Annotated in this window: 58 protein-coding genes and 3 pseudogenes (2 of these 61 cut by a window edge); 33 read left to right on the top strand and 28 right to left on the bottom strand. The window is 62.8% G+C overall.

Annotated elements, in window-relative coordinates; all coding sequences use genetic code 11:
* On the bottom strand, positions 1-984 hold the 5' portion of the coding sequence (locus INQ47_RS04100) for a glutamine--tRNA ligase/YqeY domain fusion protein (RefSeq protein WP_010953806.1). 720 nt of this gene lie to the left of the window's left edge; 984 of the gene's 1704 nt are visible here — the first part of the coding sequence; it begins with the start codon at positions 982-984; its stop codon lies off the left edge, out of view.
* A 248-nt stretch (positions 985-1232) separates the two neighbouring features.
* Here INQ47_RS04100 and INQ47_RS04105 point away from each other — a divergent pair, with 248 nt between their 5' ends.
* Positions 1233-1733, top strand: coding sequence for a peptidylprolyl isomerase (locus INQ47_RS04105; RefSeq protein ID WP_252459728.1), 501 nt, complete (start codon positions 1233-1235; stop codon positions 1731-1733).
* Positions 1730-2452, top strand: coding sequence for a UDP-2,3-diacylglucosamine diphosphatase (locus INQ47_RS04110; protein ID WP_404701163.1), 723 nt, complete (start codon positions 1730-1732; stop codon positions 2450-2452). The genes INQ47_RS04105 and INQ47_RS04110 overlap by 4 nt, the downstream gene beginning before the upstream one ends.
* Positions 2453-2533: 81 nt before the next feature.
* Here the strand turns inward: INQ47_RS04110 and INQ47_RS04115 are convergent, their stop codons facing one another.
* The gene (locus INQ47_RS04115; protein ID WP_404701164.1) at positions 2534-4846 is read right to left on the bottom strand and encodes an acylase; all 2313 of its coding nucleotides are present in this window, start codon (positions 4844-4846) and stop codon (positions 2534-2536) included.
* A 196-nt stretch (positions 4847-5042) separates the two neighbouring features.
* On the opposite strand from INQ47_RS04115, the gene INQ47_RS04120 reads away from it, so the two are divergent.
* Complete coding sequence (locus INQ47_RS04120) at positions 5043-5417, top strand: fe2+ zn2+ uptake regulation protein (protein ID WP_404701165.1); 375 nt, start codon at positions 5043-5045, stop codon at positions 5415-5417.
* 36 nt (positions 5418-5453) lie between these two features.
* Here the strand turns inward: INQ47_RS04120 and INQ47_RS04125 are convergent, their stop codons facing one another.
* A complete protein-coding gene (locus INQ47_RS04125) occupies positions 5454-5642 on the bottom strand; it encodes a hypothetical protein (protein ID WP_003248064.1) in 189 nt (62 codons plus the stop codon).
* Positions 5643-5793: 151 nt separating this feature from the next.
* Here INQ47_RS04125 and INQ47_RS04130 point away from each other — a divergent pair, with 151 nt between their 5' ends.
* From INQ47_RS04130 to INQ47_RS04145, 4 genes are all read left to right on the top strand, one after another.
* A complete protein-coding gene (locus tag INQ47_RS04130; RefSeq protein WP_404701166.1) occupies positions 5794-6252 on the top strand; it encodes a hypothetical protein in 459 nt (152 codons plus the stop codon).
* A gap of 251 nt (positions 6253-6503) precedes the next feature.
* A complete protein-coding gene (locus INQ47_RS04135; protein ID WP_003248057.1) occupies positions 6504-6884 on the top strand; it encodes a Mor transcription activator family protein in 381 nt (126 codons plus the stop codon).
* A gap of 60 nt (positions 6885-6944) precedes the next feature.
* Positions 6945-7589, top strand: a complete 645-nt coding sequence (locus INQ47_RS04140; protein ID WP_252459724.1) for a DUF2589 domain-containing protein — start codon at positions 6945-6947, stop codon at positions 7587-7589.
* A gap of 76 nt (positions 7590-7665) precedes the next feature.
* Positions 7666-8220 (top strand): DUF2589 domain-containing protein, encoded by a 555-nt coding sequence (locus tag INQ47_RS04145; protein ID WP_404701167.1) that lies wholly within the window; start codon positions 7666-7668, stop codon positions 8218-8220.
* Positions 8221-8242: 22 nt separating this feature from the next.
* Here INQ47_RS04145 and INQ47_RS04150 read toward each other — a convergent pair whose 3' ends face one another.
* The 3 genes and pseudogenes from INQ47_RS04150 to INQ47_RS04160 form a co-directional block, all read right to left on the bottom strand.
* A complete protein-coding gene (locus INQ47_RS04150) occupies positions 8243-11917 on the bottom strand; it encodes a translocation/assembly module TamB domain-containing protein (protein ID WP_404701168.1) in 3675 nt (1224 codons plus the stop codon).
* Positions 11914-13656: an autotransporter assembly complex family protein gene (locus INQ47_RS04155; RefSeq protein ID WP_404701231.1), complete on the bottom strand. Its 1743-nt coding sequence runs from the start codon at positions 13654-13656 to the stop codon at positions 11914-11916. The genes INQ47_RS04150 and INQ47_RS04155 overlap by 4 nt, the downstream gene beginning before the upstream one ends.
* A gap of 52 nt (positions 13657-13708) precedes the next feature.
* Positions 13709-14358, bottom strand: a pseudogene (locus INQ47_RS04160) (GNAT family N-acetyltransferase).
* Between the two features lie 162 nt (positions 14359-14520).
* Here INQ47_RS04160 and xthA point away from each other — a divergent pair.
* Complete coding sequence (gene xthA / locus INQ47_RS04165; protein WP_404701169.1) at positions 14521-15333, top strand: exodeoxyribonuclease III; 813 nt, start codon at positions 14521-14523, stop codon at positions 15331-15333.
* A 40-nt stretch (positions 15334-15373) separates the two neighbouring features.
* On the opposite strand, the gene INQ47_RS04170 is transcribed toward xthA, so the two are convergent.
* Both INQ47_RS04170 and INQ47_RS04175 read right to left on the bottom strand, forming a co-directional pair.
* Positions 15374-16126, bottom strand: a complete 753-nt coding sequence (locus tag INQ47_RS04170; protein WP_404701170.1) for an anti-sigma factor family protein — start codon at positions 16124-16126, stop codon at positions 15374-15376.
* Positions 16123-16644 carry a sigma-70 family RNA polymerase sigma factor gene (locus tag INQ47_RS04175; RefSeq protein WP_021782377.1) on the bottom strand — a complete coding sequence of 174 codons (522 nt, stop codon included), beginning with the start codon at positions 16642-16644 and terminating at the stop codon, positions 16123-16125. The genes INQ47_RS04170 and INQ47_RS04175 overlap by 4 nt, the downstream gene beginning before the upstream one ends.
* Before the next feature lie 124 nt (positions 16645-16768).
* On the opposite strand from INQ47_RS04175, the gene INQ47_RS04180 reads away from it, so the two are divergent.
* The 5 genes from INQ47_RS04180 (at position 16769) to INQ47_RS04200 (ending at position 20567) form a co-directional block, all read left to right on the top strand.
* Positions 16769-17821: a catalase family peroxidase gene (locus tag INQ47_RS04180; protein ID WP_103462420.1), complete on the top strand. Its 1053-nt coding sequence runs from the start codon at positions 16769-16771 to the stop codon at positions 17819-17821.
* A complete protein-coding gene (locus tag INQ47_RS04185) occupies positions 17818-18351 on the top strand; it encodes a cytochrome b (protein WP_404701171.1) in 534 nt (177 codons plus the stop codon). Before INQ47_RS04180 ends, INQ47_RS04185 begins: the two co-directional genes overlap by 4 nt.
* Before the next feature lie 81 nt (positions 18352-18432).
* Positions 18433-19638 carry an MFS transporter gene (locus INQ47_RS04190; RefSeq protein ID WP_404701172.1) on the top strand — a complete coding sequence of 402 codons (1206 nt, stop codon included), beginning with the start codon at positions 18433-18435 and terminating at the stop codon, positions 19636-19638.
* Positions 19639-19719: 81 nt separating this feature from the next.
* A complete protein-coding gene (locus INQ47_RS04195; RefSeq protein WP_003248033.1) occupies positions 19720-20265 on the top strand; it encodes a cupin domain-containing protein in 546 nt (181 codons plus the stop codon).
* A 2-nt stretch (positions 20266-20267) separates the two neighbouring features.
* Positions 20268-20567, top strand: a complete 300-nt coding sequence (locus INQ47_RS04200) for a hypothetical protein (RefSeq protein WP_404701173.1) — start codon at positions 20268-20270, stop codon at positions 20565-20567.
* Here the strand turns inward: INQ47_RS04200 and INQ47_RS04205 are convergent.
* Positions 20540-21154: a 2-hydroxychromene-2-carboxylate isomerase gene (locus INQ47_RS04205; RefSeq protein ID WP_404701174.1), complete on the bottom strand. Its 615-nt coding sequence runs from the start codon at positions 21152-21154 to the stop codon at positions 20540-20542. The genes INQ47_RS04200 and INQ47_RS04205 overlap by 28 nt on opposite strands.
* A 29-nt stretch (positions 21155-21183) precedes the next feature.
* Positions 21184-21915, bottom strand: a complete 732-nt coding sequence (locus tag INQ47_RS04210) for an SDR family oxidoreductase (protein ID WP_404701175.1) — start codon at positions 21913-21915, stop codon at positions 21184-21186.
* Positions 21916-22004: 89 nt separating this feature from the next.
* On the opposite strand from INQ47_RS04210, the gene INQ47_RS04215 reads away from it, so the two are divergent.
* Positions 22005-22568, top strand: coding sequence for a TetR/AcrR family transcriptional regulator (locus INQ47_RS04215; RefSeq protein ID WP_252459714.1), 564 nt, complete (start codon positions 22005-22007; stop codon positions 22566-22568).
* A complete protein-coding gene (locus INQ47_RS04220; RefSeq protein ID WP_021782369.1) occupies positions 22555-23148 on the top strand; it encodes a DUF4157 domain-containing protein in 594 nt (197 codons plus the stop codon). Before INQ47_RS04215 ends, INQ47_RS04220 begins: the two co-directional genes overlap by 14 nt.
* Positions 23149-23418: 270 nt before the next feature.
* Here the strand turns inward: INQ47_RS04220 and INQ47_RS04225 are convergent, their stop codons facing one another.
* A complete protein-coding gene (locus INQ47_RS04225) occupies positions 23419-24408 on the bottom strand; it encodes a bile acid:sodium symporter family protein (protein WP_404701176.1) in 990 nt (329 codons plus the stop codon).
* A 118-nt stretch (positions 24409-24526) separates the two neighbouring features.
* Between INQ47_RS04225 and ampC the strand changes: the two genes are divergently transcribed.
* Together ampC and INQ47_RS04235 are read left to right on the top strand one after the other, a co-directional pair.
* Complete coding sequence (gene ampC / locus INQ47_RS04230; RefSeq protein ID WP_404701177.1) at positions 24527-25669, top strand: class C beta-lactamase; 1143 nt, start codon at positions 24527-24529, stop codon at positions 25667-25669.
* A gap of 300 nt (positions 25670-25969) precedes the next feature.
* Positions 25970-26302, top strand: coding sequence for a hypothetical protein (locus INQ47_RS04235; protein ID WP_003253895.1), 333 nt, complete (start codon positions 25970-25972; stop codon positions 26300-26302).
* Between the two features lie 46 nt (positions 26303-26348).
* Here INQ47_RS04235 and INQ47_RS04240 read toward each other — a convergent pair whose 3' ends face one another.
* The 4 genes from INQ47_RS04240 to INQ47_RS04255 form a co-directional block, all read right to left on the bottom strand.
* Entirely contained in the window at positions 26349-26660 is a 312-nt protein-coding gene (locus tag INQ47_RS04240) for a hypothetical protein (RefSeq protein ID WP_252458530.1), read from the bottom strand.
* 143 nt (positions 26661-26803) lie between these two features.
* Complete coding sequence (locus tag INQ47_RS04245; RefSeq protein ID WP_021782365.1) at positions 26804-26992, bottom strand: hypothetical protein; 189 nt, start codon at positions 26990-26992, stop codon at positions 26804-26806.
* A gap of 138 nt (positions 26993-27130) precedes the next feature.
* Positions 27131-27451, bottom strand: a complete 321-nt coding sequence (locus INQ47_RS04250) for a YbjQ family protein (RefSeq protein ID WP_404701178.1) — start codon at positions 27449-27451, stop codon at positions 27131-27133.
* Between the two features lie 70 nt (positions 27452-27521).
* Positions 27522-28406 (bottom strand): EamA family transporter, encoded by an 885-nt coding sequence (locus INQ47_RS04255; RefSeq protein ID WP_404701179.1) that lies wholly within the window; start codon positions 28404-28406, stop codon positions 27522-27524.
* Positions 28407-28840: 434 nt separating this feature from the next.
* Between INQ47_RS04255 and INQ47_RS04260 the strand changes: the two are divergent.
* Together INQ47_RS04260 and INQ47_RS04265 are read left to right on the top strand one after the other, a co-directional pair.
* A pseudogene (locus tag INQ47_RS04260) lies at positions 28841-28962 on the top strand (cupin domain-containing protein); the annotation flags it as partial.
* An 80-nt stretch (positions 28963-29042) separates the two neighbouring features.
* Positions 29043-30245, top strand: a complete 1203-nt coding sequence (locus INQ47_RS04265; protein WP_252458529.1) for an NAD(P)/FAD-dependent oxidoreductase — start codon at positions 29043-29045, stop codon at positions 30243-30245.
* 68 nt (positions 30246-30313) lie between these two features.
* On the opposite strand, the gene INQ47_RS04270 is transcribed toward INQ47_RS04265, so the two are convergent.
* Complete coding sequence (locus INQ47_RS04270) at positions 30314-30925, bottom strand: FMN-dependent NADH-azoreductase (RefSeq protein ID WP_003253906.1); 612 nt, start codon at positions 30923-30925, stop codon at positions 30314-30316.
* Between the two features lie 133 nt (positions 30926-31058).
* Between INQ47_RS04270 and INQ47_RS04275 the strand changes: the two genes are divergently transcribed.
* Both INQ47_RS04275 and INQ47_RS04280 read left to right on the top strand, forming a co-directional pair.
* On the top strand, positions 31059-31961 hold the full coding sequence (locus INQ47_RS04275) for a LysR substrate-binding domain-containing protein (protein ID WP_404701180.1): 903 nt from the start codon (positions 31059-31061) through the stop codon (positions 31959-31961).
* Entirely contained in the window at positions 31954-32313 is a 360-nt protein-coding gene (locus INQ47_RS04280; protein WP_252458527.1) for an MmcQ/YjbR family DNA-binding protein, read from the top strand. Before INQ47_RS04275 ends, INQ47_RS04280 begins: the two co-directional genes overlap by 8 nt.
* Before the next feature lie 58 nt (positions 32314-32371).
* On the opposite strand, the gene INQ47_RS04285 is transcribed toward INQ47_RS04280, so the two are convergent.
* Both INQ47_RS04285 and INQ47_RS04290 read right to left on the bottom strand, forming a co-directional pair.
* The gene (locus INQ47_RS04285; RefSeq protein WP_404701181.1) at positions 32372-32785 is read right to left on the bottom strand and encodes a DUF1294 domain-containing protein; all 414 of its coding nucleotides are present in this window, start codon (positions 32783-32785) and stop codon (positions 32372-32374) included.
* On the bottom strand, positions 32778-33608 hold the full coding sequence (locus INQ47_RS04290) for an undecaprenyl-diphosphate phosphatase (RefSeq protein ID WP_404701182.1): 831 nt from the start codon (positions 33606-33608) through the stop codon (positions 32778-32780). Before INQ47_RS04290 ends, INQ47_RS04285 begins: the two co-directional genes overlap by 8 nt.
* A 299-nt stretch (positions 33609-33907) precedes the next feature.
* On the opposite strand from INQ47_RS04290, the gene mcpP reads away from it, so the two are divergent.
* The 11 genes and pseudogenes from mcpP to INQ47_RS04345 all read left to right on the top strand — a co-directional run bounded on the left by mcpP (position 33908) and on the right by INQ47_RS04345 (position 45752).
* Complete coding sequence (gene mcpP, locus INQ47_RS04295; RefSeq protein WP_404701183.1) at positions 33908-35542, top strand: methyl-accepting chemotaxis protein McpP; 1635 nt, start codon at positions 33908-33910, stop codon at positions 35540-35542.
* A gap of 241 nt (positions 35543-35783) precedes the next feature.
* Complete coding sequence (gene pnuC, locus INQ47_RS04300; protein WP_209966434.1) at positions 35784-36350, top strand: nicotinamide riboside transporter PnuC; 567 nt, start codon at positions 35784-35786, stop codon at positions 36348-36350.
* Positions 36347-36916, top strand: a complete 570-nt coding sequence (locus INQ47_RS04305) for an AAA family ATPase (RefSeq protein WP_404701184.1) — start codon at positions 36347-36349, stop codon at positions 36914-36916. Before pnuC ends, INQ47_RS04305 begins: the two co-directional genes overlap by 4 nt.
* Positions 36917-37207: 291 nt before the next feature.
* Positions 37208-37645: a hypothetical protein gene (locus INQ47_RS04310; protein ID WP_252458522.1), complete on the top strand. Its 438-nt coding sequence runs from the start codon at positions 37208-37210 to the stop codon at positions 37643-37645.
* Position 37646: 1 nt separating this feature from the next.
* On the top strand, positions 37647-38225 hold the full coding sequence (locus tag INQ47_RS04315) for an adhesin (RefSeq protein ID WP_084850764.1): 579 nt from the start codon (positions 37647-37649) through the stop codon (positions 38223-38225).
* Positions 38226-38274: 49 nt separating this feature from the next.
* On the top strand, positions 38275-39726 hold the full coding sequence (locus INQ47_RS04320) for a heme utilization protein (RefSeq protein WP_404701185.1): 1452 nt from the start codon (positions 38275-38277) through the stop codon (positions 39724-39726).
* A gap of 61 nt (positions 39727-39787) precedes the next feature.
* Positions 39788-40468, top strand: a complete 681-nt coding sequence (locus INQ47_RS04325) for a C39 family peptidase (protein WP_252458519.1) — start codon at positions 39788-39790, stop codon at positions 40466-40468.
* A gap of 45 nt (positions 40469-40513) precedes the next feature.
* A complete protein-coding gene (locus INQ47_RS04330) occupies positions 40514-41266 on the top strand; it encodes a hypothetical protein (protein ID WP_404701186.1) in 753 nt (250 codons plus the stop codon).
* A 46-nt stretch (positions 41267-41312) separates the two neighbouring features.
* Positions 41313-42593: a hypothetical protein gene (locus INQ47_RS04335; protein WP_404701187.1), complete on the top strand. Its 1281-nt coding sequence runs from the start codon at positions 41313-41315 to the stop codon at positions 42591-42593.
* A 135-nt stretch (positions 42594-42728) separates the two neighbouring features.
* The gene (locus INQ47_RS04340; RefSeq protein WP_404701188.1) at positions 42729-44930 is read left to right on the top strand and encodes an LTA synthase family protein; all 2202 of its coding nucleotides are present in this window, start codon (positions 42729-42731) and stop codon (positions 44928-44930) included.
* A gap of 93 nt (positions 44931-45023) precedes the next feature.
* Positions 45024-45752 (top strand): annotated as a pseudogene (locus tag INQ47_RS04345) (DUF899 domain-containing protein).
* A 1201-nt stretch (positions 45753-46953) separates the two neighbouring features.
* Here INQ47_RS04345 and ureG read toward each other — a convergent pair.
* The 9 genes from ureG to xerC all read right to left on the bottom strand — a co-directional run bounded on the left by ureG (position 46954) and on the right by xerC (position 53716).
* Positions 46954-47577 carry an urease accessory protein UreG gene (ureG, locus tag INQ47_RS04350; protein WP_209966451.1) on the bottom strand — a complete coding sequence of 208 codons (624 nt, stop codon included), beginning with the start codon at positions 47575-47577 and terminating at the stop codon, positions 46954-46956.
* An 11-nt stretch (positions 47578-47588) separates the two neighbouring features.
* Positions 47589-48263 (bottom strand): urease accessory protein UreF, encoded by a 675-nt coding sequence (locus tag INQ47_RS04355; RefSeq protein WP_209966453.1) that lies wholly within the window; start codon positions 48261-48263, stop codon positions 47589-47591.
* On the bottom strand, positions 48263-48808 hold the full coding sequence (locus INQ47_RS04360; protein ID WP_021782341.1) for a HupE/UreJ family protein: 546 nt from the start codon (positions 48806-48808) through the stop codon (positions 48263-48265). The genes INQ47_RS04355 and INQ47_RS04360 overlap by 1 nt, the downstream gene beginning before the upstream one ends.
* An 18-nt stretch (positions 48809-48826) precedes the next feature.
* Positions 48827-49330 (bottom strand): urease accessory protein UreE, encoded by a 504-nt coding sequence (ureE, locus tag INQ47_RS04365; protein WP_021782340.1) that lies wholly within the window; start codon positions 49328-49330, stop codon positions 48827-48829.
* A gap of 10 nt (positions 49331-49340) precedes the next feature.
* Positions 49341-51044 carry an urease subunit alpha gene (gene ureC, locus INQ47_RS04370; protein WP_339443558.1) on the bottom strand — a complete coding sequence of 568 codons (1704 nt, stop codon included), beginning with the start codon at positions 51042-51044 and terminating at the stop codon, positions 49341-49343.
* Positions 51041-51358: an urease subunit beta gene (locus INQ47_RS04375; RefSeq protein ID WP_010953752.1), complete on the bottom strand. Its 318-nt coding sequence runs from the start codon at positions 51356-51358 to the stop codon at positions 51041-51043. Before INQ47_RS04375 ends, ureC begins: the two co-directional genes overlap by 4 nt.
* Positions 51359-51377: 19 nt before the next feature.
* Positions 51378-51680, bottom strand: coding sequence for an urease subunit gamma (locus INQ47_RS04380; protein ID WP_003253929.1), 303 nt, complete (start codon positions 51678-51680; stop codon positions 51378-51380).
* A gap of 9 nt (positions 51681-51689) precedes the next feature.
* Positions 51690-52523 (bottom strand): urease accessory protein UreD, encoded by an 834-nt coding sequence (locus INQ47_RS04385; RefSeq protein WP_176684019.1) that lies wholly within the window; start codon positions 52521-52523, stop codon positions 51690-51692.
* 278 nt (positions 52524-52801) lie between these two features.
* Entirely contained in the window at positions 52802-53716 is a 915-nt protein-coding gene (gene xerC / locus INQ47_RS04390) for a tyrosine recombinase XerC (RefSeq protein ID WP_021782337.1), read from the bottom strand.
* 215 nt (positions 53717-53931) lie between these two features.
* On the opposite strand from xerC, the gene INQ47_RS04395 reads away from it, so the two are divergent.
* Entirely contained in the window at positions 53932-55113 is a 1182-nt protein-coding gene (locus tag INQ47_RS04395) for an NnrS family protein (protein ID WP_404701189.1), read from the top strand.
* A gap of 87 nt (positions 55114-55200) precedes the next feature.
* Here the strand turns inward: INQ47_RS04395 and INQ47_RS04400 are convergent, their stop codons facing one another.
* A protein-coding gene (locus INQ47_RS04400; protein WP_404701190.1) for an ATP-dependent DNA helicase crosses the window boundary here: on the bottom strand, positions 55201-55836 show its 3' end. Its footprint extends 1626 nt past the window's final position; the window shows 636 of its 2262 coding nt (coding positions 1627-2262); the start codon falls outside the window, past its right edge; its stop codon occupies positions 55201-55203.

The raw sequence follows: 55836 nt of genomic DNA on the forward strand, positions 1-55836 counted from the left end.
GCCAATCATTTCGCAGAAGTTGCGGATCGAAGCCGGCGTGTAGCCACGGCGACGGAAGCCGGACAAGGTCGACATGCGTGGGTCGTCCCAGGCGTCGACGTGCTTCTCGTCCACAAGCTGCTTGAGCTTGCGCTTGGAGGTGATGGTGTAGTTCAGGTTCAGGCGGCTGAACTCATACTGGCGCGGGTGTGCCGGCACCGGCAGGTTGTCGAGGAACCAGTCGTACAGCGGACGATGCCCTTCGAACTCCAGGGTGCAGATCGAGTGGGTAATGCCCTCGATGGCGTCCGACTGGCCGTGGGTGAAGTCGTAGTTGGGGTAGATGCACCACTTGTCGCCGGTCTGGTGGTGGTGGGCATGGCGAATGCGGTACAGGATAGGGTCGCGCAGGTTCATGTTTGGCGAGGCCATGTCGATCTTGGCCCGCAGCACGCGTTCGCCGTCCTTGAACTCGCCGGCCTTCATGCGGGCGAACAGGTCGAGGTTTTCTTCCACGCTGCGCTCGCGGAACGGGCTGTTCTTGCCCGGTTCCTTGAGGTTGCCGCGGTATTCCTTGGCTTGCTCAGGGGTGAGGTCGCAGACATAGGCCTTGCCACGCTTGATCAACTCGACCGCCCAGTCGTGCAACTGGTCGAAGTAGTCGGAGGCATAGCGCACGTCGCCACCCCACTCGAAGCCCAGCCATTTGACATCGCTCTGGATGGCGTCGATGTACTCCTGGTCTTCCTTGGCCGGGTTGGTATCGTCGAAACGCAGGTGGCAGACGCCGCCGAACTCCTTGGCCAGGCCGAAGTTGACGCAGATCGACTTGGCGTGGCCGATGTGCAGGTAACCATTGGGCTCCGGCGGGAAACGGGTGACGATGCTGCTGTGCTTGCCCGAGTCCAGGTCGGCCTGGATGATCGGCCGCAGGAAGTTCGCAGGGACAGCGGGGGCGCCTTTGGCAGCGGCGTTGGGCGCGTTGTCGGCAGTGGGCTTGCTCATAGGATCCTTGAATGCGTGTGTCCAGCCTGGGTAGGCCGATTGAATCAAAGGGCCTATCATAGCCGAAGCAGTCAAGCTGCTGACAGCCGCGCCCGGACAAACTGATGTGATTTATCACGGCTTTTTGCCGCAGCCTGGCAAAATGGCCAGTGCGCGCCATGTGTCGCGATCGCCTGATCCTGCGTCTGGTGATAACCCGCGCCCTGCGCACCCTAATTTCTGATTGCCTTGAAAGAGCGAGTTTCAGCATGTCCAAAGTCAAACTGACCACCAACCACGGCGACATCGTCCTGCAACTGGACGCCGAGAAAGCGCCACTGACTACCGAAAACTTCGTTCAGTATGTCAAGGACGGCCACTACAATGGCACCGTATTCCACCGTGTGATCAAAGGCTTCATGATCCAGGGCGGCGGCTTCGAGGCCGGCATGAGCCAGAAGAAAACCCGCGCCAGCATCCAGAACGAAGCCGACAACGGCCTGAAGAACAAGAAGTACAGCATCGCCATGGCCCGTACCATGGAACCGCACTCTGCCTCGGCGCAGTTCTTCATCAACGCCTCCGACAACGACTTCCTCAACCACAGCGGCAAGAACGTGCAAGGCTGGGGCTACGCCGTATTTGGCGAAGTGATCGAAGGCCGTGAAGTGGTCGACGCCATCGAAAAGGTCGCCACCGGTTCCAAAGCTGGCCACCAGGACGTACCGGCAGACGACGTGATCATCGAGAAAGCCGAGATCATTGAGTGATTCTGCTGATCTCTGATCTGCACCTGCAAGAAGAACGCCCGGATATTTCCCGGGCGTTTCTTGATCTGCTCGATGGCCGCGCCCGCCACGCCAAGGCCCTGTACATCCTTGGTGACTTCTTCGAAGCGTGGATTGGCGACGATGCCATGACGCCCTTCCAGCAATGGATCTGCCAGGCCATGCGCCGGCTGAGCGACAGTGGCACGGCCATCTACCTGATGCATGGCAACCGTGACTTCCTGATTGGCCAGGCCTTTTGCGAAGCTGCGGGCTGCACGCTGTTGAACGACCCCAGCGTGATCGAGCTGGGCGGTGAACAGGTGCTGCTGATGCATGGCGACACCCTGTGCACCCGCGACCTGGGCTACATGAAGATGCGCCGCCTGCTGCGCAATCCGCTGAGCCTGTGGATCCTGCGCCACCTGCCGCTGTCGGCCCGCTACAAGCTGGCACGCAAGCTGCGCAGCGAAAGCCGCACGCAAACGCGGATGAAGTCCACCGAAATCGTCGACGTCACCCCAGAAGAAGTACCCAAGGTGATGGCGGCGCATGGCGTACGCACCCTGGTGCATGGCCATACCCATCGGCCGGCGATTCACAAGCTGGTGGTCGACGGCCAACCGGCACGGCGTATCGTGCTGGGCGACTGGGATCGCCGCGGTTGGGCCTTGCAGGTTGACGAGCAGGGCTTTCAGCTGGCGCCGTTCGAGTTTTCCTGACATTACAGGGCCTCGCGGGCAAGCCCGCAGGCCCCTGTAGGAGCGGGTTTACCCGCGAATGGGCCGGCGCAGGCTGACGCCTCAGGGCTGGCTGACTACCGCCCCCTTGTCCCGCTCACTGATCACCACTTCCCGGTACTCAGGGTCTGCCTTGATCTGCGCCTCGGTAAACGGGATCAGCGCCAGCTGCTTGGCCGCAAAGGCCTTGGTCTGGTCACTGGCATGCGCGGAAGCCCTCTCACTCGACTGGGAAAACGCCAGCAGGCCACGGGCTTCTGGCCCCTTGTCGGTGAAGCTGACCAGTTGCAGGTAGCTGGTGCCACTCACCACCAGCCGCTTGCCCTGCCCGTGCGGCACGCTGTAGATCGCGTTGTACACCCCTAGCGCCTGCGGACCGCCCGGCACTGGCGTGCCATCAAGGGCCTGTTGCACCTGCCCCCAACGCGCCTCCCCGGCAACACCACTTTCACTGACCTGCTTGAGCGACGCCAGTGCTGCCTGATGTACCCGCCTGCTCACCGCCGCCTGCTCGACAGCCAGGCCGCGCGGGGTGTGCTGCGGGTCGGCCGGGTTGAATGCCACTCGCCAGCTTTCCGGGTACTCGGCCAGCACACTGAACAGGTTCTGGAAGTGCACCAGGCCCAAACCACTGTCGAGGTCGGCCTTGCCGTTCCAGGCGGCCAGGCTGCTGCACACGGCCTGCACATCTGCGCCGGCGCCCTTGCACCATTGCAGCAGGTCTGGCAACACCAGGCTGGCCAGGTACACCTCGTCATCGGTGACCATGCGCTGAAGTTCATCTGCACCTAACCGGGCTTTGCCCTGCAGGCGCTGCAAGGCAAAACGGCCACGCATGCCCAGTGGCTGGTCATTGCGGCTGACCAGTGGCGAGTAGCCGGTCAGCGGCTGCGCCGGGTTGGCCATCCAGGCCGGGTCGTTGGAGTTCTGCACGAAGTCGTCTCGCTCCAGGCTTGGCAGCAGCCGCGCCGGGAAGATACCCGGTTGCGCCGCCTGCGCGTCAACTTTCCACTGGCATGCACTGCGCGAGCCATCCAGCACCACCAGTTGCCCTTGCGCCTGCCGATTGCTGCAAGCATCCAGCAAGTGCTGGTCGACATAGGGCACTACCGACTGGTTCAGGTACAAGGCCCGCCCCCCTTCGTCCACCGCCAGCGTGTTGACCCAAGGGATACCCTGCAACTGCTCGACCGATCCCTTCAATGCCGCCAGGCTGTCGGCACGGTTGATCTGGTACCACTGCTGCAACACCCGTGTGTTCTCAAGATTGGCGTCTCGCACGCTGTAGGCCGCCTGCGCATCCCAGTCCAGGCGACCTGGCCATTGCACCACCGGGCCGAACTGCGAACTGTAGACCTGCCGCTCAATCTGGCTCAGGCGGCCATCCGCGCCCTTGACCGCAACACGGAGGGTTTGCCGGGCCATTGGCAGCGACTTGCCATCGAGCATATAGCGGGTCGGGTCTTTGGGGTCGAGTTGCAGGCGGTAGAGCGTGAAGTGCTTGGAGGTGTCGACGGTGTGCGTCCACGCCAGGTGCTGGTTGAAACCGATGTTGACCACCGGAAGGCCCGGTAGCGCCGCGCCCATCACATCAAGCTGGCCGGGAATGGTCAGTTGCATCTGGTAGAAGCGCATGCCGCCCATCCACGGGAAGTGCGGGTTGGCCAGCAACAGGCCGCGGCCATTGGCTGAGCGCTGCGCGCCTACTGCAACAGCATTGCTGCCACGCTCCGCGGCGAACCGCGCCTGCCGGGCCAAAGCGGCGGCAAAGCCCGCTGACGATTGCTGACGGGCCAGCGTTGGCGGTTGCGCTCCCGCCAACGCCTCGACGAACTGCCCGACACCGCCCTCGGCCAGTAAACGGCGGGTCAGTTTGACCAGATCCTGGCTGCTGATGGGCCGCACCCACTCACCATCGCCACACTCGGCGGGCAGCCCTTGACGACGGCGCTCGACCAACGCCCGGTTGTAGCCGCTGGCATAACCCGCCAGCAATGCCTGCACCGGCACGGGTTGCGCCTGCAGGAAGGCATCGACCGCCGCCGGGCTATTGAGCCAGGTGAAGAACAGGTCGCTGGCCAGGTTGTCACGCTGCTCCAGGGTCTTGCCCTTGGCGCCGAAATAGCGTGAGCGCTCACCGCTCACGGTCAGCACTTCATTGGCGAGCAGGCACAGGTTGTCCTGGGCGTAGGCATAGCCGACGCCATAGCCCAGGCCACGCTCATCCTTGGCCACGATATGCGGTACGCCGTAACGGGTATAGCGGATCTGGGCACTGGCATCCGCTATCGCGGGCTGCGCCTGCACACCGACGCTGAAGGCCACCAGGGTAGCGGCCAGGCCGGCGCAAGTCATGGGACGGCAAAGTGGAAACACGGGCACTCCTCGGGTTCGGGGGTCATCCCGATCAGACGAATGGCCAGATGAATATTTTACGTATTACAAGGCGATGGAACGTCTTGATGAGAAACAGGCATTTTTTTCACGAATGGGTTGCAGTTTTTGCGTTCTCATTCGTCCTAGTAAGTGAGCCACCCACATTTCGGGTTCGTCCACGAAAAGGAGCATTCGCATGTACAACCCGCAAACCTCGATCCAGGCCGGGCGAGTCCCAGGCAAAGCGTCCAAGGGACAGGACGTATTTGCTGAGGAACGAACCGGCAACGAACAGATCCGCGAACTGTTGCGCACCTTCGGCCTGCGCACCAGCCTGATCCGCCTCAAGGTTATCGATGCCTTGCACGCCGCCGACCGCAATGGCCGCAGTATTGGCGTGCGTGGGGTGCACGCACAACTGGAACAACTGGGTATCCCGCTGTCGTTCCTCAGTGTGCGCGAAGTGCTCAAGCGCCTGTGCACCGAAGGCGTCATACAACTGGGTAGCGACAAATGTTACAGGCTCAACCCCCTGGCGCGCGCCGTGCTGGAGCAAACACCGTCGCGCTGAGCGCATGGCCGGCCATGCCTGGCCGGCCCGCGCAGATCAGGGCTTGACCTTGCGCCGCAGAATGCCGTTGATCACCACGACCACCACGGCAATGGCGATGGCCAGCATCTGGAAGGTCTGCTCACTGATCGTGCCCTGCTTCTGCAGGTGGGACAGGCCCAGCATAAGGCCCAGTACCACCAGGATGATCAGAAGTGAATATTTGAGGCGCTGCACGTGTGTCATCGAATGTTCCTTGCAACATCAGGGGCAAATGGCTCGCAACGAGCCGCGGCAATGATACAACGGTCACCGCCCCCGGCGCTGGATTTCCTGCTGGGTGGGGTGACGTCAGCCTGAAAGCATGGGGCTCCCTAGCACCCACGCCGGAGCCACCATGTACAAACCCCTGTTGTTCGCATCGCTGTTACTGACCCCGCTCTCCCTTCATGCACTGGACACCCAGCAGACGCCGGCCGAACACCTGCTCGAACTGGGCCGCGAGTTGGCCACCCATGCCGGTGCCAGCCAATGGCAACAACTGTGGCAACGCGTACGCCAGGCCGGCTACCTGCAGACCGATGCTGCACCGGTACGTTTCAGCGTGCCCACAGCCCGCTTACCCGACCTGGCCCGACTGACACTGGCACAGGCCGACCAGGCACAGCCACTGCGTCAGACCCAGGTACTGTACCGCCGCCACTTTGCCGACCAGGTCATCGGCCAGCGCAACGGCCAGCCGTTGCACGCGCTGTGCCTGCTGGTCGATTGGCGCACGTTGCCGCCGGGCATGCGCGCCACCCCTCAAGCCTATCTGGGTAGCGCCAGCTTGCTGAGCAGCTACCCGTGCGATTGAGGGGTGCCGCACCCACTCCGCATCATTGCGAGTGACCCGACAGGAAACCAGGCGGCACAGACAGATGTCGACGCCATTTCCTACAGAGCCAGATATCGCTGCCTGCAAATCCTGTTCACCGAAACTACAACCCCCAACCCCTATGCCGCCTAGCGACGCGCCTCGGCTGTCGCACAGAATTTGCTCACACCTTCGACATAACGCCGCGGGTGATCGGGTCGCACATCCCATCTACCCCGAAGGAGCGCCATATGCAAATGCCAGATTTGAGCCAGATCGATATCAGCCAACTGCCCCACTCGCTGCAGGCCCTGATCGACTGTATCGGCATCGAAAACGCCTACCAACTGACCTGCGCCTACGGCGGCAGGCCCAAGTACATCCCCAAGCACCGCGAGCGCACCAAGCTCGCTGACGTGCTGCCGGCCGAAGCGCTCGACGCACTGATCAAGCGCTTTGCCGGGGTCGCCCTGGAGATCCCCAAGGCTGACCACTTTCTGCGTCAGCTGCGCAACCAGCAGATCCAGAAGGAGAGTGCCAACGGTTTGTCCCGCAGCCTGCTGGCCAACAAGTACGGCCTGAGCCTGCGGCAGATCGGCAACATCCGGCGCCAGGAGCTTTGCACGCGCTGACGCCCAAACACAATGCTGCTATTTGCAGCTGCCTTACCCCACTAGAGTGAGCTTCTCGATATGTCGTTAGATAACAGCCTTATAGGCTCCGTCATCAATGCCCTGCCGATGGACCGCATGATTGCCGGTCCCTTGCAGGCCATGGTCCAGGCGCAGGTGACCGCGAGTAAATCGTACGCCGACTTCCTGATGCAGGTATGCGTCCAGGATGGCAAGGCAGTCGCCATCCAGTTCGACTACGACGAAACCATCGTTGACGAACAGGGCGAATACAAAGGCGTGGTCAGCAAGACCATGAAAGTGCCGCTGATGGCGGCCATTACCCACCCGAACATTTCCATCGAAGAGGGTAATGTAGAGTTCGAGCTGGTTATCAACCAGATGTCGGAAGATGTTTCCAGCAAGGACATGAATGCAGAAGCTAGCGGCTCACTGGGATGGGGACCGTTCAGGCTGAACGTGAAAGGCAGCGTGAGCCACAAATCCACGCAAACCCGCAAAACAGATACCCGCGCCCGCTATGCCTTCAACACGACCCTGAAGCGTCAGGAACCGCCCGAAGCGATGATGAGGGTAATCGAGTTCCTCACTGACGCCGCGACCAAGCCAACCGTTGTCCGAACCGCCGAACTGGAATGCCCGGACGAAATCTCCCAGGCGGATACCTTGAAACGGCCTGCGCCTGCAAACCTGCCGACCCCGTAAACCGCTGGCGCTTGACCCGATTGCCCCTCCTGCCGGTTTTTGGGAGGGGCACACCCTGGCCTGAGGAGTCGAATCTTTGCAAAAGCCCCCCGCCCCCATGACCTCCATTGACCTGCGTGAAATTACCCGTGGCCTGCAAGAAGCCGCCAGTGCCACCAACAGCCTGATTGCCCAGCAGTACATCAACCTGTTCGACCAGTTTTTCGAGTGCAACACCGAGGCACTGGGCGCCCCCATGAAAGCGAAGATGGTCGAGGTGGCCATGGATGGGCAGCACATCATGCGCGTCCCCTTGTTTGCGCTGGTGTCACCGAAAGGCCTGGCCCTGGAGCGGATGCAGGTCGACCTGTCGGTAAGGGTCAAGGGCACCGAGGCGCAGCAGGCACTGCTGACCGCAAGCGAGAGCAAGGCCGCGAGCTTCAAGGTCACCATTGGTGGCCAAGGCCGTCAGGGCGAAAACCGAGACCCGGACGAAGTGCAGATCCGCATGCAGTTTCAGGCAAGCGAACCGCCAGAGGCCCTGAACCGGTTGATCGAGGAATACACCAAGCTGATCGTCCCGGTACGTGCCAGCACTCCACCGCCCTCAACCGACACCAACGAGTTCATCGAGGCGGCCACCGTTCGTTGATGGCCGCCACGCTGCGGGCCTACTAGAAGTCGCGTTTGTAGAAGATGTCCAGTGAGCTTGCCAGCCCACTGGCGGCCTCGAGGTAGACCTTTTTGCTCAGCTTGTAACGCAACGCGATCGTGTTGGCCGGTTCGAACACCCCCACCCCGTAACGAAGGCTCAGCTTCTCGGTGATGTTACCGCTGGCGACCACGCTGGTGCTGTTGCCAGAACCTTCGGTATCCAGCTGAAAATCGTCGATCCCCAGATTCGAAGCCAGGCTGCCGGTGATGCCGGCGCTCCCGGCAAGGCCCAGGCCCAGCGCCGCCTCGGCGAGCATGTTGTTATCTTCGCCGGTATTGCCCAATGGCCGCCCCAATACCAGGTACGAAAGCGCCTGCTCCTGGCTCATGGCCGGCTCCGAGAACACGTTGGTCGTCGGCTGTTCGGCGCTGCCGCTCAGGCGGATGCCGGCTATCACATCGTCAACCTTGCGGATCGCTTCGATGTCCAGGTATGGCTGGTCGATCGGGCCGGCGAACAGCAGACGCGCCCGGCGTATGGTGAGGCGCTGACCGTAGGCGCGGTAGCGGCCGTCTGCCAGGCTCAGTTCGCCACGGGTATCAAGGTTATCGCCGATGTGCACATGGCCAAGCAGGTTGGCGGTTAGCCCAAAGCCGCTGAACGACAGCTTGTCGCGGCCGACTTCGACATCGATGTCCATGGCCATTGCCATGGGTGGCTTGCCTTCCTCGGTCTGGTGACCGACGATTACCGTGTCATCCGACACCTTGACCGTGGACGGCGGCAGCTCACGTACAGTGATCTTGCCCTTGGGCACTTGCACCTTGCCGGTCACCGCCAGCTGGTCATCGACCAGGCGCAAGGTCAGGTCCGGGGCAACTTCCAATGTGGCGTAGGGCTCTACCGCGACCGGCAGTTGCTGGCCCTGCAGACGCACGTCCATGCCCAGTGCCTGCCCCCAGGTGAGGTTGCCGCTCAACTGGCCACGTCCCGCCTCGCCACTGCGCCAATTGCCGTTGAGCTGCACCTGCTCGCCGGCAATCAGCGCCTGCAATGACAGGTCCTGAAGGCTGGCCGGCAGCTCGGCACCACTGACTTCGCCACCGCTGAGCATCAGGTTGCCGTTGACCTGTGGTGCCAGCAAGGTGCCTGAAAGCCGACCACTGCCATTGAGCTGCCCGGCCAGGCGTTCGACCATGGGCACGAATGGGCGGGCCACCGACAGGTCCAGCCCGGCCAGGCGGAAATCACCCGACAACGGTTTGTTCTTGCCCAGCGGATCGAGCCGGGCGTTGACGTTCAGCTCACCCAGGCGCTCACCGCGAAACGCCAGGCGCGTATCGATGCGCCGCGGTGCCAGCGTGCTGTCCAGGCGCAGGGCCTGATAAGGGAAATCGATCCAGCGGCCTTTGTCGCGCACGCGCAGGGTGCCGCCACTGGCATCGACAACGACAGTGCCCTTGGGGCCGCTGGCCGGGATGTCCAGGTTGATATCGGCATTGAGCAGGCCTTGCCAGGCAAAGTCCTTCGGCAGCCACTGGGCCAGGCTGCCCAGCGGGAACTGCTTGAGGTGGTAGCGCAGGCGCGGTTCGGGGGCGAGCCGCTGATCATCGCCACACAGGCTTGCCTGGCCGGAGCGCCAGCAGTGGGCCCCGAAGTCGAGCTGGCCGCTGGCCAGCCGCTGCAGGCGTGCAGGCGCCTGCAACTGCCAGTCCTGGCCGCCGGCCTGGATTCGGCCAGTGGCCAGGCGCCCGCGCCAGTCACCTTTGTTCAACTGGCCATCCAGGCCAAGGTCGAGCTTAAGCTGCGGGCCGTCCAGCGCCAGGGTCAATGCCTGTTGGCGAATGTCGCCTTTGCCGTTGGCCTGCAGCGTGCCCAAGACTGTGTCACCCAGGTGGATACCGGTTGCCTTGAGCTCGACTACACCGCGTTGGGCGTTGTCCAGGCGAGCATTCAGGTCCAACTGCTGCAGACGGTTTTCGGCCTGGGCCAAGCGCTGGCCCTGCAGGCTCAGCGTACCTTGCGGGGCCTGCAAGGTGCCGGCGACATCCAGCCGGCCCTTGACCCGGCCTTGCAACCTTGGCCACAGCTGGCCCAGGCGCGGCAGGTCAAGGTCGACTCGCCCAGCCAGGCGCTGTTGCAGGCTGCCACTGCCGTTGATGCGGTTGTCACCCAGCTGGATGGCCAGTGCGCCCAGGGTCCAGTTTTGCCCTGCCCCCTGGGCCTCGGCCTTGAGCATGGCTGGCTGGCCACGCAGACGGCCTTTGAGGTCTAGCTGGGCATCGAGGGTAAGTGCATCGCCTTTCAGTTCGCCTTTGCTGCGCAGTGGCCCCGCCAAGGTACCGGGCAGTTCGGCCAGCCAATAGGCCGGGTCGAGCGCAGACAGCTGCAGGTCGACCTCCCAGGCCAGGGTGTCGGCAAAACGTAAGGCGACACTCCCGGCTGCCTTGCCCTGGCCGGCGGTCAGCGCCAACTGTGGCAGTTTCACCTGGGTGAGGTCACCTTCGAACGGGCTGGTTATGCTGAATGCTCCCGCCGGGCCATCCAGGTCACCCATGAAGGTGCCCTGGTAATTGCCATCGCGATAATGCACTTGGGTATTGAAGCGCTTGAGCGTGACCTCGGGGGGTGTTTCCAGTGGGTACAGGCGCAACCACGGGAAGTCCTGCCAGTCCAGCTGCGCATCGGCGCTCAGGCCTTGCTGCCAGTCAGCCGTGGCTTGCAGCTTGACCCGTTGGCTGTCGCCGGCGGTCAGGTCGAGGGCATCGAGCCTGGCCCCTTTACTGTTGACCAGTCCGGACAGGACCAAGGCGATGGGTGACTGCTCGGCCGGCAGGCTGGCCCTGCCAGACAGTTGATAGCCATCGAGCAGATCGCCCTTGGCATCGAGCTCGAGCGCGTTCAATTGCAGGGTGTCAGGCAACGCACCAGCCGGTTTGAACGCCTCGGAGCGGATGCTCAAGGTCGCCGGCAGGTGCTCGGCCAATGCCTGCAACTGCCCACTCAATGTGGCATCAAGGTAACCACTGCTGGTGCCGGCGAGTTCCAACGTCTTCTGCAATTGGCCATTGGCCGTCAGCGCCAGTTGCCAGGGTTTTTCGTCTACCGCAGGCAACTGCAACTGCGCCTGCAATTGCACCGGCCAGTCGCCTTCGGGTTGCAGGTCACCCTGCAGGCTCAATTGCAGGTCGTCGCGCAGCAGCCGCAGGCTGTCGATGCGTATCCCGCTGTGGGTCCAGTGCGCAGCCAGTTGCAAGTCGCCAAGCAGGTCACTGCCATCCAGGCGCAACTGCCCGACCTTGACCTCTCCTAGTTCGATGGCCAGCGGCAAGCGCAGGGTCGGCAATTCCAGCGGGGCGCTCTCGGCCGGTTCGGTGCTTGGCGCAAAGGCCATGTCAATGCGGTCTGCCTGCAACCGGTCAATGCACAAGGTAGCGCGCAGCAAACAAGCCGGCGACCAGGCCAGCAACGGCGCTTGTAACTCTACCTTGCTGCCGGCGTCGGCCCAGCTCAGCCGGCTGGCCTGCCAACTGCCCGCCAGGCGCCCCTGGAAGTCGGCCACTTCAAGCCCAGGCACCTTGCCCAGTGCCCAGCGGCTGCCGGCCTGGGTACCCAGTAGCAAGCCGAGCACCAGGCCCACGCTCGCGACGACCCCAAGCAGGCCCAGTGAAATATATTTGATCACGCGTTTCACAGCTCGGGCCCCATGGAAAAGTGCAGGCGAATGCCCCCTTCGTCATCCAGCGCCTTGGCCAGGTCCAGGCGCAGCGGCCCGACCGGCGATACCCAGCGTACACCAAAGCCGACGCCGGTCTTGAGGCTGGGCAGTTCCAGGTCGTTGAACGAGTTACCTTGGTCGACGAACGTCGCGACGCGCCATTTTTCGGTCAGCGAGTACTGGTACTCGACACTGCCTGCCACCAGGTAGCGCCCGCCAATACGGTCACCGTCGCTGTTCTTCGGCGACAGGGTCTGGTAGTCGTAACCGCGCACACTCTGGTCGCCGCCCGCAAAGAAACGCAGCGACGGCGGAATGTTGTTCTTGAAGCCATTGGTCGCACTGCCGCCAAACTGTACGCGCCCAAGAAAGCGGTGGTTGTGGCCGAGCGTGGTCAGGCCTTTGAGCAATACGTTGCCGTGTAGCAGGTTGGTGTCGGAAACCAGCCCTTCCTTGGCGACCTGAACATCGAACTGCAGGCGATAGCCGTTGTGCGGGTCGATGCGGTTGTCACTGCGCAGGAAGGAATAGCTGGCGCCCGGCATCAACAGGTTGCTCAAACCGGAGTCGTCACCCAGGCGATATTCTTCGCGTTGGTACTTGAGCGAAATCACCCGCTGCCAGCCGCTGGGCAGCTTGCTGTGCCACTCAGGGCCGACCGTCAACAGCTTGCTGAGCGTGTCGGTGCCGGCAAGCTCCTCGTTCTGGTAGCCACCGGCAAAGCGCAGCTTGTCGGTCAGCGGCGGGTCGAGCGGAATGTCGTACCACAGGCCGACGTTCTGGCGCGGTGCCGACAGTTCGGTTTCCCAGCCATAGCTGTGGCCTTGCGGGTTGACCCAGTGGCGGGTCCAGTTGGCCTTGCCGCGTGGCCCGACGTCGGTCGAGAAGCCCAGGCCAAGGCCCATGGTGCGTGGTTTACGGGTTTGCAGGTGAACATCCACCGGGATGTCTTCGCCCACAGCAGCAGTGGGCGCCGCATCCACGCGCACGCCTTCGAAATAGCCGCTCGATTGCAGGTCGTTGTTCAGTTCTGCGATCAGTTCCGAGTCGTAAGGGGTGCCCGGCTGGAACGAAACCATGCGCTGCAGCAGGTCCTCGTCCAGCGGCGTGTCGCCACCGAAGGTGACGGCGCCCAGGCGATAACGCGGGCCACTCTGGTAGACCAGGTCGATATCGGCCACACCGGCTTGCGGGTCGACGGCCAGGCGCTGGCTACTGAAGCGCCCACTGAAGAAGCCATAGCGCGACGCCTGGTTCTGGATCAACCGCTTGGCATCCTCGTAATGGCCGTGATTGAGCTGTTCACCCGCCCGCAGCGCCTTGCTGTCAGGCACGCGGAAGGCCTTCATCTCGCTGGCTGGGCCCTCGATGCGCACAGTCACGTTGCGCAGGCGAATCGGTTCGCCCGGGTTGATGCTGATGATCAGTTGTGGGGGATGGTCTGCGTCGCTGGCGGGCTTGACCTCGGTATCGATCTGCGCCTGATAGTAGCCGAGTGCCTGCGCCGCTTTGCGCGCCTGCTCCTCTGCCCCGCGACTGAAGCGCAAAAGTGCTTCTTCGTCGCGGTCACCCAAGGTACCTATATAGCCTTCGACATTGGCCTTGAGCGCCTTGTTGGCCGGCTTCACCTTTACCAACAACTCGCTCTGGCCCCATGCTGCGAAACTGGCGACCCAGAAAACCAGGCCCCAGGTCAATCTTCCTGAATACGTCATGCGGCGCATGCTACCAGAGCCAGGCGCTCAAGGGAGCCGCCTGGCGGCCTGTTCAGGCAAAAGCGGGTTTGGAAGAGACTGGATTAGGATGAAAGAACACCCTCTCTCGGATCGGTCCTACAGCTACCTCACCAATCTCCTCATAACCCTGGCGCTGGTAAAAAGCCAGGTAGTGCTCGTTACCGGTGTCCAACACCACCCCTTGGGTACCCGGGTCTTCCGCGCACCAGTCGTGCACAGCTTGTAACAATTGCTCGCCGTAGTGCTTGCCCTGAAATTGCGGATGCACGCCCAGCAACGGCAGCACATGCACCTGGTCAGTGGGCAGGCAGGCGGCCAACGCGGCCTGGTAGTCCATGTAGCGCCGCGTACAGCGCAGGCCGGTCCCCAGCATCATGCGCAGACGCCAGGCCCAGCTGTCGGCCACGCCCAGCCGGCGCTGCGGCGGCACGATCAGGGCCAGGGCAATCAGGCGGTCCTCGACCAGCAGGCCGATGGCGGGCAGTTGCAGGTAGAAGTGCTGGCGCACCCATTCGCGCACCATCACCCGCAGGCGCCGCTCATACCCCGGGCGCTGGGCTTCGAAGATATAGGCGAGGTGGGCTCGTGGCGGTAGGCGTTGTACAACAGCGAACGCGCCTCGCGGCTGTAACCATCATCGAGCAGGCAGACACGGGCCGGGGCGGCTGTGGTTTCGGGCATTACGGGCAGACCTCCTGGAATGGGCATACTGTGCCTTGGAGGTGCCCCTGCGCGCTTCGTTCACCCCCAACAGCACGTTAGCAGCAGGCTCGCCTGGCCGCCATGCTGGTGATGAAGGTCGATGTCGGCTAGCATCGCGCCTTTTACCGGGATCATCTTTCCATGAAGATCGTCTGTTTCAACATCAACGGCCTGCGGGCCCGCCCGCATCAGCTGGCGGCGCTGATCGAAAAGCACCAGCCGGACGTGATCGGCCTGCAGGAAACCAAGGTCAGCGACGATCAGTTCCCGCTGGCCGACGTGCAGGCACTGGGTTATCACGTGCACTATCACGGCCAGAAAGGCCATTACGGCGTGGCCCTGCTGTCGCGCCAGGCACCGCTGAGCCTGCACAAGGGCTTTGCCACTGACGAAGAAGACGCCCAGCGCCGCTTCATCTGGGGTACCTTCGCCGATGCCGACGGCAGCCCGATCACCATCATGAACGGCTATTTTCCCCAGGGCGAAAGCCGCGACCACCCCACCAAGTTCCCGGCCAAGCAGCGCTTCTACAGCGACCTGCAGGCACTGCTGGAAAGCCAGTTCCGCAACGACCATCCAGTGCTGGTGATGGGCGACATGAACATCTCGCCGCAAGACTGTGATATCGGCATCGGCCCGGACAATGCCAAACGCTGGCTGAAGACCGGCAAGTGCAGCTTCCTGCCGGAAGAGCGTGAGTGGATGGAACGTTTGAAAGGCTGGGGGTTGGTAGACAGCTTCCGCCACCTGTACCCGGAGGTGACAGACCGTTTCAGCTGGTTCGACTACCGAAGCCGCGGCTTCGAGGACGAGCCCAAGCGCGGCCTGCGCATCGACCTGATCATGGCCTCGCAATCGCTGGTGCCGCGCATCAAGGCAGCGGGGGTGGACTATGAACTGCGCGGGATGGAAAAGCCGTCGGACCATGCGCCGATCTGGCTGGAACTGAGCTGATTCTGGTGGTGGGCCCACGTTGCACACCTTGGGCCCACACTTACAACCCCAGCCTCAACGCCTCCCCCACCCCCGCCCCACGCACATCGTCCGCTGCGCTGACCAAGGCAAAGTTATAAGCCCCATGCGACCAGTACCGCGCCTCCAGCTGGCCATCGACCCGTTGCCCGTCCGGCATGCGCCGATAAAGGTCGCCCGGCGAGCGCAGGAACAGGCTGATGCGCTGGCCCTTGCCATCCTCGAACACCAGCAGCGCCGCCGGCCCTTGCTCGTTGCTGAGCAAGCGCGCGCCCACTGGCTTGAAGCCGTAGCCTGCCAGGTCGGGTAACTGGCCCACCCGGCTGAAATGGCGCCCCAGCCAGTCGCGCAACTGCCCAGGATCACTGGCCTGGATATCCAGTGCTTCACTGCCGGCGAACAAACGGTGCGCCTGAACAGCATCAGCCATCGGCAGGTCGGCTCGTGCAAGGGTTGCATCGCGCACTTGCCAGCCGCCCAAGCCACCCACACCCAACGCCAGCATCACCACCGCCGCCGCAGCCCAGCGTCGCTGCCGACGCTGGCGCAATTGCCGACGCAACTGGCCAAGGTCCAACTGCGCCGCACCGGGCAGTTCGCCCAATCCGGCCAGCGCTGCACGCAGCCGCCGGGCATCGGCGCGCCAGCCTTCCACCCGTGCCGCAGCTTGCGGGTTGGCCGCCAGCCAGGCCTGCACCTCGGCCCGGCGCACAGGTTCCAGGCGCTCATCGACGTAAGCGTGCAATTCATCATCGCTGGGGATCAGGCGCGTCATTTCAGTCTCCGCAAGGCCGGGGGCTGGGGGTTGCCCTCGGTCAGTTCGCGCAAGGCATTGCGCGCGCGCGAAAGGCGCGACATCACAGTGCCGATGGGGATGCCCAAAGCCTGGGCGGCCTCCTTGTAACTCAAGCCTTCGATGCTGACCAGCAGCAACAAGGCACGCTGCTCCGCCGACAGCCGGGCAAAGGCCTGCAGATCAGCCTGGGCCAGGACGATGGCTTCGATGTTGTCACCCGCCGGCTCTTCGTCGCGCTCGTTGCGGCCGAACCAGGACAGCCAGCGCGCATGCAAGCGTTCGCGGCGCTTACCGTCGAGGAATTGTCGATAAAGGATGGTGAACAGCCAGGCACGCAGGGCATCGGCGTCGCGCTGCTGGTCGCGGCGGCTCAGGGCCCGCTCGACCGTCGCCTGCACCAGGTCGTCGGCGCTGCCCGGCTCGCGGGTCAGCCACACGGCAAAGCGGCGCAGGCGGGCCAGCAGCTCGCGCCACTGGTGGTCGTCCAAATCGTGCATGGTCAGGTACCGGCCTCTGGGGTTGTCAGTGTAAAGGGCAGACGCCTGTGAACAAATTCTATTCCCGATGAGGGAATAACTTTTTCCCTGCCCCGTCGTACTGGCACCTTCACTGAACCGGACAATGACCATGAACACACCCTTGCACGGCCCGGCCAAAGCCTTGCGCCTGGCCGCCATTGGCGGCGTGATGCTGGCCGCAGGTGCCGGCTTTGCCTATGCCGCCGGCTGGCTCGGCGAACCCCGGCTGACGCCACAGCGCATCATCGACACCTTCGAAGCCCAGGCCGGGCATTACCCGGGCTACCGCAAGAACCACGCCAAGGGCTTGTGCGTGAGCGGCTACTTCCAGGCCAGCGGGCAGGCCGCCAATCTGTCCACGGCGCGCGCCTTCAGCCAGCAAAGGGTACCGGTGGTGGGCCGTTTTGCCATCGGCGGTGCCAACCCGTTCGCCCCGGATACCGCTATACCCGTACGCAGCCTGGCGATTCAGCTAAGCACCGACGACGGTCAGGTCTGGCGGACGGGCATGAACAACCCACCGGTGCTGGCAGTCAGCACGCCGCAAGCGTTCTACCAGCAAGTACTGGCGAGCACACCAGACCCGGCTACCGGCAAACCGGACCCTGGCAAGCTGCAGGCGTTCTTTGCCGCCCACCCGGAAAGCGCGGCGTTTCGCCAATGGGCGGCGGGCTACAAACCCAGCGACAGCTTCGCCAACACGCAATACCACAGTATCAATGCCTTCCGCCTGATCGACGCAGCTGGCGCGGCCCACCCGGTGCGTTGGCAGCTTGAGCCACAAACTGCATTTGCGGCATTGCCCACCCAGGTTGATGACAAGCAATTCCTGCAACACGACTTGCAGCAACGCCTTGCCCAAGGCCCGTTGCGCTGGAAGCTGCGTCTGGTGCTGGCCGAACCGGGCGACGCCGTGGACGACCCTGCCCGGCCGTGGCCCACCGAGCGGCGCAGCGTGGACGCCGGCACCCTGGTGCTGGAACAGGTAGATGCCCCCGAGCAAGGGGCCTGCCGCGACCTCAACTTCGACCCGCTGATCCTGCCGCGCGGTATAGAGGCATCGGCCGACCCGATCCTCGCCGCCCGCTCGGCCGCCTATTCGGAATCGTTCAACCGCCGTAGCCGCGAATCGCTCAGCACCGGAGCCAAGCCATGAAACCTGAAGCCTTCCACCCTTTCGCCCGTCTGCTGCATTGGCTGATGGCCGTGCTCATACTGGCCATGTTGTTCATCGGTGTGAGCATGGTCGCCGACCTGTCGCTACGCCACCCGGTGCTGATCAGCCTGCACAAGGCCACCGGCCTGGCCCTGCTGGTGCTGGTGGTGCTGCGCATCGCTGTGCGCCTGACCGTACCCCACCCGCCCCTGCCGAACGACCTGCCAAAACTGCAGCGGTGGGCCGCCGGGGCCTCGCATCTGCTGCTCTATGGCCTGATGCTGGCCATGCCGCTGCTGGGCTGGGCCATGCTGTCGGCCGGCGATTACCCGCGCCCGCTCGGCTTGCCCGCCATTGCCCCCCACAACCTTCAACTGTATGCCGTGTTGCGCCAGGCCCACGGCTGGGCGGGCTACCTGCTTTTCGCCACGGTGCTGGTGCATGTGGGTGCAGCCTTGATGCACGCGTGGGTGCGCCGCGACGGTGTGTTGCGTAGCATGTGGCCTGGCCCCTTGCGCCGCAGCGAATGAACGGCAGCGGCCCAGGGGTTCGACAATCGATAATGATTCTTAATAATATCGGTTTGTTTACCACTCTGCCTTGGACTGCCCATGAACGTCGCAAAGGATCCTGCAACCCTGCTGCCTGCCAGCACCCTGAACTTGCGCCCGCTGCTGCTGGCCAACATGGCCTGCACCATGTCGATGATGGCCTTCGTCGCCCTGATCGGCCCAATAGCCCGCCAGCTTGGCATGGCCACCTGGCAAGCCGGCGCCGCCATAACCGTGGCCGGCGTGGTCTGGGTGCTGCTGGCCCGGCCTTGGGGCCGCGCGGCAGACCGCCTGGGCCGTCGACGCATCCTGCTACTGGGCTGCGCCGGCTTTACCCTGGCGTACTGGCTGCTGTGCCTGTTTGTCGAAGGTGCACTGCGCTGGCTGCCGGGGGCAACCTTGGCGTTCGTCGGCCTGATGATCGCGCGCGGTTGCATCGGCGCCTTCTATGCCGCCATCCCGGTAGGCTGCAATGCGCTGATCGCCGACCATGTCGAGCCGCAGCGCCGGGCGCGGGCCATGGCTTCACTGGGGGCGGCCAACGCCGTCGGCCTGGTGGTCGGGCCAGCACTGGCCGCACTGCTGGCGCGGCACAGCCTGAGCCTGCCGTTCCATATCATGTCGCTACTGCCGGCAACTGCCTTTCTGGTGCTGTTCTTTACCCTCAAACCACAGGCGCTGCCGCACAGCCACGCCCCCAGCCCGGTGCGGCTGAACGACCCGCGCCTGCGCCGGCCGCTGCTGGTGGCATTCAGCGCCATGCTCAGTGTGACCGTGTCGCAGATCATCGTCGGCTTCTTTGCCCTTGACCGCTTGCATCTGGGCCCTGCCGAAGCGGCCCAGGCGGCAGGCATCGCCCTGACCACCGTGGGTGTGGCACTGATGCTGGCACAGGTGATCCTGCGCCAACTGGAGTGGCCACCGCTGAAGATGATCCGGGTGGGGGCCACGGTATCGGCACTGGGCTTTGCCTGCGGCTCGCTGGCCACCACGGCCCCCTGGCTGTGGGCTTGCTATTTTGTTGCGGCAGCGGGCATGGGCTTCGTGTTCCCGGCGTTTTCGGCACTGGCAGCCAATGCCATGCAGGCCTCCGAGCAAGGCGCCACAGCCGGTTCCATTGGCGCCGCCCAAGGCATGGGCGCGGTGATCGGGCCGCTCGCCGGTACCTTGGTGTATGCCCTTGATCCACGCTTGCCATTCTTGGCCGTGGCCGTGCTGTTGCTGCTGGTCGGGCTGTGGCCAATGCCGCGTGAGCAGCGGGTTTGAGAAGCACAGCGCGCAAGGGCGCAGAGTGTGTTTTAATGCGCATCGCTCATTATTATTGACACCTCTGATTACAAGGCGGCTATGGACACGGGGACGCGACTCAAACTGGTGCGTGAACGCAACAACCTCTCCCAACGGGAATTGGCCCGCCGCAGCGGGCTGACCAATTCGACGATCTCGCAGATCGAGCAGAATCGCGTCAGCCCTTCGGTCAGCTCCCTGAAAAAACTGCTCGAGGGCATTCCCATGAGCCTGGCGGAGTTTTTCAGCTTCGACGAGCCGGTGCGTGAAGAGCGCTACGTATTCCGTGGTGGCGAACAACCCGACCTGGGCCGCAATGGCCTGCGCATGCTGCTGGTCGGTGCCAGTGTCGAAGGCCGGCAAATGCGCATGCTGCGTGAGCTGTATGCACCCGGCGCCGACTCTGGCGAGCCGATCGTGCATGCTGAAGGCGAAGAATGCGGGCTGGTCACCCGTGGTACCGTCGAGCTGTGGGTCGACGGCCAGGTCAGCGTGCTCAACTCGGGCGACGGCTACTACATCCCCACCACCCTGCCGCACAGTTTCAAGAACATCGGCCCGGATGAGGCCGAGATCATCAGCGCCAACACGCCGGCGAATTTCTGATCTTGATCCACAGACGTTCACCGAGCGCCCGGGAAGTCTACCAGTGCCTGCGCAATGTGGCCCTTGGCGTGCATCATCTTGAGGTGGCTGCACGCCGCGATGGCGGCCTGGTCGATGTCGGCATCCAGGGCTGGCAACTGACGTTGACTCTGGATGCTGAAGGCTTGGCGCATTGCGTTCATTGCCAAGCCCCCAGCGGCGAACAGGCCGGGCTCGAGCACTGGCAGCGCTATGGCACCAACCCCACCGACCTGCTCAGCCTGTGGGAGCGCACTCAGCTGGAGAGGCTGCTGGCCCTTTGACGCAGCGCCTCCTCGACAAAGTCCAGGCGGTCCTGGCCGAAGAACATCCCATCACCGACAAAACAGGTGGGCGCGCCAAACACCCCGCGCGCCACAGCGGCCTCGGTCGCCTGCTTTAGCGCTGCTTTTACTTCGCTGTCAGCGGCCAGGGCATGAAAAACCTTCGGGTCGAAGCCTGCCTGCGCGAGTGTTTCATTCAGCACAGCGCTGTCGCTCAGGTTGCGGCGCAGTACCCACAGCCCGGTGAACAGCACCGTTAGCAATGCCTCGAACCGATCCGGTGAATGCAACTGGGTACCCATCACGCCACGCATCAAAGTCAGGGTATTGACCGGGAAGCCCGGCGGCATCCCGAACGGCACTCCATAGCGTTCGGCAAAGCGGGCCAGGTCGGTGAACATGTAGCGCCCTTTGGCCGGGATCATGGCCGGCGAAGCATTGCCGGTAGCCTGGAAAACCCCGCCAAGCAGCATTGGCCGGTAGCGCAGCGTGGCGCCCTGGCGGGCACACAGGTTCGGCAGTTGGGTCCAGGCCAGGTAACTGGCCGGGCTGCCCAGGTCAAAAAAGAAATCGACAGACGTGTGCATGGTTACGGTCCTTGCGTGTCAACGGGGGGTTACCAGCGTTCCATCCAGGGGCGCAGGTCCAGCTCGAAAGTCCAGGCGTCGCGGGGCTGGGCGTGCAGGAACCAGTAACTGTCGGCAATATGCGCCGGGTCAAGGATGCCATCCTGGTCCTTGAGGGCATAGCGCTCGGGGAAGCTGTCGCGGATGAAGGCCGTGTCGATGGCACCGTCCACCACCACATGGGCGACATGGATGTTGCGTGGCCCCAACTCGCGCGCCATGCTCTGTGCCAGGGCACGCAAGCCATGCTTGGCCCCGGCGAAGGCGGCAAAACCGGCTGCGCCGCGGGTGCCGGCTGTAGCACCGGTGAACAGGAGGGTGCCACGCTCTCGCTGAACCATGCGCCGGGCCACCGCCTGCGCGGTGAGGAAGCCGGCAAAGCAGGCCATTTCCCAAATCTTGAAGTACTTGCGCGGGGTTTCCTCGAGGATGCTGCACGGTACATTCGCACCGATATTGAAGATAAATGCCTCAATCGGGCCTATATCACGCTCGATAGTCTCCACCAGCGCGGCCACCTCCTCTTCCTTGCGCGCATCAGAGCCAAAACCGTAGGCCTGGCCGCCAGCGGCCTGTATTTCCTCCAGCAGCGGCTGCAGTTTGTCGGCCTGGCGCCGGGTTACGCAGGCAATGTAACCCTCACGCGCAAAGCGCTTGGCGATTTCGCCCCCAGTGGCGTCGCCCGCCCCGATCACCAGCACGACTTTTTGTTGTTCTGACATGCCTGCCTCCATGGGTAAATGATCGTTTAGTAAACGAACGCTATGCTATGATCGCGGTCATCGTCAAGCCTGTCTGTCGAGGCATGTGAATGCGCTATTCCAACGAACACAAACAGCAAACCCGCGAACGGCTGCTGGCCAGCAGCGGCGCGCTGGCCAAGCGCGGGGGGTTTGCCAGTACCGGCGTGGCCGGGCTGATGAAAGCGATCGGCCTGACCGGCGGAGCCTTCTACAACCACTTCCCGTCCAAGGACGACCTGTTTACCGAGGTGGTACGCCAGGAACTGAGCAACAGCCCACTGGTACGCCTGGCCTGCCAAGGCGCCAACCGCGAACGCCTGGGCCGCTGCCTGCAGCAGTACCTGAGCCTGGCCCATCTGCGCAATGCCGAAGGTGGATGCCCGCTGCCGCCGCTGGGTGTGGAAATCGCCCGGGCCGACACGCCGGTGCGTGAAGTGGCGGAGCACTGGCTGGTAGAACTGCACCAGGCCTGGAGCACAACCCTGGAGGATGAGCAACTGGCCTGGGTGCTGATCAGCCAGTGCGTAGGGGCATTGCTGGTCGGGCGCATGCTGGCCAGTGAAAGCGTGCAAGCGCAGGTATTGGGCGCCAGCCGCCAGTTTGTCGAACAGGCCCTGCATGAGGCGGATTAGTGCGCTGCTGGGGTTGCTGCTGGCCCTGCCAGCGCATGCCGAACAGGCCTGCCCGCCCGGGCAGTATCAGGTGTGCCTGATGGGCTGTTTCTGCGCTCCGATCGACCCAGGCCAGGCCGGGCAGATCCTAAAGGATGTGGAGGTCATGGCCTCGTCCAGCCTGACCTACGCCTTGCGCCAGGCCCGCGACGAAGCCACGGCCAGCGGTGTGCAGCCGATTCCGTTGCATATTCGGGCGCAGCTTGAACCTTGGTATGACTTTGCCGTGCTCGACGCGGCGCGCTTTCGGGTGGGGGATGAGCAACAAATGAGCGCAGCCAATGCGCTATTGCAGAACCCCGATGTGAACGCCGTTACACTGATCGACACGATCATCTTCCGCCGGGCCGCCGATGCCGAGGACAACGTTGCCTTGTGGGCGCACGAGCTCAAGCATGTGCAGCAGTATCAGGAACTGGGCGTGGAGGAGTTTGCCCGACGCTATACGCGCAACTTCGACGACCTGGAGGGGCCGGCCTACAAGATCGAGGCCGAAGTCGGCAAGGCGCTGCGCGAGCGTCGTTCAGGCCAGGCCCGCTGATCGCTGATCGCTGATCGCTGCCATTGCGCTCCACATCTACAGCGCCTGTCTTGCCCGGCGCAAAATTCAGCCGTTAGCGCAAACCAAGGTAGGAGCGGGTTTACCCGCGAATACGGTAGCGGCGGCAACGGTGAACGATGGGTGGAGATTGGCCAGCAGCCCTGGCCTCTTCGCGGGTATCAACCCTTTGTACGACCAAGCTTTTCAGCTCTCAGCACCGCAGAAAAGCTTGACCGCCAACACAGCATCTACATGGGAACGTAAAGGCGCTCAAGACACCGCCGAAGCCTCCACCACCTGCTCTCGGCTGGCATAACGCTGCGCCAGCACAGCACACACCATCAGCTGTATCTGGTGGAACAGCATTAGCGGCAAGATCATCGCGCCAATGCCACTGCCCACAAACAACACCTGGGCCATGGGCACCCCCGTGGCCAGGCTTTTCTTGGAGCCGGCAAACAGGATGGTGATGCGATCCTCAAGGTCGAAGCCCAGCGCCTTGCCAAGCATGCGTGTGCCAAACAGCACCACTGCCAGCAGAATTGCGCACACCACGAACAACCCCGCCAGGTGCTGCGGCGATACGGTGTGCCACAGCCCGGTAACCACGGCCTCACTGAAGGCGGTGTACACCACCAGCAGGATCGAACCCTGGTCTACCACCTTGAGCCAGCGGGCATTGCGCTTGACCCAGGCACCGATCCAGCGCCGCGCGATCTGCCCGGCAACGAACGGCACCAGCAGCTGCAAAGTGATCTTCAATACCGCATCCAGGCCGGACCCCGTATCACCACTGGCACCCAGCAACAACATCACCAGCAACGGTGTGAGGAAGATACCCAGCAGGCTGGAGGCCGCCGCGCTGCAGATGGCCGCTGGCACGTTGCCGCGGGCCAGCGAAGTAAAGGCAATGGCCGACTGCACGGTTGCAGGCAAGGCACACAGGTACAGGACGCCCAGGTAAAGCTCGTTACCTACCAGCGGTACGAACAGTGGTTTGAACGCCAGGCCCAGCAGCGGGAACAATGCGAAAGTACAGGAGAACACCAGTAGGTGCAGGCGCCAGTGCCCGGCACCGGTAATGATGGCTTCACGCGACAGTTTGGCGCCATGCAGGAAGAACAACAGGCCAATGGCCAGATTGGTCAGCCAGCCGAAATACACCGCGCCATCGCCCGAACAAGGCAGCACGGTGGCGATGACTACCACGCCGAGCAAGGCCAGGGTGAAATTGTCAAATAACATTCGCAAATACTTCATCACTGTATCCATCTTGTCATTGTGGCTGGGCAGACGATAAGGTCTTTGGCTCTCCGTCGCTAACGCCGGAACCCCGAGTGGTATCGCTCAACGGACACGCTCCACAAAAGGACCCACCATGCTCCGCCCACGTCTGGCTGCACTTGCAGCCGCCATTACCTTTGCTTTGGGCCATGCCAGCGCCCAGGCCGACGACCAGTTACAGGCCAAGGTCGACCAGATCATCCGCCCACTCATGCAGGAACAAGGCATCACCGGCATGGCTGTGGCCATCTATGCACGCGACCACGCGCATTACTTCAGCTACGGCGTGGCCAGCAAGGCCGACAACGTACCGGTGAGCCGCGATACGCTGTTCGAGATCGGTTCGCTGAGCAAGACCTACACTGCCACCCTGGCCGCGCTTGCCAGCGCCGAGGGCAAGCTTGACCTCCAGGCACCGGCCAAGCGCTATCACCCGGCACTGGCCGGCGCCCCCATCGGCGACGCGACGGTGCTGGAACTGGGCGCCTATAGCGCCGACTGCCTGCCACTGCAGTTCCCCGACACTGTGCAAACGCCGCAACAGGTAGTTGATTTCTTCCGCCACTGGCAACCTCGCGTCAAACCCGGCACCCAGCGCTGCTACTCGAACCCCAGCCTGGGTTTGTTCGGTGACCTGGCCGCCCGTGCGCAGCACCAACCGTTTTCCACGCTGATGAGTGAGGGCCTGCTGACGAAGATGGGCCTGAAAAATACCTACCTTCAGGTTCCGGCCAGCGCCCAGGGCCTTTATGCCCAAGGGTATGACGCCGCCGACAAGCCGGTGCGCGTGGGTCCGGGCCCTTACGCCGACGAGGCCTACGGCATCAAAACCAGCGCCAGCGACCTGCTGCGCTATGTGCGCCTGCACATGCAGCCGCAGGGCCTGCCACCGGCCCTGGTGAAAGCCACCGCCATTACCCAGCAAGGCTATTTCCAGGTCGGCGCCATGACGCAAGGCCTGGGCTGGGAACGCTACCCCTACCCGGTCACGCTGCGCACACTAATCGATGGCAACAGCTCGCTGCTGATCCGTGAACCGCAGGCAACCACTCGCTTGCAGCCGGCCCTGCCCGCGCTACCGGCAGCCTGGTACAACAAGACTGGTTCCACCAATGGCTTCGGCGCGTACGCCGCGTTTGTGCCCGCAGAACAGCTGGCAGTCGTGTTGCTGGCCAATCGGAATTACCCCAACCAAGCGCGGGTGCAAGCCGCCTTCGACATCCTTTCCGGCTTATAACGCCAGCTGTGATTGTCGGACAAAACGACAGAATGTAGTGATCAAAAAAAATCACTACAAAACGGTTGACGCCGTTCAGCGCGCTTGGGCATGATGAAGCCGTCTCCCCGATCGGGAGCGGTGGCAAGGGTGTTCCAGACGGCCTGCGCGGTAACGCAGGCCGTCCGTGGAGAGGGAAACTGTCCAAAAGGCAGCGTGAGAAAGCCCCTGTTGCGATGCTGCTGTAGCAGCCTTGGTAGTGCGCTACACCGTGATAGCGCCAACTGTGAAAATCACCTATGAATGGGTAATGGGGGCTTTATGATGAACTTGAACAACAATCCGACTATCGACCAATTGGCCCAGCTGTTTGCCGTGCGCAAGGACAGCCTTGACGACCATCTGCTGTGGGTTAGCCAAACCGGTGAAGTGCGCCTCGACCGCCTGCCACCGAACACCGTCGAAGATGAATTTGAAGAGCACCTGCCCAGCATGCGTGCCCGCTTCAAGGTCTACCGCCGTGGCCAAGGCTACGTCGGCAAGAAAGCCGCCGCCGACACCGAATTCGTCGGCCGCGTGCTGCAGACCCTGCAACAAGAATGGCCCGCTGCCCGTGAGCAGCAGGCAGTCAAGGTGATTGAACCGCTGAATTGAGGGTTCGCACCGTTACCAGAGCCCGGCCCGCACAGGCCGGGCTTTTTCATGCCTGGCGCCGCTGCAAGCGGGTTTCCGGCAAAGGCAAGGCGCCCGTTGCCATCGCCCGGGCGCGGTCGACACCCCACACCAGCGCACGGGTCATGGTCTCGCCCGGCAGCGCAGGGTAATACTCTTCCAGCACCGCCCGCCCATCCCCGGCGTACAACCCCAGAAATAACTGCGTCGCCCCCAGCCGCGACAAGCGCACCTGCACGTCCAGTGTGGTGCCGTCGCTGAGTGCTTCATCGTGGCAGCGGCTGTGCAACTGTGCGTCAGCCCACTGCCAATAGGTTTCTTCCCTGACTCGCATGAGCATTCAATCCTCCGTCGCTGGAATGCCGCGTCAGAAAACCACAGGCCGGGCCATCCGGCGAGCGCTACCGGGCAATACCATGAGGCGGATCAACGAATGGCAATAAAAACCCCGCCGTTGGGCGGGGGGCGTGTGCAGACGCGGGATCACTTCTTGATCGGTACCCGCGGCATGAAGCGGCCTTTTTTGCTGCGCTGCAAATGTGCAGGCTGGAGCTGTTCGGAATCATCCAGCGTCATGTGGGCGAAACCCAGGCGAAATGCAGCCTGGCCGCAACGCACCTGGCTGTTGATCGGGAACGCATCGTTCAGGTCTTCGAAAAAGGATTCGCTCATGCCCAGTGTCCCTCCAGTGGCGGTCGCGCCGGCAACCAGACAAGTTGCCCAGGAAACGCGGCCTGTGAGAGTGAGACTAGCTGGTCATTTGCGGACCGACCGGACAAGAACCTTGTAGCCGACCAATGGCCGCAGGCTTTACTTCAGGCGTACTGCCGTGCCGGTAGCAAATACCACGACCATGCCACCCTGTACCGACGGCATGCTGATCTCAAAGTCCACCCCCACTACCGCATCGGCTTGCAACTGTCGTGCCCGGGCCTTAAGTTCTTCCGTGGCCTGCTCCCGGGCCTCGCGCAACGCGCTTTCCAGGGTTTGCGAACGGCCGCCGAAGAAGTCGCGAAACCGTGTAAAGAAATCGCGCACGAAGTTGATGCCCTGCACCGATTCGGAACTGACCACGCCCAGGTATTCGGCAATCGGGCGGCCTTCGAGCTGGCTGGTGGTGGTAATGATCATGGATGCGCTCCGTTGGCCTGGCAAAAAGAGGCCGATTCTAACAGAGCGCAGCTCAGCAGATTGAAGCGCCTTACGCGTTGGCTGCCCGCAAACGCTGACCGATGCGCGCACCAAACACATTCACCAGCAGGCCGGCCATCACTAGCAATGCACCCCAGCCCTGCGTAGCGGTCAGGCGCTCTCCCAGCAGCAAAGCCGACGAACTCAGGCCAATCACCGGTACCAGCAGCGAGAACGGCGCCACCTTGCCTGCCGGGTGACGCGACAGCAACTTGCTCCACAGGCTGTAGCCGAGCATGGTGGCCACAAAGGCCAGATACGCCAGGGCCAGCACCGAACTCCAACTGATATTGGCCAAGGCATGTCCAATGCGCTCGGGGCCTTCCAGCCACCAGGACAGTGCCAGGAATGGCAGTGGCGGTACCAGCCCACCCCAGATTACCAATGCGACCAGGTCGACCGAGCCGAACCGCCGGGTAATGATGTTGCCCAGGCCCCACATTGCACCGCCACACAGGGTCAGCACCAACGCCAGCATGGGCACATGGCCGCCATCTTCGCTGCCGATCAGTGCCAGGCCGCCGGCCGCCACCAGTAGCCCCAGCACGCTGGCAAGGCGCAGCCGCTCACCGAGAAACAACGCAGCAAAACCGAGGGTGAAGAAGGCTTGCGACTGCAGGATCAACGAAGCCAACCCTGGCGGCATGCCGCTGTACATGGCCTGAAACAGGAACGCGAACTGGCCCAGTGAAATGGTCGCACCGTAAGCGATCAGCCAGCGCCATGGCAGTTTGGGCCGCCTGACCAGCAAGATCGCCGGGAACGCCACCAGCAAGAAACGCAATGCCCCCAGCAGCATCGGCGGCAGCCCGTCGAGGCCAACCTTGATGACCACAAAGTTGACTCCCCAGGCGACAATCACCACCAGGGCGATAAGCAGGTCCTTGAGTGGCATTGCGACTTCCTTCTGCAGGCTTTTTTAGACATATTTCGTTACAGCATAAAGGCATTCCATAAAAACGGACCAGCACAGTTGAAACCAATGGTTGCACTACAGTGACTGTTCCGTCCGCCCGCTGTCGGCTGATGCAGACTGCCTTCCCTCACCTGTTCGAGGCCTGCAGGTCCGCGGCAGACACTTGAAGAACCGCATCATGTCCACCGGGCGATACCTGCCTGCCCGCCAACAACCTGGTCGCCTACCAGCGCGACCGCGCTGCCGGCGGCATCAGCCTGATCATTCACCGGGCGAATGGATCAGGCCCAGGAAGCCGGGCTGGTCCTGGCTCGCGGCCAGGCTGATGCGTGCAGCATGACCCAGGCGCTGATCTGCGATCCGTCGATGCAGGACAAGACCGAACGCGGCTAGGTCGAAGACGTGCGCGCCTGCGGCATTTCCAGCTGAGTGAAGGCGACAGCTTCAGCTACTCGAGCCAGGAACCTCACCGCTACGGCAACCCCGGTGAAGTGGACGCCGTGGTGATCTGGGGATCACGCCGCCAACATTCTGAAGCACTCCAGCAAGCACTGGTAATACCGTTGACCGGCAATACGGTCTACCTTGTCCACCGAACTTCAAAGGAGCACAACCATGAAGCAGATCCTGATCATTGGTGCAGGCTTTGCCGGCCTGTGGAGCGCGCTCAGCGCCATCCGCCAGCTTGATCTCAACGGCAGCAAGGACGTCGAGGTCACCTTGCTCGCGCCCCAGGCTGAACTGCATGTGCGTCCGCGCTTCTACGAGCCAGAGGTGCATACCATGGCCGCACCACTGCAGGCGCTGTTCGATGCGGTCAATGTCCGCTTCGTGCTGGGCACGGCATTCCAAATCGATGAAGCGGCCCGCCGCGTGGGCTATCGTACCCGCAGTGGCACTCGATGCACTCTGCCCTACGACCGCCTGATCATGGCCTGCGGCAGTGTGCTCGATCGCCCTGACATGGTTGGCATTGAGCATGTCTTCGATGTCGACAAGCTCGACAGCGCCGCACGCCTGGAAAACCACCTGAAGTCGCTGGCCAGCCTGCCGAACACGCCGGCACGCAATACCGTGGTGGTAGCCGGGGGCGGTTTTACCGGCATCGAGACGGCCACCGAACTGCCGGCCCGCTTGCGCGCGATACTGGGCGAAGACGCCGCGTTGCGCGTAGTGATAATCGACCGCGGCGCCAGGATTGGGGCAGCCCTGGGTGACGGCATCCGCCCAGCCATCGAACAGGCATGCGAGGCCCTGGGCGTGGAGTGGGTTTGCGGTGCCACGGTGGTTTCGGTAGACCCTGCCGGTGTGCAGTTGGATAACGGCCAGCGTATCGACGCCAGCACGGTGGTCTGGACGGTTGGCTTCAGGGCCAACCCGCTCACCGAACAGATCAGCGGCGAGCGCGACAACCGCGGCCGCTTGCATGTCGATGGCAACCTGAAGGTCAAGGGCAATAATGCCGTGTATGCAGCTGGAGACGTGGCTTACGCCACCTGTGACACGCTTGGCAATCATGCCGTGATGTCGTGCCAGCATGCGATTCCGCTGGGGCGCCATGCGGGCAACAATGCCGCTGCCGAGTTGCTTGGCGTAGCACCAATGGCTTACAGCCAGCCCAAGTACGTGACGTGCCTGGACCTGGGGGCCTGGGGCGCGGTGTACACCGAAGGATGGGACCGTGAGGTTTCGCCACCAGAGGACAAGGCCGAAGCCAAGGCGCTGAAGCGCCAGATCAATTCAGTGTGGATTTATCCGCCAGCGGCTGATCGTGCAGCAGCTTTGGCAGCAGCTGATCCACTTATTCCGGTGGCCTGAACGCTTCTACAGGTTGGAGTGGCCTTGTGCTTCGACAGGGCCACGCTCGCCACCAACCGCTCCTTTGATCAGGCAGCAGCAAACAGCTCGTTGGCGATCTGCGCCTGTGCAGCATCGATCGCCTGGCTGCGCTGCTCCGGGCCATAGGCCAGGCCGTGGGCCCGGACAATTTCCAGGTCGGTAATACCAATGAAGCCCAGGAACACTTTCAGGAAGTCTTCATGCCCGGCGCCAGTCGGCTGGCCAGCGTGCAGGCCACCCGCGGTGGAAACCAGCACCACTTTCTTGTTGCCGCAAAGGCCTTGCGGGCCGGCTTCGGTGTAGCTGAAGGTCTTGCCGGCGACGGCCACGCGGTCAATCCAGGCTTTTAGCTGGGTCGGCACGGTGAAGTTGTACATGGGCGCGCCAATCACCACGGCATCGGCAGCCAGAAACTCTTCGAGCGTCTCGGCGCTCAGCTTGGCTTCGAAAGCCTGGGCCGCGTCGCGTACGTCTTCAGGGGTGCCTGCAGCCACCAGGGTGGCGGCGGAGAAGTGGGCTATGGCATCGGCAGCCAGGTCGCGGTAAACCACTTCAACGCTCGGGTCTGCAGCCTTCCAGGCCTCGACCACTTCGCGGCTCAACTGGCGCGAGGCGGAATTGTCGCCCAGGATGCTCGAATCGATGTGCAACAGTTTCATGGGACTCTCCTGTGATTGAAGACCGCATCTGTGGGCGATCACGATGGGGAGAATCCTATCGAAGTGATCAATAGCTGATAAGTAAGCAAAAATGCGTTAGTTTGTCCCACAGATGGAACAGTGAGACATTCCCATGCAAGACCTCAACGACCTCTTCTACTTTGCGCGCGTCGTCGAAGCCGGCGGATTTGCCGCTGCCGGGCGCCTGCTGGGCATCCCCAAGTCGCGCCTGTCGCGGCGTATCGCCGAGCTTGAAGAGCGCCTGGGCACACGTCTGTTGCAGCGCACCACACGGCAACTCAAACTCACCGCAGTGGGTGAACGTTACTTGCATCATTGTCAGGCCATGCTGCTGGAGGCCGAGGCCGCCGACGAAACCGTGGCCAGCATGAGCAGTGAGCCGCGCGGGCGTTTACGGGTTTCCTGCCCGGTGGCACTGGCACACGCCTTCCTGCCGGATGTGATCAGCCGCTTTCTTGAGCAGTACCCGCTGGTGCAACTGGACATGGTATTGCTCAACCGCCGGGTCGACCTGATTTCCGAAGGCATTGACGTAGCGTTGCGCGTACGCGACCTGGGCGACGAAGACCCGGCCTTGGTTACCCGCCGCCTGCGCCAGGCACAAATGCAACTGGTAGCCGCGCCCGGCTTTGCCGACCACATTCGCGAACCGGGCGAGTTGGCATCATTGCCCGTGCTGGGCGCAGCCGAAGCAGACCGGCTGGTACACTTTCGCCTGATCGGCCCCCATGGCAAGCAGCAGGAAATAGCGCTGGAGCCGCGCTTGGCGATCGATGATTTCGTAGTACGTAACGCTGCTGTACGTGCCGGCCTGGGGTTCACTGCGCTGCCCAGCATGTTCTGTGAAGAGGAACTGGAACGCGGCGAACTGGTGCGCTTGCTGCCAGACTGGTCGCTGCCGGGTGGCTACCTGCAGGCGGTTTACCCACACCGGCGTGGCCTGCTGCCTGCGGTCCGGGTGTGGATCGATCACCTGGCGGCGTCATTCGAGGCTTGTGGAGAGCGGTATGTCTGAACAGAAAATGAGCGAAGCCCAGGTGGCGGCATTTTGCCTGAGCCTGCCGGGTGCGCGGGAAGACTACAAATGGGGCGGTGTCCGAGTGTTTTCGGTGGCAGAAAACAAGATGTTCGCGGTGCTCGACCTGGCGGGTGCCGGGTTGTCGTTCAAGGTAGCCGACGAGCTGTTTCTGGGTTATTGCGATCGCCCGGGGATACGGCCGGCGCCGTACCTGGCGCGGGCGCGGTGGGTCAGCATGGCGCCGCCCTACCCGATGGGGCGTGATGAACTGTGTGACCTGTTGCAGCGGTCGCACCAGCTGGTAGTGCGCCGCTTGCCCAAGCGGTTGCAGGTGGGGTTGGTCATGTGATCTGGCTGTGGCGGCCCTTTCGCAACTTTACCCGCGAAGAGGCCGGTACAACTGCACATCAACCAAAGGGCAAATAACGCCCCTCAAGAAACAGCCAGTCTGCCCAGAACACTTGGTGCACCAGCACAATCCCCCAGCACACCAACTGGAAGGAGACCTTGCGGGTCTTGTGCCGAAACAGTTGCTGCGCCAATAACGCCCCCGGCCAACCACCGAGCAGCTCACTGGCATGCAGCACTTTCTCGGGTGTACGCCAGGCCTGCGTACGTGCCTGCTGCTTGTCCTGCCAATACAGCAACAGGCTGATCAGGCTCATGGCCGGGTACAACGCCAAAGGCCACCAGGTCTGATCGTTCCAGGCCATGCGCGCCGCCCCCAAGCCGGGCAACAGGCAAAGCACGCCCAACAGCAGCAGCTTCAGGCGCACATTGCGCACGCCTTCAGCCTGTTGCCCGCGCATTGCCTCAGCCATGAGCTGTGGACCAGTCAACCCAACCAAACTGCCAGGTCGCCAGAATGAGCAAGCCGAACACAATGCGATACCAGGCAAATGCCGCGTAGCTATGGTTGGCAATGAACTTGAGCAACGCCCGTACGGCAATCATGGCAAAGATGAACGAAGTCACGAAGCCGAGCGCGAACACCGGCAGATCGCCGGGCTGGAACAAGTCACGGTACTTGTAGCCCGAATACACCGCCGCACCGACCATGGTCGGCATTGCCAGAAAGAACGAGAACTCGGTCGCTGCCTTGCGCGACAGGCCGAACAGCAGGCCACCGATAATGGTCGAACCGGAACGCGACGTGCCCGGGATCATCGCCAGGCACTGGATGAAGCCGATTTTCAGCGCATGGCTCCAGCGCATATCGTCCACATGGTCCACCTGCACGCGGTGCTCACGGCGCTCGGCCCAGAGCATGATGACGCCCCCCACCACCAGTGCCGCCGCCACGGTGACGGGATTGAACAGGTATTCGTGAATAAGGTCAGCGAACATTACTCCCAGTACCACCGCTGGCATGAACGCCAACAGCAGGTTGCCCGTGAAGCGGCGCGCCTTGGGCTGACTGGTCAGGCCGAAGACCACTTCGAATATCTTGCTGCGAAACTCCCACACCACCGCCAGGATCGCCGCCAGCTGAATGATGATGTTGAAAGCCATGGCCCGTTCGCCGCCAAAACCGATCAGGTCGGCGACGATAATCTGATGGCCCGTACTGGAGATCGGCAGAAACTCCGTCAGCCCTTCGACCACGCCTAAGATGATTGCCTGGAAGGCAGTCCAAAAATCCATCATTCCCCCGGATGAAGCGCTGCTGGTTGCAGGCTCCTTGTTCTTGGTTTGCTTGAGTTTGCCGCACACGGCCCGGCTGTTTTACAGCGACTGTTGGGCGCAACGCCAGTGGAAAAGTTCACGCCTGTTAAAGGTTTCATCTTGCGCGGCCGAAATCCTGACAGAGCCCCTTGGCAATCGCTTTAACGACCTGTTGCAGACTATCACCAACATAGCACTTAGCCATTAGTCGGGTGGGGACTCGTTGCAAAGCATGCTTCGATGCACCTCAATAAAAAGAACAATGCGGGAGCTGATGGATGAACACTCTGAGATCGATGTCAATCAGTCGGCGCCTGTGGCTGATCCTTGTGGTAGCGGTGGCCATGCTGGTGGTCCTGGGCCTGCTGATGCTGCGGCAGATTCATGGTGACCTGTACCAGGCCAAGGCGGAGAAAACCCGCCATGTGGTGCAGACCGCCGCGGGTGTGTTGGCCTATTACCAAGGCCTGGAAGCTGCCGGCACGCTCAGCCGCGAAGCCGCCCAGCAACAGGCGCTGCAAGTGGTGCGCGCGCTGCGCTACGACCATGACGACTATTTCTGGATCAACGACCTGGGGCCGAAGATGATCATGCATCCGGCCAACCCCAAGCTCGACGGCCAGGACCTTTCTGCCATCCGCGATCCCGATGGTTTCGCCGTGTTCAACGAAATGGTCGCCATTGCCCGCCAGCAGGACGCCGGCCCGGTCAACTATCGCTGGCCCAAGCCCGGCGCCAGTGAGCCAGTAGCCAAGACCTCTTATATTCAGCTGTTCAAACCATGGGGCTGGATCATCGGTTCGGGCGTGTACGTGGATGACGTGCAGGCCGAATTCGCTCGCCAGTTGCGCGACGCTTCGCTGGTTGGCGTGGGCATTGCCCTGCTGATGGCACTGGTGGTCATGCTGATTGCCCGCAGCATCGCCCGCCCGCTGCAGGAAGCGGTGCAGGCCATGGGCAACATCGCCAGCGGCGAAAGCGACCTGACCCGGCGCCTGGATACCCATGGCCGCGACGAAATCACCCACTTGGGCGAGCACTTCAACCGTTTCAACGGCAAACTGCAAGGCGTAGTCGGCCGACTGCAAGGTGCGGCCCACGCGCTGGCCCAGTCCGCCGGGCACGTCGGTGACAATGCGGGTGCCGCACAACAGCGCAGTGCCCAGCAATCGCTACAGATGGACCAGGTGGCCACTGCAGTCAATGAGGTGACCTACGCCGTGCAGGACGTGGCCAAAACCGCTGAACAGGCCGCCGGAGAGATGCGTACGGCACAACAACAGGTGACCCACGGCCAGCAGGCCATCCACGGCAGCCTGGCGCAAATCGACCGCCTGTCGCTGACCATCGATCAGGCCGTACAGGTGATTCGCGACCTGGCCGGGCACAGCACACGCATTGGCGGCGTGCTGGACGTGATTCGTTCCATTGCCGAACAGACCAACCTGCTGGCGCTGAATGCCGCCATCGAAGCGGCACGGGCCGGCGAGCAGGGCCGAGGCTTTGCCGTGGTCGCCGACGAGGTGCGACTGCTGGCCCAGCGTACAGCGCAGTCGACAGCCGAGATTCATACCATGATCGAGCACCTGCAGAGCCAGTCGGACGCTGCGGTCAAGGCCATCGATACCAGCAGCGAGGCATCTCGCCAGACCGTCGAACAGGCACGCGAGGCCGGCGCCAGCCTGGACGCCATCAACCAGGTGCTGAACAACCTCACCGCATTGAATGCCTCCATCGCCAGCGCCACCTTGCAGCAGTCGCATGTGGTCGAAGAGATCAACCGCAATGTGCTGGATACCGCCGGGTTGTCGCAGCAGACCGCCGATGCGGCGCGTCAGTCCAGCGATGCCGGGGTGGCGCTGGGGCAGTTGAGCGAGGAACTGGAGCAGTTGTTGCGGCAGTTCCGGGTCTGAGAACAAGCCCTTGGTGGGGGCATGCCTGCTCCCGCAGGTATCAAGTGACCTTGAAGCCAGCGCTGCACCTGTGGGAGCGGGCATGCCCGCGAAGGAAGCAACGCGGTGGATGGCACCGGCGCTGCCGGTGTTCGCGGGTGAACCCGCTCCTACCAAGGGGCATCCCGCCGCTGCGCCCTACACCTTCCGCGGCCGACCCGCTACAATCGCGCCCCTCCCCCGTAGCCTCCAAGGATCGCCGATGTCCGGCCTTGAACTCATTGCCGCCGTCCTCGGCGTAACCGCTGTCTGGCTCACGGTCAAGCAGAATGCCTGGTGCTGGCCGATTGGCCTGGTCATGGTGCTGATCTATGGCTGGCTGTTCTACGAGGTAAAGCTGTATTCGGGCATGTTGCTGCAACTGGCCTACGCCATCCTGCAACTGTACGGCTGGTGGCAATGGAAACGCCCCGACCACGTTGAGGACGCCCGCCAGGTCTCCCGCCTGCAACGCCCGGCACTGCTCACCGGGCTGGCCGCCGGAGCGCTGCTGAGCGCCGCCTTGGGCGCGGCCATGGCCAACTGGACCGATGCCGCCCTGCCCTGGCTGGATGCCACCCTGACCGGCTTCAGCCTGGTGGCGCAACTGTGGATGGCGCAGAAACGCCTGCAGTGCTGGCCACTGTGGGTCGTGGTCGACATTATCTATGTGGGCCAATACCTGCATCAGCAGCTGTATTTCACTGCGGGCTTCTTCGCCGTGCTCACCCTGATTGCTGTACGCGGCTGGCTGGAATGGCGCCGCGACCCGGCGCTGGTACAGCCATGAATGCGCAGCAAGCAATGAAAGTGCTGGTACTGTGCGGCCCTGAATCCAGTGGCAAAAGCTGGCTTAGCGGGGTGATCCAGGCACATTTTGGTGGCGTGGTGGTGGGCGAGTACGTGCGCCATTTCATCGACCAGCAATGCCGTGACACCTGCTACGCCGATATTCCCGCCATCGCCCGAGGGCAACTGGCATGGGAGGACCGTGCGCGCGAACAGGCGCCACCGCTGCTAATTCTGGACACCCACCTGCTGAGCAACATGCTCTGGAGCCACGCGCTGTTCGACGACTGCCCAACCTGGCTGGAAGAAGCACTGCTGGCACGGCGTTATGACCTGCACCTGTTGCTCAGCCCGCAAGGGGTGGACTGGATTGCTGATGGCCAGCGTTGCCAACCCGACCTCAACGATCGTCAACGCTTTTTCGACGACAGCCTGGCCTGGCTGAAGCGGCACAACCAGCCGCGCCAAATTCTTGATGGCAATTGGCCGCAACGCCAATTGCTGGCCTTGAAATCGGTTGCTACGCTACTTGGTCGCGATGCGCCATCCTGCCCGACCGAGTGTTAAACCACTGATACATACCGGTGGGGCAAAGCCCCCGAAATTGTGGGGCTTCCCCCCGCCACGGGGCCAGTGTCAAGCGCGTGAAACACACTTGCAAAAACCCTTCCAATCAAGGCCACTGCTGCCTTTGCCGGCAACGCTCAAGACAGGCTGTTTCATGCATGAGACATACATGCGCCGCATTTTGTCAGCCTCTTGCCCTAACTATCTGACCTGAAAAGGATTCTAAAAAGCGGCACACCTTCTGCTCTGTCGTTCGCATCGCTGACCAGGGCCAAAGAAGGAGTTTCCGCCGTGAGGAAGAGTGACAAACGCCTCTATCACCTATTACTGGTGGGTTGTGTACTGGGGTCACTAAGCCTGACGGCTCAGGCGGACAAGGGGATCATCATCATCAAGCGCGATGTGCAGGTGCGCAACGCGACCATTCCGCCCCTGATCCCAGACCCAAGCCCTACCACCGTCAATGCCAACCCGTCGGCCCACGTGCTCAAGCAAACCAACGAGCTGAGCGATGGAGACTTTGCCAGCGTCAGCAGTGGCGCGGGCATCAGCAACATGATCACCCAACAAACCAACAACCTGGGTGGCAACCTCGGCAACCAGAACCAGCTTCCCAACTTGGCAGGCGGACGTGGCACTGGGTCGGGTAACGGTATCTCGAACATGGTCAACTCAAGCGTGCAGCGTGGCCTCGCGCCGCTGCAGATTCTGACCGGCGGGGGCAAGTGAGATGAAGCGCACACTGCTGATGCTGGCCGCCCTTTGCACTGCACCGGCCTTCGCGCAATCCCTGGTTCCCGTCATCAATAACGCTGATATCGACAGCTCCGGCAGCCGCTATCAGGGCAACCTCTCTGTCAACCAGGCCGCTGGCGACAAACAGCAGCAGGTCAATGCGCGTGCCATCGCCGTCGGCCCCGAAGCCCATGCAAGTACCCAGATCCGGCAACGGCTCAACACGCCCGCCGACCCCGCGATGGACGCCCGCTCGACCATCCAGGGTAACGCGTTCAGCAACGGCAGCGGCGCCCTGGGGGTCAACCAGAGTGCAGGCGCCAACACCCAGCAAGCCAACGCACTGAACATCAGCATTGGTGCGCAGCCGCAAAGCATCGACGACAGCGTCCTCATGCAACAGAACGTGGCGCTGATCAACAACTCCGGAGCAACTGACATTCCAGCAGGCTATCGCCAGGTCACCACCAGTGACCAGGCCTTCACCGGTAGCCGTGGGGTGATCCAGTTGAACCAGAGTGCCGGGGTGGGAAACCGAATGGCCAACACCTTGAGCATCCGGGTCGCGGATTGACCCTGCAGTTAAGAACGACACTTAACCTAATAGCGTACGGAGAATCACCATGAAACCCTCGATGGCAATCAAGCCTCTGGTTTTCGCAATTGCTGCGGTCATGGCTGTTGCTGTACAAGCTGGGCAAAATGATCGGCGTAATGACCACCATAACGGCCACCACAACAATGGTCAGCACACGCCTCCACCCACCAAGATCCCTGTGTATGCAACGGCCAATGCCTGGGATACCCAAACCAGCACGCATAACCGCATCACCAACCAAGGCACCATCAACGATGCCGAGATGAGTGACTCTGGCACCGGCTCCAGCGGCAACGTTGGCATAAACGTGGCGGCCGGTAACGGCAACCAGCAAGATAACGCCGCCGCCATTGCCAACGCAGGCTCCGACTCGAGCCTGGACAACAGCTTCGTGTTCGGCATGGCCAATGCCACGGCTGACGTTGTACAAACCAGCAGAAACAACCGGGTCGACAACTATTCGACCCAGTCTTCGGCTGTGATGAGCGGCTCAGCCAGCGGGGCTGAGGGCAACATTGGCATCAACATTGCCGGTGGCGACCTCAACCAGCAGAAAAACACCATGGCCATCGCCAACACCGGCGCCCCGTTGGGTAACGCCACCGCCACCGCTTCGGCCAATCAGGACGGCCCAGGCCTGATTGTAAACAACAGCGCTGACCGCACCTACCGTGTGGATACGATTACCATCACCAAGTCGGCCAGCGGTTCAAGCTCGCGTGATGGCTCGTTCAACTCGACCGACGACCGCAGCTCGTCCTCGAGCTTCAGCCTTGCCGGTGCGCAAAGCGCCAGCTCCAGCGGCTCCAGTGGCTGGAACTCCAACGGCTCGCAATCCAGCAACGCCAGCGGCTCCCACAACTCGAGCGCAAGTGGCTCGAGCGGCTGGGGTGCCAGTGGCTCTGCCAGCGGCAGCCACAGCGCGTCGAGCAGCGCCAGCCTGTCGGCTTCGCTGGACGCTGCAGCCAACGCCACGAGCACCCATACCACCGACTATGGCCGTTACGAGCGCAGCCACTCCAACTCCTTCGATGGTTCGCTGAGTGCGTCGCTGGATGCATCGGTCGACAAGTCGCACGAAAGTGCATACGACTCGTCGTTCGAGAAAGCATTCGACTCCAACTACGACAAGTCGCATCAATCGGCGTATGACAAGTCGAAAGACTCTTCGTACTCCAAGTCGCACGACTCTTCGTACGAGAATGCTTCAGCGTCCGATTTCTCGAAGTCTGGCGAGCAATCGAAACAATCCTCGAACGACGTTTCGAAGAGCTACAGCGAAAGCAGCGCTTACGACTTGAGCAATACTGTGTCCTTCCAAGTGCTGACCCCGACCGGCTGGGCCAACCCAGTTACCAACACTGCAACCCTTAGCGGTTCGGTGAATGGTGGCAGCGGTAACCTGGGCGTGAACGTGGCAGCCGGTGTGGGCAACCAGCAAAGCAACTCGCTGGCCATCTCCAACACCTCGTTCTGACCGCTGTGCTTGAGGCCCCCTTCGGGGGGCCTTTCTTCAACACACCGTAAGGCACCCGATCATGCGTATTTTCGCCTTGGCGTTTTTGCTGTGCCTGGCCAGCGTGAGCGAAGCTGCACAAATGCCCCTGTCCGTCCTGCCGGGCGGCGCCGTGGTGTTCAAACCGATCCAGAGCTTGCGTGAACGCAAGTTCGCCGACCTGGTGCAACAAAAGACCGACTTCAGCTGCGGCGCCGCCGCGCTGGCAACCATCCTGCGCCAGGCCTACTGGCTGGATGTGGACGAACATCAGATCATCGAAGGCATGCTGGCCCACGCCGACCAGGACCTTGTGCGCACGCAAGGCTTCTCGATGCTCGACATGAAGCACTACGTCGAAAGCCTGGGGATGCGTGCCCGCGGTTACCGGGTGGCGCCCGAAACCCTGCAAAGCGTGCGTATTCCCGTCGTGGTGCTAATGGATGTGCGCGGCTACAAGCACTTCGTGGTCATGCAGAAAGTCGACAAAGGTTGGGTGTACATCGGTGACCCAGTGCTGGGCCACAAACGATACAAGGTCGACGATTTCCTCAAGGGCTGGAACGGCATCATCTTCGCGGTGATCGGCCAGGGTTACGACAAGAACAACATCCTGCTCGACCCGCCCCTGCCACTGACCGCCAAGGGCCGGGTGAACAACTTCACCCCCGTGCAGGACTCAGAGCTGCTGGACTTCGGCTTCATCAGAAGCGACTTCTTCTAACGACTGTTCTAATGACAAGGAGCATGATGCTCCAGGGAGCATTTCATGAAGACTTCATTGTGGTTGGCCATGGCCTGTCTGGCAGCCAGCCTGCCCAGTCACGCAGAGGCATTCAAACCCATCGAACTGAAGGACCAGGAGCTGGCGAACCTTCGGGGCCGCTATGTGATGCCCGGACGAATCGTGAGCTTCGGTATCATCATGTCCAGCACCTGGCAAAATGCCAAAGGGGATGTGATCGGGGCAACGTCCACGCTGCAGGTTCAGCAATCGACCATCAAGCCCCAGTTCTATGTATCGATGATTGATAAAAAAGGCGCAGGTACAGCGCCGAGCAGCGCTTATGCTGCCGGGACTGGCGTGGTAACGGGCGGCAACGGCCTGACCACCACCGAAGGTGTGACCCAGGTGGTGCGTGCAGCCGGTGACAACAACGCCGCTTACAACAACGTCGATATCAACGTGACCAAAGCCAACCAGGCCCCCGCCGTACAACAGCACGGCCAGGTACTGGCCGCCGGCCAGACGCTGGTCGGGGAAAATGGCGCCGGCGCACTCCGTGTGTCTTCCAGCGGTGTGGGCGTGCAGCTCAACATCAATGCCAGCAACAACCAGGGCAGCAGCGTGCAACGCCTGGCACAGGGTGGCCTGCTGCAGAACTCGACGCTGCTCGGCAACGGTAACCTGGTCAACAACGTCACCAGCCTGAACGTTGTCATGCGTGAGAGCGTGCCTACAGCGGCGTCGCTCAGCGGTAGCCTCGACCAGCTCAAAGGTCTTCGCACCTTCGGATACTGATCTACGCTCAGTCTCATCGAAAGTAGTTGGAAGGGACGGCAACTCCATGTATCGATCTTTTACGCTCAGAGCTTTTGTGTGCTTGACTGCCTTGGCCCCAGCCACAGCACTTTACGCAGCCGCCGACCCGCAGGTCGAAGCGCTGAAACAGGAACTGATTGAACTCAAACGCCGCTATGAGGCACAGCAACAGGCACTGATGGTGCTGGAGCAACGTGTGCGCCAGGTCGAGGAGGCCCCTGCTGCAGCGCCGCCCAGACGCCTGGTCAGGTCTCCCGCCGAGGGGGTAAAAGGTGCGCAAACCGTCGCTTCCGGGGCTCCGGGCACTACAGGTAGCTCCTACGGCCAGGCGCTGACGGCCGACTCCCAGCCGGCGCAAAGCGTTACCAACCTGTATGACGAAGCCAGCGGATTCTTTGGCGGGGGCAAGTTCAGCTTCGAAACCGGCCTCACCTATACCCATTACGATACCCGTGCGCTTACCCTCAATGGCTTTCTGGCACTGGACTCGATCTTCCTCGGCAGCATCAACCTCGACCGGATCAAGGCTGACAACTGGACCCTGGACATGACCGCGCGCTATAACCTGGCGCAGCGTTGGCAGTTCGACATCAACGTCCCCGTGGTCTACCGCGAGTCCACCTATTCGTCTGGCGGTGCAGGAGGTGCCGGGGCAACCACTTCCGATGCCAGCGTGACCCGCGACCCGCAAATCGGCGATATCAACGTCGGGGTGGCCTATAAATTCCTCGACGAGGACGAAACCTGGCCGGACGCTGTGGCTACCCTGCGAATAAAGGCACCGACCGGCAAGGACCCCTATGGCATCAAACTGCGCGAGGTGGACGGCAACAACAACCTCGCGGTACCGGAAAGCCTACCGACTGGCAACGGTGTATGGTCGATCACACCGGGCATCTCGCTGGTCAAGACCTTCGACCCGGCCGTGCTGTTCGGCAGCCTGTCCTACACCTACAACATGCAAGACTCGTTCAGCGACATCAGTCCGCAGGTGAACAGCAAGGTGCCGGGTGACGTCAAGCTTGGCGACTCGTGGCAGATCGGCGGCGGCATCGCCTTTGCCCTGAACGAAAAGATGAGCATGTCGTTCTCGGTATCCGACCAGTTCGCCCGCAAGAGCAAGATCAAACCTGATGGCGGCGACTGGCAATCGATTTCCAACAGTGACTACAACGCCGCCAACTTCAACATTGGCATGACCTTCGCCGCCAGCAAAAACCTGACCATCGTGCCCAACCTGTCCATTGGTCTGACCGATGATGCACCTGACTTTTCCTTCAGCCTGAAATTCCCTTATTACTTCTGATAGTTGCCATCGACCGGGACCGTGTGAACGGGCCCGGCTTTGGTTACCAGCCTTGTAAACGACCGCCTTCCCTGGCCTGGCCTGTTATCATCAAGCACAGATGCATGACGATTTAATGGCAAAAGGGAAGTTTTTGTGATGAGCCTGTCCGACCACCCACGCACCCGGCTTGCCGCTTTGGCGGCCCTGGTGTTGGTGATCCCACTGGGTACGCGCGCCATGCTGGGTTGGTCCAACCCGTTCGGCTACCTGTCCGACCTCGCCCTTGGCAGCCTGTTGATCGTGCTGCTACACCGCAGGCCGTGGTGGCTTGCGCTGCCCGTGCTGCTGGCCTGGGCCGCGCTGTGGGTGGCCTCGGCCGAACTGGTGAGCGCAGTGGGCCGACTGCCCACCAGCGCCGACCTGAACTACCTGTTCGACCCGCAATTCATGGAGAATTCAACCGGTGGCGGCCTGGCCCATGCCTGGCTGCCCTGGGCCCTGGGTGGCGGCTTGCTGGCCTGGCTGGCCTGTGCGTGGCGCAGCCGTGCACAGGCCAGCCAGCCACTGCCGCGCACGGCCTGGGCCATACCTGTACTGCTGTTTGGCGCGCATTGGGGCAGCCAGCAGTTGCTACCTTCCGATGCCGACCAGTGGCGGCAATACAACCTCCCTCACCAGTTGATGTCTGCCGGGGTCGGTAACCTGCAACGCCAGGTCGAAGGCTGGATGGGCCGCACACAAACCTTCACCCCGCTCGCCAGCAGCGGCCTGACTCAATCCGACCTGCATGGGCAAAGGCTGCTTGCCGGCCCGGGAAGCGCCCGCAACTTGCTGGTGATTACCATGGAAGGCATCCCGGGCGCCTACCTGCGGCCTAACCGCCAGGCGCTGAACAGCCGTTTCAATGAGGACTTGATGCCCAGGCTCAGCAAGTGGGCCGAGCGCGGCATGAACACCCCAGACTACGTGCTGCACACCCACCAGACCATCCGTGGCCTGTATGCGATGCTGTGCGGCGATTACGACAAACTGGCCAATGGCACGCCCAAGGGCGTGGAACTGCTGACCCAGAACGAACGCAACCAGGCCTGCCTGCCGGCACAATTGCGCCAGGCCGGTTTCACCACCCACTACCTGCAAGGCGCGGGCCTGCGCTTCATGGCCAAAGACCGCATCATGCCGCACATCGGTTTCGATTCAGTGCATGGCCAGGAGTGGTTCAGCAACAAGAACTACCTGAACTTCCCGTGGGGCAAGGATGACCGCGCGTTCTTCGAAGGCGCCCTGGGCTATGTGGGCCAGTTGCAGAAGCAGGACAAGCCATGGATGCTGACGCTGCTAACCGTGGGCACCCACCAGCCCTATTCGGCGCCGGCCGAGTACCTCAAGCGCTACGACACACCGAAACAGGCAGCGGTCGCCTACCTGGATGACGCGGTCGGGGCATTTCTTGACAACCTCGAGCGCCAGGGCGTCCTCAAGGACACACTGGTGGTGCTGACTTCCGACGAATCCCACGGCATCGATGGCGTGCGCCTGGCCTCGTCCTGGGGCTTCAACCTTACCCTGGCGCCGGAGCAGGCCCAACTGCCAACCATCAAGCGCGGCACTTACGGCCACATCGACCTGGCCACCTCGCTGCTCGACTACTTCGCACTGCCCATTCCTGTCGCGCTTGGCGGTCGCTCGTTGTACCGCGACTACGACAGCGGCCGCGAGATGATCTCCTACACCAACGGCATGCTGCGCTACCACAACGGCCAGGGCCTGTTCACCGAATGTGACTTCCAGCAGCGCTGCCGGCGTTATGCCAGTGAAGGCTTCATCGCCGACCAGGCCCGCTACCTCGGTCCGGCCGACAGCCTGCTGGGCCAGCAGATCAGCGCCCTGGCCGGGGTGCTCGACCAATCCTTGCTGCAAACCCCGCTCAACCTGCGTTACCAGTTCGGCGGCCCTTCGCCGATCAAGTTGCGCAAGCGCATTCACGATGACTGGGCCGACAACCTGATTGGCGCCCAGTACCTGGAAATGCCGGGAGGCTCGCACACCCGCGTGCGGGTCAAGGTACGCTCGCTGGACCCCAAACGTGCGGCCTATATCCGGCTCAAGGCCAAGCAGTTGGAACAAGACGTGCCGCTGGGCCTGCCAGAAGAGGTGAAGGTTACCGCCGACGCGCCCCTGGAGATGGAGTTCAGCTTCGACAACCCGACCGAGCGCAAGGCGTTTTCCTTCCATTTGCTGGGCTATGGCGGCGGCAAGGTAGAAGTCAGCGATTTCAGCGTGATCACCGCCCTGCCTGGCGAGGATGACGGCGCCGATGAACTGGCCGAGGGGCATATCGCCCATTCGGGCTAAGCAGGTACCGCTCATCGCCCGGCCACCGGTGCCTGTCGATTCGACCCGGCCGTAGTCGACCAAGGTGTGAATCCCCAGTAAGGAGACAGCACCATGAGCACCAGCGAAAGCAGGCACCCGGTGGTTTCCCGCAGCCAGTGGCTGGCGGCTCGCCAGCAACTGTGGCTGCACGAAAAAGCGTTTACCCACCACCGCGACGCGCTAGCCGCAGCCCGTCGCGCCCTGCCATGGGTAAAGGTCGAACAGGATTACCGCTTCTTCGGGCCAAACGGCGCGTTGAGCCTGGCCGACCTGTTCGCAGGCCGCAGCCAGTTGCTGCTTTACCACTTCATGTTCGCCGAGGGCTGGAGCGAGGGCTGCCCTGGCTGCTCTTTTCTGGCCGACCACTTTGACGGCGCCAACCTGCACCTGGCACACCACGATGTGTCGCTGGTGGCGGTGTCACGGGCGCCGTATGCCGAATTCCAGGCATTTCGCCGGCGCATGGGCTGGCTGTTTCCGTGGTATTCATCGAATGGAAGCGACTTCAACGAGGACTTTGGTGTCAGTGTCGGCCGCGAAGGCCAGCGCCAGTATAACTATGAGCCGTATGAGGGTAATGAAAGCGAGCTGCCCGGCTTGAGTGCGTTTTTCCGCGAAACCGACGGCAGCGTGTACCACACCTACTCGACCTAGGCCCGCGGGCTGGACATTCTGGTCAACACCTACAACTTCCTCGACATTGCGCCACTGGGGCGCAACGAAGGTGGGACCATGGACTGGGTGCGGCACCATGACCGCTATGAAGGGCAAACGGAAAAGCCTCACTGCTGTCACAGATGATGCAGGCGACACACGCACCTGTGGGGGGTAACTGTCCTGCTCAACACTTGAAGGCCTGCGCAGTCGCCCGTAGGAGCGGGTTCACCCGCGAAAGGGCCGGGCCTGCTGGCCAATATCCCTGGCCGTTCACCGTTACCGCCGCCACCGTATTCGCGGGTAAACCCGCTCCTACACAGATCGGTGGTGGACACACATCGGGGGTTGGACACAGGCCGCCGTAGGAGCGGGTTTACCCGCGAAAGGGCCGGGCCTGCTGGCCAATATCCCTGGCCGTTCACCGTTACCGCCGCCACCGTATTCGCGGGTAAACCCGCTCCTACACAGATCGGTGGTGGACACACATCGGGGGTTGGACACAGGCCGCCGTAGGAGCGGGTTCACCCGCGAAAGGGCCGGGCCTGCTGGCCAATATCCCTGGCCGTTCACCGTTGCCGCCGCGACCGTATTCGCGGGTAAACCCGCTCCTACACAGATCGGTGGTGGACACACATCGGGGGTTGGACACAGGCCGCCGTAGGAGCGGGCTTACCCGCGAAAGGGCCGGGCCTGCTGGCCAATTTCCACCCGCCGTTCACCGTTGCCGCCGCTACCGTATTCGCGGGTAAACCCGCTCCTACACAGATCGGTGGTGGACACACATCGGGGGTTGGACACAGGCCGCCGTAGGAGCGGGTTTACCCGCGAAAGGGCCGGGCCTGCTGGCCAATATCCCTGGCCGTTCACCGTTGCCGCCGCCACCGTATTCGCGGGTAAACCCGCCCCTACGCCTGATCGGTGACGGACGCACATCGGGGGGGACACAGGCCATCGTAGGTGCGGGGTCACCCGCGAAAGGGCCGGGCCTGCTGGCCAATATCCCTGGCCGTTCACCGTTGCCGCCGCCACCGTATTCGCGGGTAAACCCGCCCCTACGCCTGATCGGTGACGGACGCACATCGGGGGTTGGACACAGGCCATCGTAGGAGCGGGTTCACCCGCGAAAGGGCCGGGCCTGCTGGCCAATATCCCTGGCCGTTCACCGTTGCCGCCGCCACCGTATTCGCGGGTAAACCCGCTCCTACGCCTGATCGGTGACGGACGCACATCGGGGGGGGGACACAGGCCATCGTAGGAGCGGGTTCACCCGCGAACACCGGCGGAGCCGGTGCCATCCACTGCGTTGGTTTCTTCGCGGACATGCCCGCACAGAGACCTCGATCTGTCAGGCTCGCACACCCAACATCCCGCGCTCGACGATAAAATCGATCACCGCCTGCAACCCCTCGCCCTTCTTCAGGTTACTGAAGGTCCAGGGCCGCTGCGGCCGCATGCGCCGGGTGTCGCGCTCCATCACTTCCAGTGAAGCCCCGACATAAGGCGCCAGATCGGTCTTGTTGATCACCAGGAAGTCAGACTTGGTAATGCCTGGGCCGCCCTTGCGCGGGATCTTCTCGCCCTCGGCCACGTCGATCACGTAGATGGTCAAGTCGGCCAGCTCCGGGCTGAACGTGGCGCTGAGGTTGTCACCGCCGCTTTCCACGAAAATGACTTCGAGGTTACCGAACTTGCGCGCCAGCGCTTCGACCGCCGCCAGGTTCATCGAGGCGTCTTCACGAATGGCCGTGTGCGGGCAACCGCCGGTCTCCACGCCGACGATGCGCTCCGGCTCAAGGGCGCCGGCCTCGGTGAGAATACGCTGGTCTTCCTTGGTATAGATATCGTTGGTAACCACGGCAATCTGGTAGTGATCGCGCATGGCCTTGCACAGCGCTTCCAGCAGTGCGGTCTTGCCAGAGCCGACCGGGCCGCCGACACCGACGCGCAGGGGTTGTTGATAGCTTTGCATGCAGGCAGTCCTCAGGAACGGAACAAACGGGTGTATTGGGTTTCGTGACGCGATGAAGCGATGGCCAGCAGCGGCAGGCCGCCGCCGAGCTGGTCATCGCCCAGGGCCAGCGCCTGGTCCAGTGCAGCGGGCAAGTCGGCGCCAAGGTCGCGCAGCAAGGTCTGGGCAGCCTGCTGGCCGAACGGCACCAGCTTGACCCCGGCCATGACCGCACCCTCCAGCCAGGCAAAGCCATGGCCCAATGCCAGTTGGCGCAACGGGATGGCCCAGTGCGCGGCCAGCCAGGCCATGCCACCCAACTGGGTCAGCTCAAGGCTGGTGCGCCAGGCCGGTGCCTGGCCCAGTTGCCAACCGTCGAGCAACCGCGCCAGCGCCGCGCCGCGCTGTTGTTCTTCCAGGCGCAGCTCGGCGGTTTCGCGGTTGGCCAGCAAGAACCGGCTCCAGTGGTAGAACGCTTCGGCGTCCTCGGCCTGGCAGGCGTGATACAGGCGCGCCAACACCGGCCAGTCAAGACAAGCCAAGGTGTCGTGAAGCTGCTCACGCTGCCAGCTGGCAAAGCTGTCCACGCCGCGAACCCAGCCGGCCTCGACCGCCCACTCCAGACCTTGCGAATAGGTAAAACCACCCACTGGCAAGCCGGGGCTGGCCAACTGCAGCAGGCGCAGCAGCGCCAGGTCGCTGTTCATCAACCGGCCAGCACCAGCGCGGCGCCGGCCAACAGGCCACCGCCAAAGGCCTTCTGCAGGCCGCTGTGGCGGCGCAGCAGGCAACCGATTGCAAAGCCTGCCGCCAGCAGCAAGCCGCTGACCGCGACAAACCCCGCGCTGAATTGCCAGAAAGCGCTCGGCGTGGCTTCCACGCCATGGGCCCAGCCATGGAACAGGGCGAACACCGGCATGGCCATGGCCAGCAGCAACTGGCGGCTCGGCAGCAGCACCGCCCCGGCAGCCACCAGCAGCGACACGGCAATCAGGGTCTCCATGCCCAGCACATCGCCGAACAGGTGACCGCACACGGCACCACCGAACATGGCCGCCAGGGTCGCCAGGGGCAACGTCAAGTTGCGCCGGGTCAACGCGGCGAGCACGCCGGTGCCCAGCAGCATAAGCAGGTGATCGAGCCCGGTCAGCGGGTGCAGCAGGCCGTCCTGCAGCGGGTTGCTGTCATGGCCTGGATGGGCGAAGGCTGGCAGTGCCAGCATCAACAGAAACAGGGCGAAAGTCTTTTTCATCGGTTGCTCCAGGGCAGTTCAGGAATGGGCAGGCAGGCGAACGAACGGATGATCGTGGCCATGGGCATGACTGTGGCTGTGGCCATGCGGTGCACTTTGGTAAGCACCCGCTTCAGGCTCGAACGGGGCCTGTTCGGCCTCTACCGTCAGGCCCAGCCCCCGCAGCATGTCGTCCAGCACATGGTCGTGCTGGAAGCGCAACAGCCCGGGTTCGATCTGCAGCGGCACATGGCGGTTACCCAGGTGGTAGGCGGCGCGGGCCAACAGGTGTGGATCGGTACAGCGCACCGTCGACACCGCCTCGGGCGCCGCCAGCACGCGGATCAGCTGGGTGCCCTCGGCATCGGCCAGCAATTCACCTCCGCGCAGCAGGTGGCCGCGCTCCAGCATCAGCCCGGCTTCGCGACCATCGTCCAGGGTTACTCGCAGACGGCTCTTGATACGGCTGTCCACGTCAAGGGTCACAGTGCCACTGACAACCCGCGTGCCGGGTTCGGAGATACGGCGGTTCAAGACAATCATGGGGGGCTCCTCAGAACAGGAAATAGCGCTGAGCCAGCGGCAGTTCGCTGGCCGGTTCGCAGACCAGCAGCTCGCCATCGGCACGCACCTGATAGGTCTGCGCATCGACTTCGATCAGCGGCTGCAGGGTGTTGTGGACCATGTCCGGCTTGCGAACCCGCCGGCAGCCGTTGACCACGCCAATCAGGCTGCGCAGGTTCAGCTCCTCGGCCAGCCCGCGGTCCATTGCCGCCTGGGGCAGGAATGTCATGCGTGTGGCATGCCGCGCCGCGCCCAGCGCGCCGAACATCGGCCGATAGTGCACCGGCTGGGGGGTGGGAATGGAGCCGTTGATGTCGCCCATTGGCGCAGTGACGATCATCCCGCCCTTGAGCACCAGGGCCGGCTTGACCGCAAAGAACGCTGGCGACCACAGCACCAGGTCAGCCAGCTTGCCGACCTCCACCGAGCCCACTTCGTGACCGATGCCGTGGGTGAGTGCCGGGTTGATGGTGTACTTGGCGATGTAGCGCTTGACCCGGAAGTTGTCGCTGTAAGGGGTGTCTGGTGCCAGCGGCCCGCGGCGCAACTTCATCTGGTGCGCCACCTGCCAGGTGCGCAGCACCACCTCGCCAACACGCCCCATGGCCTGGGAGTCGGACGAGGTCATGGCAAAGGCGCCCATGTCGTGAAGGATGTCCTCGGCAGCGATGGTTTCGCGGCGAATGCGTGACTCGGCAAAGGCCACGTCCTCGGCAATGCTGGGGTCCAGGTGGTGGCAGACCATGAGCATGTCCAGGTGCTCGTCCACGGTATTGATCGTGTAAGGCAGGGTCGGGTTGGTCGAGGATGGCAGCACGTTGGCCTGCCCCGCTGCACGGATGATGTCCGGGGCATGGCCGCCACCGGCACCTTCGGTATGGAAGGTGTGGATGGTGCGGTCGCCGATGGCCGCCAACGTGTCTTCGATACAGCCCGACTCGTTGAGGGTGTCGGTGTGAATCGCCACCTGGATATCCATTTCCTCGGCCACGCCCAGGCAGCAGTCGATGGCCGCTGGCGTAGAGCCCCAGTCTTCATGCAGTTTGAGCCCGACAGCACCTGCGGCAATTTGCTCACGCAGCGCTTCAGGCTGCGAGGCATTGCCCTTGCCGAGCAACCCGATGTTGATCGGCAAGCTGTCGGCGGCCTGCAGCATGCGCGCAAGGTACCAGGGGCCGGGCGTGCAGGTGGTGGCATTGGTGCCAGTGGCTGGCCCGGTTCCGCCGCCGATGAACGTGGTGACACCGCTGTTCAATGCCTCGTCCACCTGTTGCGGGCAAATGAAGTGGATATGCGAATCGACACCTCCGGCGGTGACGATCTTGCCCTCGGCCGCGATCACCTCGGTCCCTGGCCCGACCGGCACGTTCACGCCTGGCTGCACATCGGGGTTGCCGGCCTTGCCGATCAGCGCGATGCGTCCATGCTTGATGCCGATGTCGGCTTTGACGATGCCCCAGTGGTCGATGATCAGCGCATTGGTCAATACCAGGTCCATGGCCTCGGCCGCCAGCATCTGGCCCTGCCCCATGCCATCGCGAATGACCTTGCCGCCGCCGAACTTCACCTCTTCGCCGTAGATGGTGAAGTCTTTCTCGACCTCCACCCACAACGCAGTGTCGGCCAGGCGCACGCGGTCGCCAACCGTGGGCCCGAACATGTCGGCATAGGCCTGACGGGAAATACGGCTCATGCCCTGCCCTCCAGCGCGCCCATCACCTTGCCCTGAAAACCATAGACCTCACGCTTGCCGGCGTAAGCCACCAGTTGCACGGTACGCGCCTGACCCGGCTCGAAGCGCACGGCAGTGCCGGCCGGAATGTCCAGGCGAAAGCCCAGGGTGGGCGCACGGTCGAACACCAGCGCGTCGTTGACCTCGTAGAAGTGGTAGTGCGAGCCGACCTGCACCGGCCGATCGCCATGGTTGGCCACGCTGACGCTGACCGTTTCTCGGCCACTGTTCAACTCGATGTCGCCCGCGGCGACCTGGATTTCACCTGGGATCATGCAACGCTCCTTGGCGGTTTCAGACGATGGGGTCATGCACGGTCACCAACTTGGTGCCATCCGGGAAGGTCGCTTCGACCTGCACGTCGTGAAGCATTTCAGCGATACCGGGCATCACCTGCTCACGGGTCAGCACTTCGCGCCCCAGGCTCATCAGTTCGGCGACTGTGCGGCCATCGCGGGCGCCTTCGAGCACTGCGGCGCTGATCAGCGCCACGGCCTCCGGGTAGTTGAGCTTCAGGCCACGGGCCAGACGCCGCTCCGCCAGCAGCGCGGCAGTGAACAGCAGCAGTTTGTCTTTCTCTCTCGGGGTAAGCTCCATGGCGCTCTCTCAGGTAGCCCAGATACGCGGCGGGCAGGCTGGCAGGCCGAGGATGGCCGGACGCAGCACATGCCACAGGCGTTGCAGGGTGCGTTGCAGGTGTTGGTTGTCATGGTCGAGCAGGCGGATCACCAGCAACGACCCGAGCAGGGTTGCACCGGCCGGGTTGCCCAGTTCATCGAGCAGCGGGCGAACCTGCTCCAGCACGGCCTGATCGGCCGGTGCGGCACAGAAAGTGGCGAGTAGCGGATGCCCACCCAGCTTGTCCAGGTGCCCGCCCTCGAGACGCAGGCGCTCATGCAGGCCAACCTCGTCAGGCAGTACGATGTGCAAAAGGCTGTCGAGGGCGCCGTGGTCGAAACGCTCGTGCATGACCGGGCGGCCCAGGCACAGGGTTTCCCAAGCCAACAGGCGGGCGCCCGGCTCAAGGGTAAAACGGCTGGCGAGGCTGGCGCGGGCGCCGGAGAAGAAGATGCTGTCCTGCGGCAGCCACTCCAGGGTGCTGCCCGCGGCCAGGTGAAAGCGCTGGGCCAACCGCGCGGTCGGGCCAATGCTGCGATAGAACTTGCTGGCGCCGGGCATGGTCAGCAGCGCATGGCTACCCGGCTCCAGGTGAATATCCAGTTCCAGGCGGTCGCCGGCGACGATGCCGCCCGGCGGGTGCAAGACATAGACATGGCACGGCGCACCCTCCGGATAGAAAGGCCGCTGCACCAAAAGAGGTCCAAAATGCTTCCACGCACCAAGGCGGGTCACGCTGTCACGCTGCACAAAGCGCAACTGCAGGTGAGCACTCCAGCCTGCATCGTCTTGTTGTTGTTCGATCTGCTCCGCGAGCGACATCCTGCGGCCCCTGAAATCCGTGGCCTGCTGGCCGTTTAGAGGGTCCGGCGCGGGCGCCTGCCAGCGCGCACGGCCTGACCACTCGATCAAATTCGCAGGCTGGATATAGCAGGTTGCGGGCCAACTCCGCAGGTGAAGGATGATGAAACTTATGCTGCGGCCGCTCTGGCATCGGGCATACGGGGGGATGGCGCACAAAGCGGGGGCGTGCGCCGGCCCTGTTTCGGTGCCGGCACCCGTGAAAATGGGGCAGCTTTGCAGCCCCTAAAGATCAAACCTCAGTAATCGAAGCGGTCAACGGCACGCCGACGCTCATTGTCATCACGCCGGTCATAGATGGCCGTGGTCTGGATATTGGCATGGTGCGCCAGCTTCTGCGCAATCGACAGGTCGTGCTCTTCGATCACCCGGGTGATGAATGCCCGGCGAAAATCGTGCGGCATGATCTTCACTCCCACCTGCGCACCGCGCTGGCGGGCAATGTAGTAGATCGCATGCTTGGTAATGCGCGCACGGGTAATGTGGCTGCCGCGACGGATGCGGTTGAACAAAAACGGGTCATCCTCCGCCCCGGCAGGCAGGTCCTGGCGGCGCAGTTCAAGCCACGCCTGCAGCTTCTCGAACGCCCACGGCGGTGCATACTTGACCAACTGGTGATTGCCCTTGCCCACTACTTGCAGGCTGCGCGCCTCGAAGTCGACCTGATCGAGGTCGATGTCGACCGACTCCGACTTGCGCATGCCGGTGCCGTACAGCAAGGCAATGATCGCCGCATCACGTACCCCCTGTGGCCGTGGGTCGGCTGCGCACACATCCATCAGCTCGCGGATCAGGCTGCGGCGCAGATTGCGCCCTGGCGGCAGACGGGAGCCTGTGGCCGGCTTGACCTCGCGAATGCGCAACAGCTGCTCGTGGTCGATCAGGCCCTGACGCCAGGCCTCGTTCATCACCCCGCGAATCGCGTTGACGTACAGCGACGAGCTGTTGGGCGCGTAGCCATCAGCACGCAGGGCAGCCACCAGTGCAATCACATGGCCCGGCTCGAGCCGATGCCAAGGCACATCGACGATGTTGCAGTCGACGAAACCTAGCCGGTCGGCGGCGTCCTGAAGAATGTAGCGCATGGTTTGCTGGCTGGATGGGGCCAGACGGGCCATGTACTGCAGCAGCGGATTTTTCGAGAGGTCGGACAAAACGTGAATCCTGTAGCGAAGCGTCAGCCGGCACTGAACCAGGCGAACCCTGAAGCAAGTCAAAACGACATACAAGCTAGTCCGAATGACTGCAAAACGCGCGTGTCATTCGGACCCTGAGAAGTGCCATCACCTTGATATTCAAGGGCTTTGCAACTGGCACGGATCGTGATCTTACCCCAATTGAGGCCTACTGAACGAACCAAGGACCGCCCATGCTCTTGCAACCCACTGCTTCACGCCCGCGCCAAGCCGTCTGGGGTTTGGGTTTTCGCCCGTTCTTCCTGGGTGGCAGTTTGTTTGCGCTGATCGCCCTGCTGTTGTGGGCCGGCGCACTGGCCGGGGTACTGGCCCCTGCACCGCCCGGCGGCATGCTCGCCTGGCACCGCCACGAGATGCTTTACGGCTTCGCCGCCGCCATTATCGCGGGTTTTCTGCTGACCGCCGTGCAGAACTGGAGCGGCATCCCAGGCTTGAGCGGGCGGGCGCTGCAGGGTTTGTTCCTGCTTTGGCTGCTGGGCCGGCTGAGCTGGTTTCTGCCACTACCGGGTAGCGTGCTGGTACTGGTTGAGGGTAGCTTTCTGCCATTGGTGGCACTGACCCTGGCACGACCGATCGTGCAACGGCGCCTGCGCAACAACTACCCTATCGTCGTACTGGTGCTGTTGATTGCCGCCTGCCAGTGGTTGACCTTGGCCGGCTGGTTACACCAGGACGAACGGTGGCAGCGTCGCGGTATATTTGCCGGGCTGTGGCTGGTGACGGCGATGATGACCGTGCTCGGCGGCCGGGTCATTCCGTTCTTTACCCGCCGCGGCCTGGGTAACCTTGGCGCAGCCCCTGCCCGTCCCTGGCTGGACCGTGCCTGTCTGTTGCTCAGCGTGGCAGTACCGCTGGCGTTCGCCACCGGCCTGGCCGATACACCACAAGCAAGTCTGGCGGTGCTGTTTTTCGCCTTGTTCGCGCTGCACGCGACCCGACTGGTGCTGTGGCACGACCGTGGCCTGTGGCGCGTACCGTTGCTGTGGTCGCTGCACCTGGCCTACGCCTGGATCGCCCTGGCCTGCCTAGGCATGGCGCTGTGGCACAGCGGGGTGGCCCTGAGCCCGAGCCTGGTGACCCACGCGCTAACCGTTGGCGCCATGACCGGGCTGATCCTGGCCATGATGGCGCGGGTCAGCCTGGGCCACACCGGCAGGCCATTGCAGGTACCGACCAGCATTGCCTGGGCCTTTGCCCTGATGCAACTGGCGACCCTGGCCCGGGTGATTCTGCCGCTGTTCACATCGCTGGGGGTAAGCGTTTCTACACTGTGCTGGAGCCTGGCGCTGTTGCTGTTCCTGCGCCATTACCTGCCGATCCTGCTGCGGCCCCGGGCAGATGGAATGCCCGGTTGACGCGGCTGGGCCGCCTTGCAGCGGTGTGCCAGCATGAGTGGATTGGTCACCCTCCCGATTGCAGCTGATCGCCCAAGGCAAAGGCCGCTAGATAATAGCCACCGGCCACCAGTCGGGAAACATCTGCTGCACCCGGGGCTCGGCGAAGCGTTCGTCAATCAGCACCAGTACGCCCCGGTCCTGTTCACCCCGAATAACCCGGCCCGCCGCCTGGATAACCTTGCGCACGCCCGGGTAGAGATACGCGTAATCGAAACCCGCACCAAATTGCCGCCCCAGGCGCTGTTTGAACTGCTCGTTGACCGGGTTGACCTGAGGCAGCCCCAAGGTGGCGACAAACGCGCCAATCAGCCGCGTGCCGGGTAAATCCACCCCTTCGCCGAAAGCACCGCCCAATACGGCAAAGCCCACACCTCGGCCATCGGCGACAAAACGATCGAGAAATGCCTGGCGGGCCGCCTCGTCCATGCCCGGCGCCTGTGACCACAGCGGAATCTGACCATGCTGCTCGGCCAACAGCCCTGCCACCTGCTGCAGGTATTCAAAGCTGCTGAAGAACGCCAGGTAGTTACCCGGCATGCGCTCATACTGCCGGGCAATCAGGTCAACGATCGGTGCCAAGGAAGCTTGGCGCTGCTGGAAACGGGTGGACACCTGGCTGGCAATACGCACCTCCAGCTGTTCGGCACGGAACGGCGCGGCCACTTCCAGCCAGGCGGTATC

Origin of the sequence: Pseudomonas sp. 3HC3, assembly GCF_044904505.1 — a bacterium.
Taxonomy (GTDB): domain Bacteria; phylum Pseudomonadota; class Gammaproteobacteria; order Pseudomonadales; family Pseudomonadaceae; genus Aquipseudomonas; species Aquipseudomonas putida_Y.

Coding starts and splice junctions, on each gene's coding strand:
- INQ47_RS04225 (WP_404701176.1), bottom strand. CDS start 24,408: ATGAAGTATTTGCGAATGTTATTTGACAATTTCACCCTGGCCTTGCTC.
- INQ47_RS04185 (WP_404701171.1), top strand. CDS start 17,818: ATGAAACCTGAAGCCTTCCACCCTTTCGCCCGTCTGCTGCATTGGCTG.
- INQ47_RS04380 (WP_003253929.1), bottom strand. CDS start 51,680: ATGGAGCTTACCCCGAGAGAGAAAGACAAACTGCTGCTGTTCACTGCC.
- INQ47_RS04130 (WP_404701166.1), top strand. CDS start 5,794: ATGTACAAACCCCTGTTGTTCGCATCGCTGTTACTGACCCCGCTCTCC.
- INQ47_RS04330 (WP_404701186.1), top strand. CDS start 40,514: ATGAAGACTTCATTGTGGTTGGCCATGGCCTGTCTGGCAGCCAGCCTG.
- INQ47_RS04140 (WP_252459724.1), top strand. CDS start 6,945: ATGTCGTTAGATAACAGCCTTATAGGCTCCGTCATCAATGCCCTGCCG.
- INQ47_RS04135 (WP_003248057.1), top strand. CDS start 6,504: ATGCAAATGCCAGATTTGAGCCAGATCGATATCAGCCAACTGCCCCAC.
- INQ47_RS04125 (WP_003248064.1), bottom strand. CDS start 5,642: ATGACACACGTGCAGCGCCTCAAATATTCACTTCTGATCATCCTGGTG.
- mcpP (WP_404701183.1), top strand. CDS start 33,908: ATGAACACTCTGAGATCGATGTCAATCAGTCGGCGCCTGTGGCTGATC.
- INQ47_RS04235 (WP_003253895.1), top strand. CDS start 25,970: ATGATGAACTTGAACAACAATCCGACTATCGACCAATTGGCCCAGCTG.
- INQ47_RS04315 (WP_084850764.1), top strand. CDS start 37,647: ATGAAGCGCACACTGCTGATGCTGGCCGCCCTTTGCACTGCACCGGCC.
- INQ47_RS04325 (WP_252458519.1), top strand. CDS start 39,788: ATGCGTATTTTCGCCTTGGCGTTTTTGCTGTGCCTGGCCAGCGTGAGC.
- INQ47_RS04205 (WP_404701174.1), bottom strand. CDS start 21,154: ATGCACACGTCTGTCGATTTCTTTTTTGACCTGGGCAGCCCGGCCAGT.
- INQ47_RS04120 (WP_404701165.1), top strand. CDS start 5,043: ATGTACAACCCGCAAACCTCGATCCAGGCCGGGCGAGTCCCAGGCAAA.
- INQ47_RS04195 (WP_003248033.1), top strand. CDS start 19,720: ATGGACACGGGGACGCGACTCAAACTGGTGCGTGAACGCAACAACCTC.
- INQ47_RS04285 (WP_404701181.1), bottom strand. CDS start 32,785: ATGGCTGAGGCAATGCGCGGGCAACAGGCTGAAGGCGTGCGCAATGTG.
- INQ47_RS04220 (WP_021782369.1), top strand. CDS start 22,555: ATGAGGCGGATTAGTGCGCTGCTGGGGTTGCTGCTGGCCCTGCCAGCG.
- INQ47_RS04275 (WP_404701180.1), top strand. CDS start 31,059: ATGCAAGACCTCAACGACCTCTTCTACTTTGCGCGCGTCGTCGAAGCC.
- ureC (WP_339443558.1), bottom strand. CDS start 51,044: ATGAGCCGTATTTCCCGTCAGGCCTATGCCGACATGTTCGGGCCCACG.
- INQ47_RS04375 (WP_010953752.1), bottom strand. CDS start 51,358: ATGATCCCAGGTGAAATCCAGGTCGCCGCGGGCGACATCGAGTTGAAC.
- INQ47_RS04320 (WP_404701185.1), top strand. CDS start 38,275: ATGAAACCCTCGATGGCAATCAAGCCTCTGGTTTTCGCAATTGCTGCG.
- INQ47_RS04175 (WP_021782377.1), bottom strand. CDS start 16,644: ATGCACGATTTGGACGACCACCAGTGGCGCGAGCTGCTGGCCCGCCTG.
- INQ47_RS04290 (WP_404701182.1), bottom strand. CDS start 33,608: ATGGATTTTTGGACTGCCTTCCAGGCAATCATCTTAGGCGTGGTCGAA.
- pnuC (WP_209966434.1), top strand. CDS start 35,784: ATGTCCGGCCTTGAACTCATTGCCGCCGTCCTCGGCGTAACCGCTGTC.
- INQ47_RS04270 (WP_003253906.1), bottom strand. CDS start 30,925: ATGAAACTGTTGCACATCGATTCGAGCATCCTGGGCGACAATTCCGCC.
- INQ47_RS04335 (WP_404701187.1), top strand. CDS start 41,313: ATGTATCGATCTTTTACGCTCAGAGCTTTTGTGTGCTTGACTGCCTTG.
- INQ47_RS04385 (WP_176684019.1), bottom strand. CDS start 52,523: ATGTCGCTCGCGGAGCAGATCGAACAACAACAAGACGATGCAGGCTGG.
- INQ47_RS04105 (WP_252459728.1), top strand. CDS start 1,233: ATGTCCAAAGTCAAACTGACCACCAACCACGGCGACATCGTCCTGCAA.
- INQ47_RS04210 (WP_404701175.1), bottom strand. CDS start 21,915: ATGTCAGAACAACAAAAAGTCGTGCTGGTGATCGGGGCGGGCGACGCC.
- INQ47_RS04180 (WP_103462420.1), top strand. CDS start 16,769: ATGACCATGAACACACCCTTGCACGGCCCGGCCAAAGCCTTGCGCCTG.
- INQ47_RS04170 (WP_404701170.1), bottom strand. CDS start 16,126: ATGACGCGCCTGATCCCCAGCGATGATGAATTGCACGCTTACGTCGAT.
- INQ47_RS04360 (WP_021782341.1), bottom strand. CDS start 48,808: ATGAAAAAGACTTTCGCCCTGTTTCTGTTGATGCTGGCACTGCCAGCC.
- INQ47_RS04190 (WP_404701172.1), top strand. CDS start 18,433: ATGAACGTCGCAAAGGATCCTGCAACCCTGCTGCCTGCCAGCACCCTG.
- INQ47_RS04155 (WP_404701231.1), bottom strand. CDS start 13,656: ATGACGTATTCAGGAAGATTGACCTGGGGCCTGGTTTTCTGGGTCGCC.
- xthA (WP_404701169.1), top strand. CDS start 14,521: ATGAAGATCGTCTGTTTCAACATCAACGGCCTGCGGGCCCGCCCGCAT.
- INQ47_RS04355 (WP_209966453.1), bottom strand. CDS start 48,263: ATGAACAGCGACCTGGCGCTGCTGCGCCTGCTGCAGTTGGCCAGCCCC.
- INQ47_RS04395 (WP_404701189.1), top strand. CDS start 53,932: ATGCTCTTGCAACCCACTGCTTCACGCCCGCGCCAAGCCGTCTGGGGT.
- INQ47_RS04305 (WP_404701184.1), top strand. CDS start 36,347: ATGAATGCGCAGCAAGCAATGAAAGTGCTGGTACTGTGCGGCCCTGAA.
- ureG (WP_209966451.1), bottom strand. CDS start 47,577: ATGCAAAGCTATCAACAACCCCTGCGCGTCGGTGTCGGCGGCCCGGTC.
- INQ47_RS04280 (WP_252458527.1), top strand. CDS start 31,954: ATGTCTGAACAGAAAATGAGCGAAGCCCAGGTGGCGGCATTTTGCCTG.
- INQ47_RS04215 (WP_252459714.1), top strand. CDS start 22,005: ATGCGCTATTCCAACGAACACAAACAGCAAACCCGCGAACGGCTGCTG.
- INQ47_RS04265 (WP_252458529.1), top strand. CDS start 29,043: ATGAAGCAGATCCTGATCATTGGTGCAGGCTTTGCCGGCCTGTGGAGC.
- INQ47_RS04250 (WP_404701178.1), bottom strand. CDS start 27,451: ATGATCATTACCACCACCAGCCAGCTCGAAGGCCGCCCGATTGCCGAA.
- ampC (WP_404701177.1), top strand. CDS start 24,527: ATGCTCCGCCCACGTCTGGCTGCACTTGCAGCCGCCATTACCTTTGCT.
- INQ47_RS04245 (WP_021782365.1), bottom strand. CDS start 26,992: ATGAGCGAATCCTTTTTCGAAGACCTGAACGATGCGTTCCCGATCAAC.
- ureE (WP_021782340.1), bottom strand. CDS start 49,330: ATGATTGTCTTGAACCGCCGTATCTCCGAACCCGGCACGCGGGTTGTC.
- INQ47_RS04240 (WP_252458530.1), bottom strand. CDS start 26,660: ATGCTCATGCGAGTCAGGGAAGAAACCTATTGGCAGTGGGCTGACGCA.
- INQ47_RS04255 (WP_404701179.1), bottom strand. CDS start 28,406: ATGCCACTCAAGGACCTGCTTATCGCCCTGGTGGTGATTGTCGCCTGG.